General features: G+C 67.0%; 52 protein-coding genes (2 of these 52 running past the window's edge). 28 read left to right on the forward strand and 24 right to left on the reverse strand.

The features are described from left to right. The 7 genes from xylB to QX094_RS23085 form a co-directional block, all read left to right on the forward strand. Positions 1–592 carry the 3' portion of a xylulokinase gene (gene xylB / locus QX094_RS23055; protein ID WP_315826456.1) on the forward strand. It extends 857 nt beyond the left edge of the window, so the window shows 592 of its 1,449 coding nt (coding positions 858–1,449); its start codon lies beyond the left edge, outside the window; it ends in the stop codon at positions 590–592. 4 nt (positions 593–596) lie between these two features. Continuing rightward, on the forward strand, positions 597–1,919 hold the full coding sequence (gene xylA, locus QX094_RS23060; protein WP_316185105.1) for a xylose isomerase: 1,323 nt from the start codon (positions 597–599) through the stop codon (positions 1,917–1,919). 46 nt (positions 1,920–1,965) lie between these two features. Further along, a complete protein-coding gene (locus QX094_RS23065) occupies positions 1,966–2,721 on the forward strand; it encodes an ATP-binding cassette domain-containing protein (RefSeq protein WP_315768001.1) in 756 nt (251 codons plus the stop codon). Further along, the gene (locus QX094_RS23070) at positions 2,721–3,818 is read left to right on the forward strand and encodes an ABC transporter permease (protein WP_316185107.1); all 1,098 of its coding nucleotides are present in this window, start codon (positions 2,721–2,723) and stop codon (positions 3,816–3,818) included. Before QX094_RS23065 ends, QX094_RS23070 begins: the two co-directional genes overlap by 1 nt. A gap of 83 nt (positions 3,819–3,901) precedes the next feature. Next, the gene (locus QX094_RS23075; protein WP_315715648.1) at positions 3,902–4,837 is read left to right on the forward strand and encodes a sugar-binding protein; all 936 of its coding nucleotides are present in this window, start codon (positions 3,902–3,904) and stop codon (positions 4,835–4,837) included. 245 nt (positions 4,838–5,082) lie between these two features. After that, a complete protein-coding gene (locus QX094_RS23080; RefSeq protein WP_316188143.1) occupies positions 5,083–5,955 on the forward strand; it encodes a helix-turn-helix domain-containing GNAT family N-acetyltransferase in 873 nt (290 codons plus the stop codon). A 305-nt stretch (positions 5,956–6,260) separates the two neighbouring features. Beyond that, a complete protein-coding gene (locus QX094_RS23085; RefSeq protein WP_316188144.1) occupies positions 6,261–7,808 on the forward strand; it encodes a L,D-transpeptidase in 1,548 nt (515 codons plus the stop codon). A gap of 56 nt (positions 7,809–7,864) precedes the next feature. Here the strand turns inward: QX094_RS23085 and QX094_RS23090 are convergent, their stop codons facing one another. Then, the gene (locus QX094_RS23090) at positions 7,865–8,533 is read right to left on the reverse strand and encodes a hypothetical protein (protein ID WP_315715652.1); all 669 of its coding nucleotides are present in this window, start codon (positions 8,531–8,533) and stop codon (positions 7,865–7,867) included. Positions 8,534–8,793: 260 nt separating this feature from the next. Here QX094_RS23090 and QX094_RS23095 point away from each other — a divergent pair, with 260 nt between their 5' ends. After that, positions 8,794–9,711: a PaaI family thioesterase gene (locus QX094_RS23095; protein ID WP_316188145.1), complete on the forward strand. Its 918-nt coding sequence runs from the start codon at positions 8,794–8,796 to the stop codon at positions 9,709–9,711. Positions 9,712–9,735: 24 nt separating this feature from the next. Here the strand turns inward: QX094_RS23095 and QX094_RS23100 are convergent, their stop codons facing one another. Continuing rightward, positions 9,736–10,089 (reverse strand): DUF2200 domain-containing protein, encoded by a 354-nt coding sequence (locus QX094_RS23100; RefSeq protein ID WP_315715654.1) that lies wholly within the window; start codon positions 10,087–10,089, stop codon positions 9,736–9,738. A 132-nt stretch (positions 10,090–10,221) separates the two neighbouring features. Further along, positions 10,222–11,748 carry an alpha/beta hydrolase gene (locus QX094_RS23105; RefSeq protein ID WP_316188146.1) on the reverse strand — a complete coding sequence of 509 codons (1,527 nt, stop codon included), beginning with the start codon at positions 11,746–11,748 and terminating at the stop codon, positions 10,222–10,224. Positions 11,749–11,913: 165 nt separating this feature from the next. Between QX094_RS23105 and QX094_RS23110 the strand changes: the two genes are divergently transcribed. The 3 genes from QX094_RS23110 to QX094_RS23120 all read left to right on the forward strand — a co-directional run bounded on the left by QX094_RS23110 (position 11,914) and on the right by QX094_RS23120 (position 14,365). Next, entirely contained in the window at positions 11,914–12,633 is a 720-nt protein-coding gene (locus tag QX094_RS23110; RefSeq protein WP_316188147.1) for a RibD family protein, read from the forward strand. Further along, positions 12,626–13,903 carry an NAD(P)/FAD-dependent oxidoreductase gene (locus tag QX094_RS23115; RefSeq protein ID WP_316188148.1) on the forward strand — a complete coding sequence of 426 codons (1,278 nt, stop codon included), beginning with the start codon at positions 12,626–12,628 and terminating at the stop codon, positions 13,901–13,903. The genes QX094_RS23110 and QX094_RS23115 overlap by 8 nt, the downstream gene beginning before the upstream one ends. Positions 13,904–13,978: 75 nt before the next feature. Further along, a complete protein-coding gene (locus QX094_RS23120) occupies positions 13,979–14,365 on the forward strand; it encodes a VOC family protein (RefSeq protein ID WP_315715658.1) in 387 nt (128 codons plus the stop codon). Positions 14,366–14,389: 24 nt separating this feature from the next. On the opposite strand, the gene QX094_RS23125 is transcribed toward QX094_RS23120, so the two are convergent. Continuing rightward, positions 14,390–15,322: a LysR family transcriptional regulator gene (locus QX094_RS23125; protein ID WP_316188149.1), complete on the reverse strand. Its 933-nt coding sequence runs from the start codon at positions 15,320–15,322 to the stop codon at positions 14,390–14,392. A gap of 123 nt (positions 15,323–15,445) precedes the next feature. Between QX094_RS23125 and QX094_RS23130 the strand changes: the two genes are divergently transcribed. Both QX094_RS23130 and QX094_RS23135 read left to right on the forward strand, forming a co-directional pair. Further along, positions 15,446–15,799: a protocatechuate 4,5-dioxygenase subunit alpha gene (locus QX094_RS23130; protein WP_315751972.1), complete on the forward strand. Its 354-nt coding sequence runs from the start codon at positions 15,446–15,448 to the stop codon at positions 15,797–15,799. 5 nt (positions 15,800–15,804) lie between these two features. Then, positions 15,805–16,641: a class III extradiol dioxygenase family protein gene (locus QX094_RS23135; RefSeq protein ID WP_316188150.1), complete on the forward strand. Its 837-nt coding sequence runs from the start codon at positions 15,805–15,807 to the stop codon at positions 16,639–16,641. A 275-nt stretch (positions 16,642–16,916) separates the two neighbouring features. On the opposite strand, the gene QX094_RS23140 is transcribed toward QX094_RS23135, so the two are convergent. The 7 genes from QX094_RS23140 to QX094_RS23170 form a co-directional block, all read right to left on the reverse strand. After that, the gene (locus QX094_RS23140; RefSeq protein WP_316188151.1) at positions 16,917–17,606 is read right to left on the reverse strand and encodes a PadR family transcriptional regulator; all 690 of its coding nucleotides are present in this window, start codon (positions 17,604–17,606) and stop codon (positions 16,917–16,919) included. Between the two features lie 111 nt (positions 17,607–17,717). Then, positions 17,718–20,789, reverse strand: a complete 3,072-nt coding sequence (locus QX094_RS23145) for an efflux RND transporter permease subunit (RefSeq protein WP_316188152.1) — start codon at positions 20,787–20,789, stop codon at positions 17,718–17,720. Positions 20,790–20,824: 35 nt separating this feature from the next. Next, entirely contained in the window at positions 20,825–21,940 is a 1,116-nt protein-coding gene (locus QX094_RS23150) for an efflux RND transporter periplasmic adaptor subunit (protein ID WP_316188153.1), read from the reverse strand. Further along, positions 21,940–23,502: an efflux transporter outer membrane subunit gene (locus tag QX094_RS23155; RefSeq protein ID WP_316188154.1), complete on the reverse strand. Its 1,563-nt coding sequence runs from the start codon at positions 23,500–23,502 to the stop codon at positions 21,940–21,942. Before QX094_RS23155 ends, QX094_RS23150 begins: the two co-directional genes overlap by 1 nt. A gap of 364 nt (positions 23,503–23,866) precedes the next feature. Then, entirely contained in the window at positions 23,867–24,787 is a 921-nt protein-coding gene (locus tag QX094_RS23160) for a PepSY-associated TM helix domain-containing protein (protein ID WP_316188155.1), read from the reverse strand. A gap of 242 nt (positions 24,788–25,029) precedes the next feature. Further along, positions 25,030–26,343 carry a C4-dicarboxylate transporter DctA gene (gene dctA / locus QX094_RS23165; RefSeq protein WP_316164317.1) on the reverse strand — a complete coding sequence of 438 codons (1,314 nt, stop codon included), beginning with the start codon at positions 26,341–26,343 and terminating at the stop codon, positions 25,030–25,032. 45 nt (positions 26,344–26,388) lie between these two features. Continuing rightward, entirely contained in the window at positions 26,389–27,354 is a 966-nt protein-coding gene (locus tag QX094_RS23170) for an amidohydrolase family protein (RefSeq protein ID WP_316185120.1), read from the reverse strand. Between the two features lie 569 nt (positions 27,355–27,923). Here QX094_RS23170 and QX094_RS23175 point away from each other — a divergent pair. From QX094_RS23175 to cyoD, 6 genes are all read left to right on the forward strand, one after another. Further along, positions 27,924–29,156 carry an acetyl-CoA C-acetyltransferase gene (locus QX094_RS23175; RefSeq protein WP_316185122.1) on the forward strand — a complete coding sequence of 411 codons (1,233 nt, stop codon included), beginning with the start codon at positions 27,924–27,926 and terminating at the stop codon, positions 29,154–29,156. A 255-nt stretch (positions 29,157–29,411) separates the two neighbouring features. Continuing rightward, entirely contained in the window at positions 29,412–31,199 is a 1,788-nt protein-coding gene (locus QX094_RS23180; protein ID WP_315751963.1) for a chloride channel protein, read from the forward strand. An 81-nt stretch (positions 31,200–31,280) separates the two neighbouring features. Then, positions 31,281–32,612, forward strand: coding sequence for a sorbosone dehydrogenase family protein (locus QX094_RS23185; RefSeq protein WP_316185124.1), 1,332 nt, complete (start codon positions 31,281–31,283; stop codon positions 32,610–32,612). A 72-nt stretch (positions 32,613–32,684) separates the two neighbouring features. Further along, the gene (locus QX094_RS23190) at positions 32,685–33,518 is read left to right on the forward strand and encodes a COX aromatic rich motif-containing protein (protein WP_316185377.1); all 834 of its coding nucleotides are present in this window, start codon (positions 32,685–32,687) and stop codon (positions 33,516–33,518) included. A gap of 24 nt (positions 33,519–33,542) precedes the next feature. Next, positions 33,543–34,184: a cytochrome o ubiquinol oxidase subunit III gene (gene cyoC, locus QX094_RS23195; protein WP_315715672.1), complete on the forward strand. Its 642-nt coding sequence runs from the start codon at positions 33,543–33,545 to the stop codon at positions 34,182–34,184. Continuing rightward, positions 34,181–34,564, forward strand: a complete 384-nt coding sequence (gene cyoD, locus QX094_RS23200) for a cytochrome o ubiquinol oxidase subunit IV (protein WP_315715673.1) — start codon at positions 34,181–34,183, stop codon at positions 34,562–34,564. The genes cyoC and cyoD overlap by 4 nt, the downstream gene beginning before the upstream one ends. Before the next feature lie 76 nt (positions 34,565–34,640). Here the strand turns inward: cyoD and QX094_RS23205 are convergent, their stop codons facing one another. Next, positions 34,641–35,408 (reverse strand): thermonuclease family protein, encoded by a 768-nt coding sequence (locus tag QX094_RS23205; protein ID WP_410052210.1) that lies wholly within the window; start codon positions 35,406–35,408, stop codon positions 34,641–34,643. 156 nt (positions 35,409–35,564) lie between these two features. Here QX094_RS23205 and QX094_RS23210 point away from each other — a divergent pair, with 156 nt between their 5' ends. The 3 genes from QX094_RS23210 (at position 35,565) to QX094_RS23220 (ending at position 39,412) form a co-directional block, all read left to right on the forward strand. Continuing rightward, a complete protein-coding gene (locus QX094_RS23210; RefSeq protein WP_316185126.1) occupies positions 35,565–36,611 on the forward strand; it encodes a S1C family serine protease in 1,047 nt (348 codons plus the stop codon). Positions 36,612–36,994: 383 nt separating this feature from the next. After that, complete coding sequence (locus QX094_RS23215) at positions 36,995–37,681, forward strand: isochorismatase family cysteine hydrolase (protein WP_315715675.1); 687 nt, start codon at positions 36,995–36,997, stop codon at positions 37,679–37,681. 75 nt (positions 37,682–37,756) lie between these two features. Continuing rightward, positions 37,757–39,412, forward strand: a complete 1,656-nt coding sequence (locus QX094_RS23220; RefSeq protein WP_315715676.1) for a regulator — start codon at positions 37,757–37,759, stop codon at positions 39,410–39,412. 52 nt (positions 39,413–39,464) lie between these two features. On the opposite strand, the gene QX094_RS23225 is transcribed toward QX094_RS23220, so the two are convergent. The 3 genes from QX094_RS23225 to QX094_RS23235 form a co-directional block, all read right to left on the reverse strand. Then, the gene (locus QX094_RS23225) at positions 39,465–39,956 is read right to left on the reverse strand and encodes a TlpA disulfide reductase family protein (protein ID WP_315715811.1); all 492 of its coding nucleotides are present in this window, start codon (positions 39,954–39,956) and stop codon (positions 39,465–39,467) included. Positions 39,957–40,062: 106 nt separating this feature from the next. After that, positions 40,063–40,527 carry a hypothetical protein gene (locus tag QX094_RS23230; RefSeq protein ID WP_315715677.1) on the reverse strand — a complete coding sequence of 155 codons (465 nt, stop codon included), beginning with the start codon at positions 40,525–40,527 and terminating at the stop codon, positions 40,063–40,065. A gap of 63 nt (positions 40,528–40,590) precedes the next feature. After that, the gene (locus QX094_RS23235) at positions 40,591–41,028 is read right to left on the reverse strand and encodes a DoxX family protein (protein ID WP_315715678.1); all 438 of its coding nucleotides are present in this window, start codon (positions 41,026–41,028) and stop codon (positions 40,591–40,593) included. 101 nt (positions 41,029–41,129) lie between these two features. Here QX094_RS23235 and QX094_RS23240 point away from each other — a divergent pair, with 101 nt between their 5' ends. Beyond that, the gene (locus QX094_RS23240) at positions 41,130–42,089 is read left to right on the forward strand and encodes a LysR family transcriptional regulator (RefSeq protein WP_316174693.1); all 960 of its coding nucleotides are present in this window, start codon (positions 41,130–41,132) and stop codon (positions 42,087–42,089) included. A gap of 132 nt (positions 42,090–42,221) precedes the next feature. Here the strand turns inward: QX094_RS23240 and soxA are convergent, their stop codons facing one another. From soxA to QX094_RS23285, 9 genes are all read right to left on the reverse strand, one after another. Then, on the reverse strand, positions 42,222–42,998 hold the full coding sequence (gene soxA, locus QX094_RS23245; protein ID WP_409977928.1) for a sulfur oxidation c-type cytochrome SoxA: 777 nt from the start codon (positions 42,996–42,998) through the stop codon (positions 42,222–42,224). Continuing rightward, positions 42,998–43,318 carry a thiosulfate oxidation carrier complex protein SoxZ gene (gene soxZ, locus QX094_RS23250; RefSeq protein WP_315715681.1) on the reverse strand — a complete coding sequence of 107 codons (321 nt, stop codon included), beginning with the start codon at positions 43,316–43,318 and terminating at the stop codon, positions 42,998–43,000. The genes soxA and soxZ overlap by 1 nt, the downstream gene beginning before the upstream one ends. Continuing rightward, positions 43,318–43,806, reverse strand: a complete 489-nt coding sequence (locus tag QX094_RS23255; RefSeq protein WP_315715682.1) for a SoxY-related AACIE arm protein — start codon at positions 43,804–43,806, stop codon at positions 43,318–43,320. Before QX094_RS23255 ends, soxZ begins: the two co-directional genes overlap by 1 nt. Positions 43,807–43,812: 6 nt before the next feature. Next, positions 43,813–44,256, reverse strand: a complete 444-nt coding sequence (gene soxX / locus QX094_RS23260) for a sulfur oxidation c-type cytochrome SoxX (RefSeq protein ID WP_315715683.1) — start codon at positions 44,254–44,256, stop codon at positions 43,813–43,815. Next, positions 44,243–45,520, reverse strand: coding sequence for an NAD(P)/FAD-dependent oxidoreductase (locus QX094_RS23265; protein WP_315715812.1), 1,278 nt, complete (start codon positions 45,518–45,520; stop codon positions 44,243–44,245). The genes soxX and QX094_RS23265 overlap by 14 nt, the downstream gene beginning before the upstream one ends. A gap of 56 nt (positions 45,521–45,576) precedes the next feature. After that, positions 45,577–47,760, reverse strand: a complete 2,184-nt coding sequence (locus tag QX094_RS23270) for a xanthine dehydrogenase family protein molybdopterin-binding subunit (protein ID WP_315715684.1) — start codon at positions 47,758–47,760, stop codon at positions 45,577–45,579. Positions 47,761–47,770: 10 nt separating this feature from the next. Beyond that, a complete protein-coding gene (locus tag QX094_RS23275; protein ID WP_315715685.1) occupies positions 47,771–48,220 on the reverse strand; it encodes a (2Fe-2S)-binding protein in 450 nt (149 codons plus the stop codon). A gap of 137 nt (positions 48,221–48,357) precedes the next feature. Continuing rightward, entirely contained in the window at positions 48,358–49,758 is a 1,401-nt protein-coding gene (locus tag QX094_RS23280) for an MFS transporter (protein WP_315715686.1), read from the reverse strand. Positions 49,759–49,888: 130 nt separating this feature from the next. After that, positions 49,889–50,521, reverse strand: coding sequence for a GntR family transcriptional regulator (locus tag QX094_RS23285; RefSeq protein ID WP_315715813.1), 633 nt, complete (start codon positions 50,519–50,521; stop codon positions 49,889–49,891). Positions 50,522–50,641: 120 nt separating this feature from the next. Between QX094_RS23285 and bioB the strand changes: the two genes are divergently transcribed. The 5 genes from bioB to QX094_RS23310 all read left to right on the forward strand — a co-directional run. Further along, positions 50,642–51,694 (forward strand): biotin synthase BioB, encoded by a 1,053-nt coding sequence (gene bioB / locus QX094_RS23290; protein ID WP_409977927.1) that lies wholly within the window; start codon positions 50,642–50,644, stop codon positions 51,692–51,694. 100 nt (positions 51,695–51,794) lie between these two features. Next, positions 51,795–52,940 (forward strand): 8-amino-7-oxononanoate synthase, encoded by a 1,146-nt coding sequence (locus QX094_RS23295; RefSeq protein ID WP_315715815.1) that lies wholly within the window; start codon positions 51,795–51,797, stop codon positions 52,938–52,940. Next, complete coding sequence (gene bioD, locus QX094_RS23300; protein ID WP_315715687.1) at positions 52,937–53,569, forward strand: dethiobiotin synthase; 633 nt, start codon at positions 52,937–52,939, stop codon at positions 53,567–53,569. Before QX094_RS23295 ends, bioD begins: the two co-directional genes overlap by 4 nt. Beyond that, complete coding sequence (locus QX094_RS23305; protein WP_315715688.1) at positions 53,566–54,831, forward strand: adenosylmethionine--8-amino-7-oxononanoate transaminase; 1,266 nt, start codon at positions 53,566–53,568, stop codon at positions 54,829–54,831. The genes bioD and QX094_RS23305 overlap by 4 nt, the downstream gene beginning before the upstream one ends. A gap of 82 nt (positions 54,832–54,913) precedes the next feature. Beyond that, a protein-coding gene (locus QX094_RS23310; protein WP_315715690.1) for an alkyl/aryl-sulfatase crosses the window boundary here: on the forward strand, positions 54,914–56,445 show its 5' portion. The gene runs 412 nt beyond the window's last position; 1,532 of the gene's 1,944 nt are visible here — the first part of the coding sequence; it begins with the start codon at positions 54,914–54,916; its stop codon lies off the right edge, out of view.

The raw sequence follows: 56,445 nt of genomic DNA on the forward strand, positions 1-56,445 counted from the left end.
TCTCTGGCATCAGATGGGCGTGATGCTGTCGGCCGCGGCCTCGCTGGCGTGGCTGGCGCGCCTTCTCGAGACGCCGGAAGCCGCACTGCTGGCGCCGCTCGGTATCAGCGTCGAACGTCCGAGCCCGGTGCAGTTCCTGCCTTATCTCGACGGCGAGCGCACGCCGCACAACGATGCCCATGCCGCCGGCGCCTTGGTCGGCCTGCGCAGCGCCGCCGGCCGCGGTGATCTCGTGCAGGCGGTGCTGGAGGGCGTGGCGTTTGCCTCACGCGACATGTTCGCCGCGCTCGCGCGCAGCGCGCAGCCGATCACAGAGCTCGATCTCGTCGGCGGCGGCTCGCGCTCTTTGTTGTGGGCGCAGATCATGGCCGACGTGCTTGGCGTCACCGTGCACCGGGTCGAGGAGGGCGAGGTCGGCGCCGCCATCGGCGCCGCGCGGCTCGGCCGTCTTGCCGCGACCGGCGCAGCACCGGCCGATGTCTGCCGCAAGCCGCAGCGGCTGCAGAGTTTCGAACCCCGCGCGCCGCAGCGCGCGGCATATGACGCCGCCTACGCGCAATGGCGCAAGCTCTATCCTGCTCTCAAGGAGTAACGTCGTGAACGTCCAGGCCCCCTTCTTCCAGACCGGCGCGACCGTCAGCTATGGCGGGCCCGAGTCACGCAGCCCGCTGTCGTTCCGCTGGTACGACAAGGATCGCGTCATCCGCGGCAAGCGGATGGAGGATCATCTGCGCTTCGCGGTCTGCTACTGGCATTCGTTCTGCTGGCCGGGCAGCGATCCGTTCGGCGGCGAGACCTTCCTGCGGCCGTGGCAGCATGGCGACGACGCGATGGCGATGGCGCGGGCCAAGGCCGACGTGGCGTTCGAGTTGTTCCGGCTGCTCGACGTGCCGTTCTTCACCTTCCACGACGTCGATGCGGCGCCGGAAGGCGCGACGCTGAAGGAGTCGGTTGCCAACCTCAATGCGATCGGCGATCTGTTCGAGCAGAAGATGGCGTCTGCCAAGGTGCGGCTGCTGTGGGGCACCGCCAATCTGTTCTCGCATCGCCGCTACATGGCGGGCGCCGCGACCAATCCGGATCCGGATGTGTTCACCTACGCGGCGGGACAGGTGCGTGCCGCACTCGAGGTGACGCATCGTCTCGGCGGCGCCAACTACGTGCTGTGGGGCGGCCGCGAGGGCTACGAGACCCTGCTCAACACCGACATGAAGCGCGAGCTCGACCAGCTCGGCCGCTTCGTCGCGCTGGTCGTCGAGCACAAGCACAAGATCGGCTTCAAGGGCCCGCTGCTGATCGAGCCGAAGCCGAAGGAGCCGACCAAGCATCAGTATGATTTCGACGTCGCCACCTGCTACGGCTTCCTGCGGCGCTATGACCTTTTGAACGACGTCAAGCTCAATATCGAGCAGAACCACGCCATCCTCGCCGGCCATTCGTTCCAGCACGAGATCGCGCTGGCGCAGGCGCTCGGCGTGTTCGGCTCCCTCGACATCAACCGCGGCGACGATCTGCTCGGCTGGGACACCGACCAGTTCGCGATGAACGTGCCGGAGCTGGCGCTGGTGTTCCACGACATGCTCAAGGGCGGCGGCTTCACCACGGGCGGGCTGAATTTCGACGCCAAGATCCGCCGGCAGTCGATCGATCCGGATGACCTGCTGCACGCCCATGTCGGCTCGATGGATGCCTGCGCGCGGGCGCTGATCGCCGCCGACGAGATGCTGACCGACAGTGCGCTGACCGCGCCGCTGGCGCGGCGCTACGCCGGCTGGGACGGCGACGAGGGGCAGGCGATCCTCGCCGGCCGCCGCTCGCTCGCCGAGCTCGCCGACCGCGCCGTCAACACCGGCCTCGATCCGCAGCCGCGGTCCGGCCGGCAGGAATATCTCGAAAGCGTGGTGAACCGCTATGTCTGACGACAGCAGCCTGCGCACGATGACGAATGACGCTGAGCGCGCCGTGATGAGCACCGCCGCGCAGCCGGTCCTTGAGCTGAAGGGCATCGGCAAGCAGTTCGGCGCGATCCGCGCGCTGCAGGGCGTGGATCTTTCGATCGGCTCCGGCGAGGTCGTCGGCCTGATGGGCGATAACGGCGCCGGCAAGTCCACGCTGGTGCGGATCATCGCCGGCAATTTTCCGCCGAGCCAGGGCACGATCCATTTCGGCGGCCGCGAGGTGCATTTCCATCGCCCGATGGATTCGCGCAGCGTCGGCATCGAGGTCGTGTACCAGGACCTTGCGCTCGCCAACAACCTCACGGCAGCGGCCAACGTGTTTCTCGGCCGCGAGCTGAAGCGCAATTTCGGCCCGCTGGTGCTGCTCGACCACAAGGGCATGGAGGCGCGTGCGCTGGAGCTGTTTCGCGAGCTGCGCTCGGAGACGCGGCCACATGATCTCGTCAAGGACATGTCGGGCGGCCAGCGCCAGGCGGTGGCGATCGCGCGGACGCGGCTGTCCAACGCCAGACTGGTGATGATGGACGAGCCGACCGCGGCGATCTCGGTGCGCCAGGTCGAGCAGGTGCTGAGCCTGATCCATCGCCTGAAGGAACAGGGTATCGCCGTCATCCTGATCTCGCACCGCATGCCTGACATCTTCGCGGTGTGCGATCGCGTCGTGGTGATGCGCCGCGGCGAGAAGAAGGCCGACAAGCCGGTCGGCGAGACCAGCCCCGAGGAAGTGACCGCGCTGATCACTGGCGCCAAGGAGGCGGCGTGATGTCCGTTCCATCCGAGACCAGCTCCGCCGGCACCGACGTCACCTTCACCAATGTCGGCGTCATCAGATGGTGGCACCGCGGCGTGTTCGCCTCGCAGACGGCCTACGTCACGCTGGCGCTCATCGCCCTCATCATCGTGATGAGCTTCGCCAGTCCCTATTTTCTGACCGAAGGCAATCTGCAGAACGTCGCCAAGAACTTCTCCTTCATCGCCATCGCGACGCTCGGCATCACCTTCGTCATCATCACCGGCGGCATCGACCTGTCGGTCGGCTCGATGATGTGTTTCGCGGCGATGATCACCTCGATGGTGATGACGACGCTATCGACGCCGGGGATGCCGCTGTCGTCGCTGTTCGTGCATCTCGCCGCGGACGGCAAGACCGTGGTCGCGAACGTGCCCGGCCTGATCCTGATCGTCTCGGTGCTGGCAGGCCTGGCGGTTTCGCTGGTGGTCGGCCTGATCAACGGCGTCTGCATCGCCGTGCTCGGGCTGTCGCCGTTCGTGACCACGCTCGGCATGCTGTCGATCGTGCGCGGCCTCAGCTACGTGATCTCGAACGGCAAGGGCAGCTTTCCCGGCGGCCCGGACGCCGATTATTTCTATGCGCTGACGCAGGGCGATGTGTACGGCGTGCCGGCGCCCTTCATCTATCTCATCGTGCTGGCGCTGGTGATGGCGCTGGTGCTGCACCACACCGCGTTCGGCCGCCACGTGTTTGCGATCGGCGGCAACGAGAAGGCCGCGGAGCTCACCGGCGTCTCCGTGCCCCGGGTGAAGATCGAGGTCTATGTGATCGGCGCGCTTGCCGCCGGCCTGCAGGGCATCATCATCTCGGGCTGGCTCGGATCGGCGCCCGCCAACATGGCGACGTCCTACGAGCTCAACGTGATCGCCGCCGCCGTGATCGGCGGCGCCAACCTCGCCGGCGGTCTCGGCGGCCCGCTCGGCGCCATCGTCGGCTGCGTGCTGCTCGAGGTGATCAGGAACGGGCTGGTGCTGGCGCAGGTCAACTCCTACTGGCAGCAGACCCTGGTCGGCGTGATCATCATCGCCGCCGTGCTTGTGGATCGTATCCGCGCGCGCCTGCTGTGACGAATACTGGCCGGGGTGACAATCGCGTCTATCCTCACCCGGAACAGACAATGATCAGGGATAGACATGGAGGAGGGAAACCCATGAAGAAGCTGCTCTATGCGGTCGCATCGCTCGCGATTTTGATGGCCCCGGCGCAGGCCGAGACCAAATACCGCTTCGCCATCGTGCCGAAGGCGATGAACAATCCGTTCTTCGACGTCGCGCGCGACGGCTGTCTGAAGCGCGCCAAGGAGCTCGGCAATGTCGAGTGCATCTACAAGGGCCCGGTCGAGCACGAGCCGGCCACGCAGGCGCAGATCATCCAGGACTTCATCACCCAGAAGGTCGACGGCCTCGCCATCTCGGTCGCCGACGTTCCATCGATGACGAAATCGATCGAGGCGGCGACGGCGGCCGGCATTCCCGTCATCACCTTCGACGCCGATGCGCCGGGCTCCAAGCGCATCGCCTATATCGGCACCAACAACAAGGACTTCGGCCTCGCGCTCGGCAAGCAGCTCCGCGAGCTGCGGCCTGAGGGCGGCAAGTACGCCGTCGTCTCCGGCGGTCCCGGCGCCAAGAACCTTGCCGAGCGCGTCGACGGCGTGCGCGAGGCGCTGAAGGGCTCGAAGTGGACGGAAGTGGCGGGCTCGCCGACCTTCTGCAACGACGATCCCGCGCTCGCCGTGCAGCAGATGGCCGATCTGCGCACTGCGACGCCGGATCTCGGCGCCATCGTGCCGATCGGCGGCTGGCCGATGTTCGCGCCCGAGGGCTACAAGGCCTTCGTCAACAAGAACCGCAAGGACATCGACGCTGGCAAGCTGACGCTGGTCGTTGCCGATACGCTGAAGATGCAGCTCGAGCTGCTGCGCGACGGCTATTCCAACGCGCTGACCGGCCAGCGCCCGTTCGAGATGGGCGAGAAGGCGATGGACACGCTGCTCGCGATCAAGAAGGGCGAGAAGGTGCCGGAGGTGATCTACACCGGCCTCGACCTCGTCACCAAGGACAACGTCGCCAAGCTTTTGAACTGAGTTCCTCCCGGGGAAAACCTGGCGGTCCGGCAACCGGCTTCGGCCGGCGGCTGGGCCGCCCTTTTTTTGCTTGGGGATGCTTTTGGTACCCGCGGACCGGACATGACGGCTGTGATCAATCGAAACGCTGCGGCGTACTGGATGCCCTGCTTGCGCAGGCAATGACGACAGACGCTGGAGCGGCCACCTGCACTCGACTACGGGCACAATTGACAGACGGAAATGTCTGACTTAAGTCAGACATTATGCTCGACCCCATCTCCCGCGTCCGCCGCTTCAACCGCGCCGTCACCTCGGAGGTCGGCGCGCTCGACACCTCGTTTCTCGGGCGCGGTCGGCCGCTCGGGGCGGCCCGCGTGCTCAATGCAATCGGCCATGGCCGCAGCGACGTGGCCGAGCTGCGCGACTATCTCGCACTCGATTCCGGGCTGATGAGCCGGCTGCTGCGCAGCCTGGAGGAGGAGGGGCTGGTGATGACCAGGCCGCATCCCGACGACGCGCGCCGCCGCATCGCCAGGCTCACAGCCGCCGGGCGGCGCGAATTCGAGGCCTATGAGACGCTCTCCAACTCCCAGGCCGAATCGATGCTGGCGCGTCACGGGCAGCCCGAGGCGCTCTTGGCGGCGATGGACCTGGTCGCGGCCGCGCTGGGACGCAGCCGCATCGCCATCGATGAGGTTGATCCGCGCGGCGAGCAGTCGCGCTACTGCCTCGGCGAGTACTACGCCGAGCTGTCGCGCCGCTTCGAACGCGGCTTCGACGTGTCGCTGTCGCGCGATCCCGATGCCTTGGACATGATGGCGCCGCGCGGGGCTTTCTTCGTGGCATTGTCCGACGGCCTGCCGCTCGGCTGTGTCGGGCTGAAGGGCAGCGGCGGCGATGTCGCCGAGATCAAGCGGCTCTGGGTCGCGCCCGCCGCCCGCGGCCTCGGCCTTGGCCGCCGCCTGATGGATGCGGCCGAAGAGGCTGCCCGCACGCTCTCGATCAGCATTCTTCGCCTCGACACCAACAGCGCGCTCGCCGAGGCCGTCCAGCTCTATCGCCGCGCCGGCTGGACGGAGATCGACCGCTTCAACGACGATCCCTATCCAGACCTGTTCTTCGAGAAGCAGCTCTAAGATTGATCTCGCGCGGCGCCTGCGCCCCGCCGTTCTCCAGTCCAGCCACGGACCAGATCGCCCTGTTCGGCGTTAAGCGATGAGCAACTGGTAGGGTGGTCGAATGCGGGCCTTCGGGGGAGCTTGCGACGGAAGGGCGCGCTTTGAGTCCGATTCGGTGCCCGATCCTGCCCCAATTGCGGCGAGGGGGGGCGATGACATGAGGACGCGCCTTCGCCTCACTTCACCCCAAGACATGATCGAGCGTATAGATCGTCCTGCGCCGATCGCGCCGGCGGAACAGCAATAACGAATTGGGATAGGGCATGGTGACACGATCCACGGCGGCTCAGAACCTTGCAGCGATGCGGCGTCGGGGAGCGGTCCTGATGACTGTCGCGGCCGCCACCGTGCTGGCTCTGCAAGGTTCCGAGGCCCGCGCGCGACAGGCGCGTTCGGCGCCGGTGATCGAGGCGACGGCGCCGCGTGCGCATGGCGATCCGATCATGGCGATCGTGTCGATCAAGACCCAGAAAGTAACGTTCTACGACGCCGATGGCTGGATCTGGCGCGCACCGGTGTCGACCGGCGTCTCCGGCCGCGAGACGCCGGCCGGCGTGTTCGCCATCATCGAGAAGGACAAGGACCACCACTCGACTCTTTACGACGATGCCTGGATGCCGAACATGCAGCGCATCACCTGGAACGGGGTGGCGCTGCATGGCGGGCCGCTGCCCGGCTACGCCGCCTCGCATGGCTGCGTCCGCATGCCCTATGGCTTTGCCGAGAAGCTGTTCGACCGGACCTGGATCGGCATGCGGGTGATCATCGCGCCGGGTGACCCGACGCCCGTCGAGTTCTCCCATCCCGCCCTGTTCGCGCCGAATGCGCAGGCGCTCGCCGCGGTGCCCTCGCGGGCCGCGACGCTCGGCCGCGAGGCCGAGGACGCCGCCAGGAGCGCCGACGAGGCCAAGACGGCGGCTGCCGCGGCTGAGCGCGAGGCCAAGGCTCTGAAGGCGTCCTTGCGCAAGCTGGAGCAGGCCAAGGCGCGCGCCGAGGCCGAGCTCAAATTCGCCGACAGGAAGCTGGCCGCCGCCAAGACCGATCAGGCCAGGACGCTGGCCGAGGATGCGAAGCAGAAGGCCGCCGCCAAGGCGACCGACGCGGCAGCGCAGCTCGAGGCCGCCAAGTCGGACGCGACCGCGAAGCTCGCTGCGGCGACCTCGACCAAGGATGCCGCCAAGGCGGCGGCGGCCAGGAAGGCCGATGCGAGCAAGGCTGCGACGGACGCCAGGCTCGCGACCGAGCCGGTCTCGGTCTATATCAGCCGTTCGACGCAGATGCTCTATGTCAGGCGCAACACGCACAAGCCGGCCCCCGATGGCGGCGGCGAGGTGTTCGACGCCTCGATCGAGGCGCCGGTGACCATCCGCGATCCCGACCGGCCGATCGGAACGCATGTGTTCACCGCGGTGGCGCAGAACGGCGCGGAGCTGCGCTGGACGGCGGTGACCATCGACGACGGCGACACCGCCAAGGACGCGCTCGACCGCATCACCATTCCCAAGGACGTGCTCGACCGGATCGCGCCGACGGCCGTGCCGCGCTCCTCGATCATCGTCTCGGACGAGCCGCTGTCGAGCGAGACCAATTATCGGACCGAGTTCGTCGCGGTGCTGAGCAACCAGCCGCAGGGCGGCTTCATCACGCGCCGGCCGACGACCAATGTCGACGTCGTCGCCAGCGGGGACGAATATGACGACGGCTTCGGCAGCTTCTTCCAGCGCAGCTGGGATGGCCAGCCCGTCGCGGCGCCGCGCCGTCGCGGTCCGCCTCCGACCTACTACCGGCCGGTGCAGCCGGGCTGGTGGTGACCAGCCGGCCTGATGCCTGACCGCGGTTCGCGGGTCAGGCCGGATGGCGCTTCAAATCAGTTGCGACCTGCGGGGATGACGCCGGGCCACTGCATCAAGAAGGGCTGCGGCTCGTGCTGCGCCTCGGTCGCGCGCGCCACGCGCCTGACACGGTGAGGCCTGCGGGAGATCGAGCTGGTCGCCTCGCGAGCGGTCTCGATGCGCGTCAACTGCTGACGCATCTCGCCGGTGGAGGTCCGGAGCTGCTCGATGGTCATGTCGCTGTTCGCGGCCGCGGTGCGCAGCCCGCTCAGCTCGGTCGCCGCATCTTCCTGGGCGCCGCGGAGGCGGATCGTCTGGCGCTTCAGCAGCGCGAGATCGGATTCGATCTTGTCGGCCGTATCGCGGCGGCGCGCCTCGGTCTCGTCGGCGGCGGTGCGCAAGACGGCCAGGCCCGTTTCGGCGGTGGTGAGGCTGGCGCGCAATTGCAGAAGCTCGCCGGAGGTGTCGCTTTGGCGGTCGCGCAGCTGGGCGGTCTCGGCCTTGAGCTGCGCCAGCTCCGAGGTCAGCGTGGCGACGCGGCTCTCGAGCGAAGGCGCTCCGGTGCCGAAGGAGAAGCTGTTGGCGCCGCCGCTGCTCCACCACATCGCACCGGCGCTGGCGACGAGCGCCAGGCTCAGGACAATTCGTAGAGAGGCCGTGCCGCTGCTCGGCGGGGCGTCCGGCGTCTTGGTGGATCTGCGCATCGACGGGTCTCCGGGATTTGATGGAGACAATTATGATCATATTAAGGTTGCCAATGTTCTAAGCGCGCCGCTCCCGCGGAACATTTCATCCACGTAGTTTTGCGGAATGAGCTCTCGCAGCCTCGAGTTGTGAGCATGACCGGCGGCGCTCAGGAGTGCCGATGCAGGGACGGCGATGATCCGGCCCGGATCGCTGGCATGCAAATCGGATCCGTCGGAAAAGGCTTCGTGCGTCCTCGGGATCGTGATCTAAATCGCGCATGTCCGACATTCCGCCCACCGCCGCACCGCCGGCATTCGACGTGCTCGCCGAGGCCATCGGGCAGCGCCGCTCGGTCTATGGCCATATCAGCGGGCTCAGGATGGATCGCTTCGCGCCCGGCGAAGCCTGGTCGACCCTGCCTTATCGTCCCGTGTTCGTCGGCGACAGCGAGACCGGGGTGATCCATGGCGGCGTCGTCACCGCGATGCTCGACGAGAGCTGCGGCATGGCGGTGCAGCTTGCGCTCGACGGCAGCCGCGCGATCGCCACGCTCGATCTGCGCATCGACTATCAGAAGCCGGCGACCCCCGGTCTCGACATCAAGGCCCATGCGGTCTGCTTCCGCGTCACCCGCTCGATCGCCTTCGTGCGCGCCACCGCCTATCAGGAGGAGGAGACCGCACCGGTCGCCACCGCGACCGCCTGCTTCATGATTGGCGCCAACCGCACCAACATGCTGACCGACCGGGCGGCCTTCGACGGCGCGCCACCGCCGCTCGACGCCCCGGACGATCCGGCGGGGTCGTTTCCCACCAGTCCGTTCGCGCGCTGCCTCGGCATCCGCTTCGCCGAGAACGACACGCTGGTGATGCCGTTCTCGCGCCGGATCATCGGCAATCCCGTGCTGCCTGCGATCCATGGCGGCATGACCGGTGCGTTTCTCGAGACCGCAGCGATCGTCACCGTGATGCGCGAGCTCGGCGCCACGGCGCCGCCGAAGCCGGTCGGCCTCACCATCAACTATCTGAGGTCGGGGCGCGCGCTCGACACCGTCGCATCGGCGTCGATCGTCAAGCAGGGACGCCGCGTCGTCGCCTTCGAGGCCCGCGCCTGGCAGGACGATGCGACGAAGCCGATCGCCACGGCCTTCGGCCATTTCATGCTACGACCGGCGCCAGGGCAGGAGCAGGATTGAGGGAGACCTGGTCGCGAGTCACGATCAGGCCTTGCGCAGGATCTTGTCCATTGCCTTTCCCCGCGCCAGCTCATCGACCAGCTTGTCCAGGTAGCGGATCTCCCGCATCGTCGGTTCCTCGACATCCTCCACGCGGACGCCGCAGATCATGCCCTTGATCAGGGTCCGCGCCGGATTCATCGCTGGCGCCTGTGCGAAGAAGGTCTCGAAGTCCGTCTGACGCTCCAACCGGATCTCAAGCTCGCTTTGGCCATAGCCCGTCAGCCAGCAGATCACCTGATCGACCTCTGCCTTGGTGCGTCCCTTCTTCTCGGCCTTCGCGACGTACAATCGGTACACGCTCGCGAAGCTCGTCGTGTAGATGCGGTGTTTTGCCATGCTGACTCCATCGGATCGGCGGCGAGGCATGTCGGGTCTGCGAGGGGCGACGGCGCGGTACGAGCGCGTGCTTCATGTCCGCGTTTCGGATCGTCGGACAGCACGTTCGTTCGCACATGTCGGAAACGGACGCTAGCCCGGCAGGAACATCGGAAACGACACCCCGAGCGACCACGCCAGGATCAGGCCGAGACCGAGGCCTTCGGCCATCGGCGAGCAGGTCCTGCGGCCGACACAGCCGCCGATCAGTCCGAACACGATGAAGAACAGCACGATCACGGGGATGATGATGAGCAGGAAGAACAGCCGCTTGAGGTCGAGCGCGACTGCCCCGCCCAACGAGGCCAGGAAGGCGGTGCGGATCCACACGGTGCGCCACAGCGCGGCGTGGCCGCCCCTGTTGGCGATGCAATCCGCCAGCATGTAGGGCACCGCGCCCATTGCGATCGCTGCGATGATCGGCAGGCGCGCCGCGATCGGCATGAACGAGGCGACGTAGCGGTCGAGCGCGCCACCGAAGCCGCAGATGCCGTAGGCGGCCAGCGCCAACGCCGCGAGCCAGGCCACGCGGCCGAAGTGAACGCCCTGCGCGCGTAGCAGTATGAGCGACAGCGTGCCGTACACGAAGAGATGTACGGCGAGGTAGTCGGCGATCAGAACGGGCAGGAAGCGGGTCTCGACGAACCTCAGGACGATCGGTGTCGTCACCGCCGGCACCAGCGTGGCGATCGCAAGACTGTGCAGCGGAATTGTCGGCGGCGGCGCATCACCCTTCGGCAGCAGCTCGGCCAAGGGCCACGCCAGCAGCACGATGCCGGCGGCCAGCAGCGCGATCGCACCGCCAGTCGAAGCGACTGGGCCGCTGCTGGCGCGGCCGAACGCCCGATCGAGCCAGTCGCGCGCCTCGCGCAGTGCGGTCGTCGAATACAGCACGCTGACGTGTTCGACTCCGGGCGCGACGACGGCGCGGCGTCCGCCATTTGCGGCGGGATCGCCCACGGTGTCGCCCTCGCGCGCGGCGGGATCGGCGAGCCGGAGGTTGCGCAGCGCATCCCGGCGCAGGGCCGCCTCCCATTCGCCTGTGATGATCAGCAGATTGCGCGGCGCGCTCGCCGTGACGGCCTCGGAAAACATCGAGATCGCCACCGTCGCCCTGACACGCGGATCGGCCCGCGCCTGGCGGACGATGATGTCGGAAGCCATCGAGTGTCCGAGCAGGGCCACCCGGCCGTCATTCCCCGGCAGGGACAGCGCGGCGTCGGCGACGCGACCGATCTCGCTCATCAGCTCCTTCGTCGTGCCGTCGATGCGCGTGACGTTGCCCGACATCGGCGTCGGATTGCGGCCATGCCCCTCGAAGTCGAACGAGACCGCGACATAGCCCGCGCGCGCCAATGTCAGCGCATAGGCCTCCATGAACTGGCGTGAGCCCGCAAAGCCGTGGGCAATGACGACCACGGGCGACGCAGCCGCGTCGTCGCGCCGATAGACGGTGATGGGGGTGGTGCCTGCCTGCAGCGGGGCGATCGTGATGCCCGCGCGCTCGGCTTCGAGGCGCCAGATCCCGGCGACGCAGAGCGCGAGGCCGGAGAGCGCTGCGGCCAGCAGGGCTGCCCCGCGCAAACCGATGGCGTCTCGTCTGCGCGGCGCAGCGTCCATGATCGGCTCCGTTTGCAGCCGAAACTAGCGCAGGAATTGGTGCGGTAACAACGACGGCGCAGGCGAGCCGCACCGGCGCAATCGAACGAAACGCACGCCGCTTCGTTGACAACGCCGCCGGAGCGATATTCGGTGACCCCCGTTCAGCGGCGACAAGGAGGATGCATGAAACCGGAAGTCATCTGCCTGATGGCGTCGAGCGTCGACGGCCGGACCCTGCCGAGCCGCTGGCGTCCGAAGGGATCGGGCGATTTGTTCGAGCAGGTGCATGACCGGCTCGGCGGCGACGCCTGGCTGATCGGCCGCGTCACCGGCCAGGAATTCGCCAAGGGCTCGGCCTATCCGGCCGAGACGACGGAGCAATTCCCGCGCACCCATTGGATCGCGCGCCGCGATGCCAAGGCCTACGGCATCGTGCTCGATCCCCATGGCAAGATCTGCTGGGGTCGCTCCGACATCGGCGGCGATCCGATCGTCGTCGTGCTGACCGAGGCCGTGTCGGATGCGCATCTTTCGGGACTGCGCGGCGAGGGCGTCTCCTACGTCTTCGCCGGCCAAGCGAAGCTCGATCTTTCGCGCGTGCTCGAGATCGTCGCGCAGGAGCTCGGCGTGAAGCGCCTGCTGCTCGAGGGCGGCGGCGGCGCCAACGGCGCGTTCCTTCGCGCGGGCCTGGTCGACGAGTTCAACCTCGTTCTGTGTCCGGCAGTGGATGGCGCCAAGGGGGCGCCGAGCGTGTTCGATTCGACGGAAGCCGAGTCCGGCGAGCGTGCCCCGATCACGGCAATGACGCTCGAAAGCAGCACGGCGCTGGAGGGCGGCGCGCTGTGGCTGCGCTACAAGATCACCAACGGCTCGGCCTTGCCGGCCCAGGCAAGTCATGGCTGAGCGGCGAATGCACATCATCATCGTCGGGGCCGGTGCCGCGGGCCTGATGGCGGCGCGCGAACTGGCCCGCGCAGGCCAGCAGGTGACACTGCTGGAGGCGCGCGACCGCTGCGGCGGGCGCATCCATCCGCTGCCTGCGAGCAGGTTCGGATATCGCGCGGATGCCGGTGCGGAATTCATCCATGGCGAGGCGCCCGTCACCCACGCGCTGATGGCCGAGGCGGGGCTCACCTCGACGCCGGTCGATGGCGCGCGCTGGTACGTGACGGATGGCGCGTTCTCGCGCGAGGATCCCGCTGAACGGCAGATGCGCCAGTTGCACCGCGTGGCGCGGCAGCTCGACGAGGATATGACCGTGACGGCGCTGCTCGATCGGCATTTCGCCGGCGCGGAGTTTGCCGCCCTGCGCAAGTCGGTCTTGGGGATGGTGCAGGGCTATGACGCGGCCGATCCCGGTCGTGCCAGCGTGTTCGCGCTGCGCGACGAATGGATGGGCGGCGACCGCGGCGCTCAGGCGCGCATTGTCGGCGGCTACGCGGCGCTGCTCGATCATCTCCTGGCGGAGTGCCGGGCGCATGGCGTGAAGATGCTGCTCGAGGCGGTGGTCCGCGCGGTGGAGAGCTCCGATGATGGTGTCGTCGTGCGCTTGGCTGACGGCCGTGCGCAGCGCGGCGATCTCGTCATCCTGACCGTGCCGCTGCCGCTGCTGCGAACCATCGCGCTGCCGCCGGCCATGCACCCGCAATTGGCCGCAGCCGAAACCATCGGCTTCGGCAACGTCATCAAGCTGCTGCTTCGCTTCGAGCGTCGCTGGTGGCGAGAGGCCCGGACCGAGGACCTTTCCGACATGCTGTTCGTGCTGTCCGATGCCGACGTGCCGGTGTGGTGGACGCAGCATCCGAACGATGACGCGGTGTTGACCGGCTGGCTCGCCGGGCCGCCGGCCGGCGCCTTCGCCGCGTGCGACGAGGCCGCGCTGATCGAAAACGGGCTTTCGGCGCTCGCGGATATCTTCGCACAGCCGGCGGGCTTGCTGAAGCAGCAGCTCGTCGCGTCGCATGTCACGGATTGGGCGAAGGATCCGTTCGCGCGCGGGGCCTATTCCTATGCGACGCTGACATCCCACGAGGCGCAGGATACGCTTTCGCGCTGCGACGGCGGACGGGTGCTGATCTCCGGCGAAGCGCTGTATCGCGGACGCGACATGGGAACGGTCGAGGCGGCGCTGGCGAGTGGGCAACAAACAGCGCGGCGCATCCTCGCGATGTGATCGGGCCGTGTTCGACACGTTGCGCCGGTGCGCCCACGGCGCTAGCATTCGCCGGTCACCATGGAGAGGATCACCATGCTCGACCACGTCGGCTTCCCTGTCTCCGACTTCGCCCGCGCCAAGGCGTTCTATGCGGCCGCCCTGGCGCCGCTCGGCTATGTCCTGATGATGGAGATCACCGACGCGCAGACCGGCGGCCACGGTGATCACGCCGGCTTCGGCGACGGCCGTCCGGATTTCTGGATCGGCACCGGCGGGACGGCCGCGACCTCGACGCATGTCGCGTTCCACGCCAAGGATCGCGCCACGGTCGATGCGTTCTATCAAGCGGCGATCGCCGCAGGCGGAATGGACAACGGCGCGCCTGGACTGCGGCCGCATTATCACGAGAACTATTACGGCGCGTTCGTGCGCGACGCCGACGGCAACAACATCGAGGCGGTGTGCCACGCGCCGGCGTGAGGGCCGCTCACCCCTCGGGATGAGTCAGGCCATCACCGGCATGTGCTCGGCGGCCGCGGCCAAGCTCGGCGCGACCACGATCTCGAGCTGCTGGCGCAGCCAGCGGTGCATCGGATCTTCGTGGTGTCGCAGGTGCCAGACCATGTACATCGGCATCGCCGGACAGGGGACGGGCACCGGCGCCACCGCCAGGCCGCGCAGCATGTAGGCGCGCAGCAGGCTCGGCAGGGTCGCGATCATGCGGCTACCGCGCAGGAACGGGCCGATGCCGCCGAAGCCCGGCACCTGCGCCGCGAACCGCCTGACGAGGCCGCGCTCGGCGAGGACCTCGTCGATGTCGAGGCGGCGCCGCGGCTCGTACAGTACCGTGACGTGGTCGCTGGCGAGATAGTCCTCCAGGCTCTGCGGCGGCTCGCGCTGGCTCGCATCGTAGAACACGCGATAGCTGTCCTCGAACAGTCGCTTCTGCAGGATGTCGCTGCCCTCGGGTGGGCGCGGCGTGATGATGAGCTGACAGTGCTCTTCGCGCAGCATCTCCGGCGTCGGTGCGCCGGAAGGGATCACGCGCAGGCTGAGGCCCGGCGCCTGCGCGTGGGCGTAACGGAGCAGGGACGGCAGCAGCAGGTCGCGCTGCAGATCATTGGCCGCGATCGTCACCTGCGCGGAGATTTTCGCCGGCTCGAACGCAGCGGTGTGCGAGAAGCTCCGGAGATCGTCGAGCAGCGCGCGGGCGCGCAGCGCCAGGAGCTGCGCATGCGCGGTCGGCACGATGCCGCGGCCGGACTTCACGAACAGCGGATCTCCGGTGATCGCGCGCAGCTTGTCGAGCAGATGGCTGACGGCCGACTGCGTGACTCCGAGCCGCTGCGCCGCGCGGGTGACCGAGCCTTCCTCGATGACGGCGAGCAGGAGCTGCAGCAGGTGGCCGTCGAGGTCCAAATGATCGAATTGGCTCATGGATCGGATCGGTCGCGCGGCCTTTATTGACGGTGTCTGTCGGCGATACTGGCGGGCACGAACGGCGCCGCGTTTGATCCAGATCAAGCGCGGCCGTCCGAAACACGCCCAGGGGAGGCTCAGATGTCCACCACGTCAGCCCGGCAGCCCGTGCCCGGCACCACCATCTTCGACGGCGAGCAGGCCCGCAAAGGCTACGCCCTCAACAAGATGTGCTACTCGTTCAACGATGCCGCCAACCGCAAGGCGTTCGTCGCCGACGAGGACGGCTATTGCGCCAAATACGGCCTCAATGCACAGCAGCGCGCGGCGATCAGGAACCGCAACGTGCTGGAGCTGATCGAGGCCGGCGGCAACGCCTACTACCTCGCCAAGTTCGCCGGCATCTTCGGGCTCGACATGCAGGACATCGGCGCGCAGCAGACCGGGCTGACGAAAGAGCAGTTCAAGGCCAAGCTTCTGGCGGCGAGGGGGTAATCGTCATGGCAAAGATCGTCGGTTGCATCACCACCTCGCACGTTCCGGCCATTGGCGGCGCGATCGCCAAGGGCCTGCAGCAGGATCCGTATTGGAAACCGTTCTTCGACGGCTTCCCGCATGTCCGCGAGTGGCTCGCCAAGGTCAAACCGGATGTGGTCGTGCTCGTCTATAACGACCATGGCCTCAACTTCTTCCTCGACAAGATGCCGACCTTCGCGGTCGGCGCGGCCGACAGCTACAGCAATGCCGACGAGGGCTGGGGCATTCCGCAGACCGCGCCGTTCAAGGGTGACAGCGAATTGTCCTGGCATTTGATCGAGCATCTGGTGAAGGAGGATTTCGACCTCACCACCTGCCAGGAGATGGTGGTCGATCACGCCTTCACACTGCCGATGGCGCTGTGCTGGCCCGATCAGAAATGGCCGGTGCGGGTGGTGCCCGTGGTCGTCAACACGGTGCAGGCGCCGCTGCCGTCGGCCGCGCGCTGCTACAAGCTCGGCCAGGCGCTGGCGCGGGCGGTTCAATCCTGGCCGAAGGACGAGCGCGTCGTCGTGATGGGGACCGGCGGCCTGTCGCATCAGCTCGACGGCGAGCGTGCCGGCTTCATCAACAAGGATTTCGACGAGAAGTTCATGGCCAGCATGGTCGACGATCCCGCCTGGGCGACGAAGTATTCGACCACCGAGCTGGTCGAGCTGTCGGGCACCCAGGGCGTCGAATTGCTGAACTGGATGGTCGCGCGCGGCACCCTGCCGGAGAAGGTCCGCAAGGAGCACGCCAACTATCACATCCCGATCTCGAATACGGCGACCGGGCTGATTGTGCTGGAGCCGGTGTAGGGCCCCTGCGAGAGTCTTTATCGGAAGGCGACGACTGAGAGTCGTCTGCCAACGACGATCACGCGGTATGGGTCCCGGCGAACGCCGGACCCGTACCGCGGATGCTATCGAGGGATGCGGCTGTCAGTGGCCCGCTTCGGACCGACTTCCGTGCGGCTGCCCTTACCCGACCCTCTCGCCGTGAAGAACGGTTGAGAGGGAGCGCAGCGTCTGGGCGGCGCGAGCACGGATATCAATTCCGGTTGCCACGGCTCCGCTCCTGGCTGATGTTGATGTCAGCTCGCGGTGCCCTCGTCGCCCTGGATATCGGCGATGGCGCGGGTGAGGATGTCGCTGACACGCTTCGCTTCCGCGTCGCTCCAGCCCTGCCGGTGCATCTTGAGCGCCATCTTTAGCGTCTGCACGCTCTGCAGCACCGGCTCCGGCGGGCGCATGCCGCCCATGGTGCGGGCCATGATGCGCAGCCGGCTCAGCAGGCCATCGATGGCGGCTTCATCCTCTTTCAGCGCCTGACGGCCGGCGTCGGTGATCGCGAACAGCTTCTTGCCGCCCTCGGCCGATGCCGCTTCGATCTGGCCCATGTCCTCGAGCAGATTGAGGATCGGATAGACCGAGCCCGGGCTCGGCGAGTACGCCCCGCCGACCAACTGTTCGACCGCCTTGATCAGCTCATAGCCATGGCGCGGCTTCTCACCGATCAGCCACAGCAGCAGGCTGCGCAGATCGCCGGGACCGAAGAAGCGGCCGCCGCCGCCACGCCCGAACTCCTCGCGACCGCCGCGGCGGCCACGCTCGAACAGGCCGGCCGCCCGCGGGCCGAACCCGCCGCCGCGCCCGCCCATGCGCATCTCCTCGCAGGCTTCGTCGAAGCCACGCCGTCCATGACGTCCGCGATGTCCCCAGCCGCGCTCTTGGTTGTCGTCGTCTTTGCGGGAGGGGCCAAACGTCCAATGATGATGTCTCATACGATATGATCTCCGTTTCGTACGAACGATATATCGTTTATAGGTTTCGTTTGTCAACCGTGACCGATGCAGGTTTCCGAATCTGCAAATAACGCGTTGATTTCACGCGATTTATGGGATTGCCTCGGTCACGCGACCCGCGACCTCGTGCGCCGTGCCGCGATGCGCAATCAGCGCATAGGCGACGGGGACCACGAACAGCGTGAACAGGGTGCCGATCGCGAGTCCGGTCGCGATCACGAGCCCCATGTTGAAGCGGGACACCGCGCCGGCGCCGCTCGCGGTGATCAGCGGGATCACGCCGAGCACCATCGCCGCCGTGGTCATCAGGATCGGCCGCAGCCGGACGGTCGCCGCTTCGATGATCGCCTCGGTGCGGTCCTTGCCCTGTTCGCGCAGCTCGTTGGCGACCTCGACCATCAGGATGCCGTGCTTGCTGACGAGGCCCATCAGGGTGACCAAGCCGACCTGGGTGTAGATGTTGATGCTGGCGCCGCCGATGCCGAGGCTGATGAAGATCAGCGCGCCCGCCAGCGACATCGGCACCGACACCAGGATGATGATCGGATCGACGAAGCTGTTGAACAAGGCGGCGAGCGCCAGGAAGATGATGATCAGCGCGAACACGAAGGTGGTGACGAAGCCGCCGGATTCCTGCATCAGCTGCCGCGACGCGCCGCCATAGTCGACCGAGTAACCCGATGGCAGCGACTTCGCGATCTCCTTCAAGGTGGCGAGCGCGTCGCCCATCGCGATACCCGGCATCGCCACGCCGGAGATGGTCGCCGCGTTGATCTGCTGGAAGTGATTGAGCGACTCAGGGATCGTCTTGTGCTCGAGCCGGGCCACGGTCGACAGCGGCACCATGGCATTGCCGCCGGCGCGGATCGAATAGTCGAGCAACTGCGAGTCGGTCAGACGATCGTTCTGCCGCACCTGCGGGATCACCTTGTAGGAGCGGCCCTCCAGACTGAAATAGTCGAGGTAGTTGCCGCCCAGCATGGTCGCGAGCGCGCCGCCGAGATCGCTCATCTTGAGGCCGAGATCGGCAGCCTTGTCGCGATCGAACACCACGGTGGTCTGCGGCTTGTCGATCTTCAGGTCGCTGTCGAGGAAGATGAAGCGGCCGCTCGCCAGCGCCTTGGCCATGAAATCGCGCGACACGTCGTTGAGCTCGCCGAACGCGCCGGTGGTGCCGATCACGAACTGGACCGGCAGGCCGTTGCTGCCCGGCAGGGGCGAGGGCTGGAACGCGACGGAACGCGCGCCGGCGATGCCGTTCAGGAGCTGCTGGAATTCCGGCTGCAAGGTGCTGGTCGTCGCCTTGCGCTGATCCCAGGGCTTGAGCACCCAGCCGCCGATCACCTGCGTCGAGGTGTCGATCTGGAACACGGTGCGCGTCTCCGGACGCTGGGCAATCAGGCCGTACAGTTGCTGGCCGTAGAACTGGCGCTGCTCGAGCGTGGCCGAGGGCGCGGAATTCGTCAGCGACAGCACGATGCCCTGGTCCTCGTCCGGCGCGAGCTCGCTGGTGGAGCTGACATAGAGCCAGGGGATCATCGCCAGCAGCAGCAGCGCGAACACCACGACCACCGGCTTGGTCGCGAACACGCTTTCGAGCCCGCGGCGATAGCTCTGTGCGAGCCGTTCGAGCACGTGGTCGATCGCACGCACCAGCCGCGCCTCGAGCGTGGTGGCGTCGCGCTCGGTCCGGCGCAGCAGCCAGGCGCAGTTCATCGGCGAAAGCGTCAGCGCGATCACCGCCGAGACGGTGACGGCGCCGGCGAGCGTGAAGGCGAATTCGGTGAACAGCGCGCCGGTGAGGCCGCCCTGGAAGCCGACGGGCACGTAGACCGCGATCAGCACCACGGTCATCGCGATGATCGGGCTCGCCAGCGCGCGCGCCGACTGGATGGCAGCCTCGACCGGCGGCACACCCTCGTCGATCAGGCGGTGGACGCTCTCGACCACGATGATGGCGTCGTCGACGACCAGGCCGATCGCGAGCACCAGCGCCAGCAAGGTCAGCAGGTTGATGGAGAAGCCCATCAGCAGCATCAGGCCGAAGGTGCCGATCAGCGATAGCGGAATGGCGATCACCGGGATCAGCACCGAGCGCCACGAGCCCAGGAACATGAAAACCACGACGATCACGATCCCGATCGCCTCCACCAGCGTATGGACCACCTCGTCGATCGACGAGTTCACGAAGTCGGTGGAGTCGTAGAGGATCTCGCTGGTGATGCCGTTCGGCAGTTGTCGTTGCAGCTCCGGATAAACCGCCTTCACGCCGTTGACGACGTCGAGCAGGTTCGCCGTTGGCGCCACCTGGATGCCGATGTAGACCGCGGTCTTGCCGTTGAAGCGCGTCGCGCTGTCGTAGTCGTCATTGCCGAGCGTGACATTGGCGACATCGCGCAGGCGGATGATGGCGCCATTGACCTGCTTGACGACGAGATTGCGGTATTGCTCCAGCGAATGCAGGTTGGTCGCGGCGGCGAGATCGACCTGCACGAGGCGGCCCTTGGTGGTGCCGAGCCCGGAGATGTAGTCGTTGCCCGACAGTGCCGTCGACACGTCGGTTGCCGTCAGGCCATAGGCCGCAAGCTTGTCGGGGTCGAGCCAGGCGCGCAGCGCGAATTTCTTGGCGCCGAGCAGTTCGGCGGTCTGCACCCCGGAGACCGCCTGCAGCTTCGGCTGTACCACGCGGGTGAGGTAGTCGGTGATCTGGTTCGGCGCCAGCACGTCGCTGGCGAAGCCGATGTACATCGAGTCGATGGTCTGCCCGACCTTCAAGGTCAGGGTCGGCTGCTGCGTGCCGGTCGGCAGCTGGTTCAGCACCGAGTTCACCTTGGCGTTGATCTCGGTCATCGCCTTGCCGGAATCGTAGTTTAGCCGCAGGTTCACGGTGATGGTGCTGCTGCCGGTGACGCTGGTCGACGTCATGTAGTCGATGCCGTTGGCCTGGGCGATCGCATTCTCCAGCGGCGTGGTGATGAAGCCGGCGATGATGTCGCTATCGGCGCCGGCATAGGCCGTGCTCACCGTGACGATCGCGTTCTGCGTGCGCGGATATTGCAGGATCGCGAGCGTCGACATCGAGCGCAGGCCGAGCACGAGGATGAGGGCGCTGACGACGAGCGCCAGCACCGGCCGGCGGATGAAGATGTCTGTGAAACGCATGGGGGATGGCTCTGACGGTCGGAGGCTTGCGCGAATTACTGATCGACGACGTTCGGCGCCGCCTCGGCGACGGGCACGTGCGAGTTGTCGATCTTGACCGGGCTGCCGTTGCGCAGCTTGATCTGTCCCGCGATCACCACCGTCTCGCCCGGCTTGATGCCGTCGGTGATCGCGATCCGGTCGCCCTTGGCCGGCTTGCTCTTCACGAACGTCTGCCGCGCCTTGCCCTCGCCGTCCTTGAGATCGTCGACCACGTAGACGAGATCGCCATAGGGATTGCTGACGATCGCCGTCAGCGGCAGCGTGACGAGCTGTTCGGGCTTGCCGGTCGCGATCTCGACCTTGGCGAACATGCCCGGCAGCAACCGCGTCGCATCGTTGTGCAGCGTGGCGCGAATCTGGACGTTGCGGCTCGTCGAATCGACCTTGGCGTTGATCGCCGAGATCTGACCGGTGAAGCGTTCGCCGGGATAGGCGTCGACGGCGATTCCGACGTCCTGGCCGATCCGGATGTCGGCGAGCGACTGCTGCGGCAGGTAGAAATCGACGAAGATCGGATCGAGGCTCTGCAGGGTGACAATGGTGGTGCCGGCGCCGAGATACTGCCCGAGATCGACGGCGCGGATGCCGAGCCGGCCGGCGAACGGCGCCTTCAGGGTCTTCTGCTCGACGATCGCCTTCTGCTGCGTCACCAGGGCCTGCGCGTTCTTCAGGTTGGCGCGATCGCTGTCGAGCGTGGCCTGGCTCACCGCGTTGAATTTGATCTGCTCCTCGTCGCGCTTGACGACGATGGCATAGTTCTCGGCAGTCGCCTGCAGCGACTGCAGCTTGGCGACGTCATCGGTTGCGACCAACTGCAGCAATTGCTGGCCGGCTTCGACGGTGTCGCCCGAATTGAACTGGATGCCCTGCACGATGCCCGCGGTCTGCAGCGCCAGATCGGCGCCGTTGACGGCGCGCAGCGAGCCGACCGCGGTGATGTTGGAGCGCCATGCTGCGGTCGCTGCAACGACCGTCGAGATCGTCTGCGGCGGGTTGGCCATGGCGCCGATCGCCTTAGCGATCATGATGCCCTTGAAGGTCTGAAAGCCGTACAGGCCGCCGAACAGCACCGCCATGGCGGCCAGCATGATCGTCATGCGTTTCTTCATTACATTGCTTCCTGAGTCGTGCGATTGGGACCGGCGAAATAGCCGGGATTGGCGCGCGGCAGCGCCGCCGGGGTCTCGTCCTGGCGATTCCACCAGCCGCCGCCGAGCGCCTGGAACAGCGCCGCGGTGTCGGTGAAGCGCGTGGCTTGCGACTTGATGCGGGAGACGCGTGCGTTGAGATAGGATTGCTGCGCGTTGATGACGTTGGCGTAGGGCACCGCGCCGCTCCTGAACTGCTCGACCGCCATGGCGAGACTGTCGGCGGTGGCCTTCTCGGCGGCGGCCTGGGCCTTCAGCGCCTCGGCGTCGTACTGGATGGCGCGCAGCGAATCCGCGACATTCTGGAACGCGGTGATGACCGTGCTCTTGTAGAGCGACAGATCCTGCTCGAAGGTGGCGACGTCCGCCTCCTTGGTGTGATACAGCGTGCCACCGTCGAGCAGCTTCTGGCTGACGCTCGAGGCCGCATCCCACACGATGGTCGTCGGCGAGAACAGCCGGCCCGGTCCGCTTGCGCCGTAGCTGCCCGACAGCGTCACCTGCGGCAGCAGATTGGCGACGCCGACGCCGACCGTCGCTGTGGCCTGGTGCAGCGTGGCCTCGGCCTGCCGGATGTCGGGACGCTGCCGGACGAGCGAGGAGGGCAGTGACATCGGCAGCTTGCGCGGCAGCCGCAGCTCCGCGAGGGTCACATGCTCGCCGCGGTCCTGGCTCGGCAGCCGGCCGAGATAGGCCATCAACTGGTTGCGCTGCTGTGCGAGTTGCTTCTGCAGCGGCGCCAAGGTCGCCTTGGCCTGCGCCAGCGTTGCTTCCTGCGCCAGCACGTCGGATTTGGAGATGGCGCCGACGTCAAATTGGTGTTGGATCCGGCCAAGCTGGTCGGTCTCCGCCTTGATGATCTCCTCCGTCGCGGCAATCTGATCGCGCAGCGAGGCGTCGCTGATCGCGGCGGTGACGACATTGGCGGTCAGCGACAGATACGTCGCTTCCATCTTGAAGGCCTGGTAGTCGGCCTGCGCCTGCAGCGCCTCCACCTGGCGACGCGTGCCGCCCCATAGGTCGAGCGCGTAGCTGACGCTCACCGACGTGCCATAGAGCGTGTACAGCGAGGTCTGACCAGGCCATTGTCCCTGCTGCGTGCTGGAGGCCTGCGTACGCTCGGCCGAGCCGCTTGCGCTCAGCTGCGGAAACAGCGCGCCCTGCTGCGATAGCGCGTTCTCGCGCGCAGCACGCAGCGCCAATTGTGCGGCTTCGATGTCCGGGTGGTTGCGAATCGCCTCCTCGACGAAGGCGTTGATCTGCCGGGAATGAAACAGCGCCCACCAAGTGCCGGGCAGATCGCCTCCGGGCGCGAAGCTCTGCACGTTGCCGCCCGGTGTCGAGGCGCTGGCGGTCGCGGCGAGCCGACGTTCGGCCACATAACCGGTTGCGGCCGGCGCGTCGGGAGACATGAAGTCCGGGCCGACGGCGCAGGACGCGAGCAGCATGCTGCAGCCGAGGAGGCCGAGCCGCAAGGGCAGCGCGCTGCATCTCGGGACCAGCCCCAAACAGACATGAAACATTTGGACATCATCGGACATAAAACTAAACCGTTTCGTTTTCTGTGGCGGACGATGCGTGGCGGTTCCGGCCTAGTCAAGTCACGTTGATGACAAAGCGAGCTTGCTCACAGCTTCACGTCTCGCGCACCGCTGCGCGGCGCCTGTGCTCGTCTGCATCGGGACGCGGGCATGACGGCTCCGAGACGAACGCCGAGAACGCGCCGCTGCCCTTCCCGCGGTGGCAGGCAGCTACGTCGTTTCTCACAATGATCGAAAAGCGCCGTCGAGCCCGCATTGTCCAGGGCAGGCCCGAGCGAAGCAGCGCGTGCAGATCGCGCTGGAAGCCGGCCCGCGGTGCCAGCCGGCGTCTGCAACGAAGCGCGGGTCAGGATGGCATCGAGGATGCGACTATCGGCTTCGCCGGCACGTCGCGCACGCGGCTCGGGCGCCGCAGCCGGCGTTGCGTCCAGATCAGCAGGCCGGTGACCAGCAGCGCGAACAGCGCGACCGAGATCAGAACGTTGGCCGCGCTGCCGATCAGAGACCAGTTGCCTTCATGCAGCAGGCGCGGCCAGTTGCGCGGCAACGCGGAGAGCCCGTCGGCCGTGACGGCATAGGCCCTGAGCTCATCGCCCTCGATGATGCGCGCCATCATCCGTCCGCCGCGATTGCCGATCGAGTTCACCGACGACAGGTCGTGGTCCTTGGCGACGATGCTGACGGCCTCGGGAAGCGAGATGCGCTTGGCTGCGGCCAGCGGCGCGCTGCCTGCGAAGGTCAGGCCGAGCTCGAGGCAGAGTCCGGTGAGCGGGCTGAGCAAAATCAGCGGCAGCGTGAACCAGGCCGTGCCCTTGTGCCAGCCGGACAGCGTGTTGCGCAGCCGCGGCAGTCCCATCAGGATGCCGATGATCATGATGCTGATCATGGCGATGGTCGAGATCAGGGTGAGGCCGGGGATTCCGATCAGATGCTCGTGGGTCCTGCGCGCCCACGAGAAGACGCTGGGCATCGCCGGCTTTTCGACCGCGGCACCGGTTGTCATGTCGACCTCGGCGCCCGGCGCCCCCTGCAAGGTCAGATGCTGCGTGGAGGCGTCGATCGACAGACCGCGTGCCTTGCCGTCGGGATCGTATTGCTTGATCAGCGCGACCACGCGCGCCGGATCGACGCTTTGCGGCTTCACGGCGGCGACCTGCGCCATCGGTTCGAAGGAGAGGATCAGCCCGGTCACGATGATGACAAGCAATGGCAGCGCGAAGACGAGGCTGATCCAACGGTGAAGTTTGAGCAGAAGCTGCTTGTTCATGATCGTCTCCGATTGATCGTCTCGCACGCGGTATCATGCGGGACCGTTGTCCGCAGGCGTCTGCTCCGTGAACGTTTCTGATCGTTCTCGCTGGACGACGCCGGGATATCAACCTGTCGTCCGCCGCGCTTCATTAGCTGAGCGCAGCAGCGAGACGAAGGAGATAACTATTAATTTTAGGTCATGCGCCGTTTGATCGGCATCAATGCGGCAGAGGTCGTTTCAGGACTGCTGGGATGATGTCAATTTGTATCAGATGCCGTCTTGCGGCCATCGAGCACCTCGCGCAGGCATGTCGCGTCCAAGCCGTTCTCCCACTTCGCGATGACGATGGTGGCGACTGCATTGCCTATCAGGTTGGTCGGCGTCAGCCCCTGCGACATCAGGCGATGGATGCCGAGCACCAGCGCGACGCTGGCGACCGGAATCGTACCGGTCGCGGCGAGCGTGGCGGCCAGCACGACGAAGGCGGCGCCCGCGATGCCGGCCGCGCCCTTCGACGTCACCAGCAGGATCAGCAGCAGCCCGATCTGGTGGCTGATGTCGAGATGCGTGTTGGTCGCCTGCGCCAGAAACACCGCGGCGGTCGCGAGGTAGAGGCAGGTGCCGTCGAGATTGAACGAATAGCCGGTGGGGATGACGAGACCGACGATGCTGCGTTCGCAGCCAGCGGCTTCGAGTTTCGCCAGCATGCGCGGCAGCACGGTCTCCGATGACGTGGTGGCGATGCAGACCAGCACCTCGTCCCTGATGTAGCGGATCAGCTTCCACAGGCTGAAGCCGGTGAAGGCGGCAATCGGGCCGAGCACGGCGGCGATGAAGATCAGGCACGTGAGATAGAAGCTGCCGAGCAGCAGGCCGAGCTTCGCCAGCGAGCCCAGGCCGAACTTGCCGACGGTGAAGGCGATGGCGCCGAATGCGCCCAGCGGCGCTGCCCACATCACGATCCGAACGACACCGAAGATCATCCGGCCGGCGACATCGATCACGTCCGTCACCGGCTTGGCGCGGTCGCCGAGCCAGATCAGTGCAAAGCCGCACATGACCGAGATGAACAGCACCTGCAGGATATTGCCCTCGGCAAAGGCGCCAACGAAGGTCTGCGGAATGATGTTGAGCAGGAACGGCACGAAGCCGACCGCAGCGGTCTGCTTGACATAGGGCTCGATCGTCGCGGAGTTGATCGTCGCCGGGTCGACGTTCATGCCGACGCCGGGCTGAAACAGGTTCACCGCGGTCAAGCCGATGATCAGCGCCAGCGTCGTGATCGCCTCGAAATAGATCAGCGCCTTGATCGCGACGCGGCCGACCTTGGCCATGTCGGCCATGTGGGCGATGCCGTTGACCACGGTGCAGAAGATGATCGGCGCGATCAGCATCCGGATCGCCTTGATGAAGGCATCGCCGAGCGGCTGCATCTGGGCGCCCAGATCCGGCTTGACGGCGCCGAGCAGGATGCCCGCTGCCATCGCGATCATGACCTGGACCCAAAGCTCCTTCCACCAGCCGCGGCGGGCGCCTGCCTTGCTGTCGGCGGTGAGGGTCGTGGCGGTCATGATCGGTCCTGTCGCTGAACGGGCGAATTCGCAGCTGGCGGTGACTCAGCTCTTGGGCTCGAACTTGAACAGCCGTTCGGGATTGCTGACAAGCAGCTTTCGCTGCATGGCCGGATCCGGGGCGTAGAGTGGGATCAGATCGACCAGATCGCCGTCATTGGGCATGATCTTGACGTTCGGATGCGGCCAGTCGGTGCCCCAGATGACGCGATCCGGCGCGTTGTCGATCAGCTTGCGGGCGAACGGGACCGCGTCGTGGAACGGGGGGCCGGAGGCCGAAGCGCGCTCGGGACCGGTGATCTTGATCCAGCACTTGTCGTCGCTCGCCTGCAGGTCGAGCAGCGCCTTGAACCCGGCATCGTCGATCCCCTTGGCAGCGCTGATCGTGCCCATGTGGTCGATCACATAGGTGACCGGCAGCGCCTTCAGGATCGGCACGAATTCCTGGATCGTCCCGGCCTCGAGATAAACGTCGACGTGCCAGCCGATCGCCGCGACGCGGTCCACCAGGGTGCGGAAGACGTTCATGTCGCCGACGCCGCCGAGGCGGCGGAGGAAGGCGAACCGGCAGGCGCAGATGCCGGCCTTGCCGAGCGCCGCGAGGTCGGCATCGGACATCGCCGCGTTGATGTTGGCGACGCCCTTGTAGTTGCCGTTGCTCTGCGCGATCGCATCGGTCACGACCCGATTGTCGGTGCCGTGGACGGTGGCGTTGACGATGACGGCGCGCTCGACGCCGATCTTGGCGTGCAGCGCCCGGAACATCTCCAGCGATGCGTCGGGCGGCGTGTAGGGGCGGCTGGGCGAGAATGGATAGGTCGCCGCCGGCCCGAAGATGTGGGTGTGGGTATCGACGCTGCCCGGTGGCGCCCTGAAGCTCGGGGTCTTCGGTGCCGGATCCGGGCCGGCGATGCTGGGGATCTTGGCCTCGTCGGCGGAGAGGGCAGGGCCTCCGAGCACGCTCGCCGCTCCCAGTCCGGCCATGGTGGCCAGCAGGTCTCGTCTCAACATCAGAGCGTACTCCTCGGGATGGCCGCGGTCACAGGCAGGCGCTGCCCGCCAGGCTCCGGCATCGTTCGTGTTTGCTATCGTCACGCCACGATGGAGAGGTCGGGCGACCTCTCAACGTGGCGTCGTGATCATGGGTGCTCCGGATCCGGAGCCGGCGGATCGCTGTGATCCCAGTTGTTCCTGATCGAGGATCTTGCAGCCTCTGCAGCATGACAAGAAGCATTGGGTGAACGGTCAGTTCGCTTGGTTGGACAATGCTCTGCAGTCCAACTGCCAACGTTGCCGAGACCCTCCGTTCGAGCTGCGTTGCAGCGCGCCTGGGCGAGATGGGTTGCTCTTCAACCAGTCTGCGAGAAGGCAGCCCGAGCGCGCCGATCCGCGGAATTGTTCGTGCGACGGAAAGGTGAGTTGTGTCAAAGCCATGGCGTGCGTTCTGGTCATGCGCCGGCAGCTTCAAGCGCCGTTGTGAAGACCGCACGCGCAATGCTATGCGACAGCAAAGAGAGGCGTGCGGCCGCCGAGACGCCGCGCGCTGTCAGCGCAAAACAACATCGGGCAAAGGAAACACCATGGTCGACGCGCTCATCATCGATGCCTGCAGAACGCCGCGCGGTATTGGCAAAGCCGGCAAGGGCGCGCTCGCCGGGCTGCACCCGCAGCATCTCGGCGCCACCGTGCTGCGTGCGCTGGCCGACCGCACCGGCATCAATACCGGCGATGTCGACGACATCATCTGGGGCTGCTCGTCGCAGCGCGGACCGCAGAGCGGCGATCTCGGCCGCATGTCGGCGCTCGATGCCGGCTACGACATCCGTGCCTCCGGCGTCACGCTCGATCGCTTCTGCGGTTCCGGCATCACCAGCGTCAACATCGCAGCAAGCTCGATCATGGCCGGGCAGGAGGACCTCGTCATCGCCGGCGGCTGCGAGATGATGTCGATGGACGGCCGGCGCGGCGAGGGGCCGCTGATGATGGATGCCGGCAACCTGCATCTGCGCGCGCTGCATCCGCAGTCGCACCAGGGCGTCTGCGCCGACGCCATCGCCACCATGGAAGGCATCACCCGCGCCGACGTCGACGCGCTCGGGCTGGAGAGCCAGAAGCGCGCGGCGGCTGCGATCGCTGCCGGCCATTTCAAGAAGAGTCTGGTGCCGGTGCATCGCGAGGACGGCAGCGTCGCGCTCGACCACGAGGAATACCCCCGGCCGCAGACAACGGCCGAGGCGCTGGCCGCGCTGAAGCCGGCGTTTCCGGCGATCGCCGACTACGCGCTGGACGAGAAGGGCACGACGTATCGCAACCTGATCCTGCAGCGCTATCCCGGCCTCGAGATCGAATTCGTGCATCACGCCGGCAACTCCTCGGGCGTGGTCGACGGTGCGGCGGCGATCCTGCTGGCGTCGCCGTCCTATGCCAAGGCCCATGGCCTGAAGCCGCGGGCACGCGTCGTGGCGATGGCCAATATGGGCGACGACCCGACCCTGATGCTGAACGCCCCGGTGCCGGCGACGCGCAAGGTGCTGGCCAAGGCCGGGCTCAAGCTTGATGACATCGACCTGTTCGAGATCAACGAGGCGTTCGCCGTCGTCGCCGAGAAGTATATCCGCGACCTCGAGCTCGACCGCGCCAAGGTCAATGTGAACGGCGGCTCGATCGCGCTGGGACATCCGATCGGCGCCACCGGTTCCATCCTGATCGGGACGCTGCTCGACGAGCTCGAGCGGCGCGATCTCAAGCGCGGCCTGGTCACGATGTGCGCGGCCGGTGGCATGGCACCCGCGATCATCATCGAGCGGATCTGAACGGGACATCTCCTCGATTTGAGTTGCGCGCGCCCGTTGCGGAGTCTCCCGTGGCGGGCGCCGCCGTTTTGCACCTGGGCCGCTTGTGACCTCGGCGGTGCCGCACAGTTGAGGCGCGGGATCGCGCGAGCCGTGGCGGTTCCAGTTTCCGGACCAGTCAACCACGTTTCGACCGAACAGGAATTCGCGCTTGTTCCGCTAGTTGCGACAGGTTATTGCCACGGCGAGGCCTCATCGTAGAAGAAATGGCTCTCCGTGCTGTCGACGCTGTCGCATATCATCGATCGCAAGGCTTCGAACCGGGTGGTCACGCGGCTGCGGGCCCTGCTGCGCAGCAACGAGTTCTACCTGATACCGCTGGCGCTGGTGATCGGCGTTGCGACGGGTGCGATCGTGACGGTGATGAGCCTGATCGCGCAGGTCGCGCATGTGGTCATCTACGGCATTCCGATCGATGTCCGGCTCAGCGCTCATACCTGGGTCAACCCGGCGGTCGCCCTGATCGCGCCCGCCTGCGGCGGCCTTGCGCTCGGCATCATGGAATGGCTGCGGCGGCGCTGGAAGATCGCGGCCGCGGTCGACCCCGTCGAGGCCAATGCGCTGCGCGGCGGACGGCTGTCGATGCGCGACAGCATCGTGGTGAGCGGCCAGACCCTGGTCTCCAACGGCTCCGGCGCGTCGGTCGGGCTCGAGGCCGGCTACACCCAGATCGGCGCCGGCGTCGCCTCGCTGCTTGGGCAGTATCTCACGCTCCGCCGCAACGATATGCGCCTCATCCTCGGCTGCGGTGCGGCCGCCGCCATTGCGGCCGCTTTCGGCGCGCCGATCACGGGGGCGTTCTATGCCTATGAGCTGATCGTCGGCGTCTACTCCGTCGGCAGCGCGGCGCCGATCCTGGCGGCCTCGCTGGCGGGTGCGCTGACCTCGCAATATCTCGCCGGCGCGCCGTATTCGCTGGAGGTCGCCAAGGTCGGTGCGGTCGGCTTCGAGCAATACATCGCGCTGTTCGTGCTGGCGCTCCTCGTCGCAGGCATCGGCATCGTGGTGATGCGTGCCTCGCCGGCGGTCGAGCGGCTGTTCGTCCGCATTCCGGTGTGGCTGCGCCCGGTGATCGGCGGGGTCTGTGTCGGCGCCATGGCGATCGTGACGCCGCAGGTGCTGGCGGCAGGCCACGGCGCAATGCTGCTCGACCTGCATCGCGAGATGGCGGTCGGCATGATCGCCACCATCATCGTGCTCAAGCTCGCCGCCTGCCTGATCTCGCTGGCCTCGGGCTTCCGCGGCGGTCTGTTCTTCGCCTCGCTGTTCGTCGGCAGCCTGCTCGGCAAGCTGTTTGCGGGACTGCTCGCGCTGGCCGGCCTCGGGCTCGCGATCGACCCGCTGGTGGCGATGCTCACCGGCATGGCGACGCTCGGTGTCGCCATCGTCGGCGGGCCGCTGACGATGTCGTTCCTGGTGCTGGAGATGACCCGCAGCGTCGACGTCACGGCCGTCGTGCTGGGCGCCTGCATCGTGACGTCGGTGTGCGTCCGCGTCCTGTTCGGCCACTCGTTCTCGACCTGGCGGCTGCATCTGCGCGGCGAGACCATCCGCAGCGCCAATGACGTCGGCTGGCTGCGCAACCTCACGGTCGAGCGTCTGATGCGCTCCGACGTCGCCAAGGTGCCGACCACGACCAGCATCGCGGCCTGCCGGCGCGAGTTCGCGCTGGGCACGCGCCAGGCCGTGGTGGTGGTGAACAACAGCGACGATTATTGCGGGCTGGTCTCCTTGCCCGATCTGTTCTCGGGCGAATTGGACTCCATCGCCGATGAGATCCAGGTGGTCGAGCTTGCCAAGTATTTCGACGTCGCGCTGTTGCCCGAAATGAACGTCAAGACGGCGATGAAGATCTTCGACGATTCCGGCGCGGAAGAGCTGGCGGTGCTGGAATCGGAGAACAGCCGCAAGGTGATCGGCTTCCTGACCGAGTCCTTCGCACGCCGCCGCTATGTCGAGGAGATCGACCAGGCGACGCGCGGCGTGCTCGGGGCGCTGTCGTGATCGCGTCCCGCCGCCGCGACACGTGATCGCCGGTCCTCGACCGGGGTAGACTGCCGGCCGTTCGAGACGCGCGAGGACTGCATGACGAGACTGATCAGCACGGTTGTCGTGGCGACCTTGAGCGCGCTGGCGGCGGCTGCCACCGCAGCCGAACCTGTTGTGCTGAAAGGCAAGGACGCGTTCGGCAGTTGGCAGGGTGATGCACCTGGCACAATCAGGCTGATCCGTCCCGAAGACCTGCCCAAACCGGGTGCGACGGCGTCCGCAGCCAACGTCTCCCGCGTGATGCACCGACCGGCCTCCGCCGTGCCGAGGGTCATCGACGGTTTCAAGATCGCGCTGTTCGCCGAGGGGCTGAGCGGGCCGCGCATCCTCCGCACCGCGCCGAATGGCGACATCTTCGTTGCCGAGACCCGGGCAGGGCGCGTCCGCGTGCTGCGTCCGAGCGAGGACGGCAGCAAGGTCGCGTCGAGCGAGATCTTCGCCGACCGTCTCGGCCATCCCTTCGGCATCGCCTTCTACCCGAGCAGCGATCCGCAATGGATCTATGTCGCGAGCACCGAGCGCGTCATGCGCTTTCCCTATCGAGCCGGCGACATGAAGGCGCAGGGGCCGCTGCAGGTCGTCGTGCCCGATCTGCCGGCCGGCTACGGCCATTCGACGCGCGATATCGTCTTCACCAGGGACGACAAGCGCATGCTGGTGTCGGTCGGCTCCACCGGCAATGTCGGCGAAGCGCTGGGAGAGCCAGCCGGCGGAGTCAGTGCCTGGATCAAGGCGCACCCGCTCGGCGCGGCCTGGGGCGGGGAGGCCGACCGTGCCAGCGTGCTGGCGTTCGATCCCGACGGCAAGAACCGCAGCCTGTTCGCCACCGGCATCCGCAACTGCGTCGGCCTCGCCATCCAGTCCGCGACCGGAACGCCGTGGTGCTCGACCAACGAACGCGACGGGCTCGGCGACGATCTGGTGCCGGATTATGTCACGCGGGTGAAGGAGGGCGGCTTCTATGGCTGGCCCTGGTACTACATCGGCGACAACCCCGACCCGCGCCATGCCGGCGAGCGCCCCGACCTGAAGGGCAGGATCACCGTGCCCGACGTGCTGCTGCAGCCGCATTCGGCCTCGCTCGGTCTGACATTCTACGACGGCAATCTGTTTCCGCCGGAGTATCGCGGCGATGCCTTCGCGGCCGAGCACGGCTCGTGGAACCGGTCCAAGCGCACCGGCTACAAGGTGATCCGGGTCAGGCTCAAGGACGGCGTGCCCACCGGCGAATACGAGGATTTCGTCACCGGATTCGTCGTCAACGATCGCGAGGTCTGGGGCCGGCCGGTCGGCGTCACCGTGGCGCGCGACGGCAGCCTGCTCATCTCCGAAGACGGCAACAGCACGATCTGGCGCGTGAGCCGCTGAGCGGATCTTTGCGGCGCAGGAACCTCTCGATCCGGTGTGGGTTGGGAGCGCGGATGAATGCCGGATGAGCGTATGAACATCTTCGATCCGCAAGGGCCGATCGCCGCCGCCGAGCAGACGATCCTGATCGATTCCGTCATCATCATGCTGGCGATCATCGTGCCGACATCGATCGCGGTGCTCGCTTTCGCGTTCTGGTTCCGCAGCTCCAACACCAGGGCGCGCTACCGGCCGGACTTCGCCTATTCGGGCGCGGTCGAGCTCGTGGTGTGGTCGATCCCCGCGCTCACCGTCATCCTGCTCGGCGGCGTCGCCTGGATCGGCTCGCACCAGCTCGACCCGGGCAAGCCCGTCGACGGCACTGGGCTTCCGATCCGCGTCCAGGCGGTGTCGCTCGACTGGAAGTGGCTGTTCATCTATCCCGACCAGCGCATCGCCACCGTCAACAGCCTGACCGTCCCGATCGGCGCGCCACTGCGCTTCGAGCTGACATCCGGCAGCGTCATGACGGCCTTCTTCATCCCGCAGCTCGGCGGCATGATCTACACCATGAACGGCATGGTCACGCGGCTGAACCTGCGCGGAGATCATGTCGGGACCTACAAGGGCTTGGCCTCGCATTTCAGCGGCGACGGTTTTCCCGACATGATGTTCGACACCAACGTCGTCTCGCAGCCCGACTTCGCCAACTGGGTGACGAATGCTGCCAGGAGCGGCCAGGTGCTCGACGAGGCGGGCTACAAGGAGCTCGCGGCGCAGTCCGTCGAGACCCGCCCGAAGACCTACCGGCTCGCGGATCCCGAGTTGTTCGGCAACATCGCCAGCCAGAAGATCCCTCCGGCGCCGGGACCGCAGCTCAGCGAGAACCAGTCGCGGCCGGAAGGCGGAACGGCGCATGCCCACTGAAGTCGTCGCAAAGGGAGTGGGCCGATGTCGGTGACCACCGTCGCTCAGGCGCCTGCCTATGCCGATCCGCATCAACTGCGTGCCGCCGAGCATCCCGGGCCGGCGCCGAAACGGATCGTGACCGGATTCGGCTTCTGGATATTCCTGCTCTCCGACATCGTGATGTTCTCGTGCTTCTTCGCGAGCTTCGCGGTGCTGTCGGGTGCGACCGCCGGCGGTCCGGGCGGCGCCGAACTGTTCGACGTCCGCAACGTCGCGGTCGAGACCGCTTTGCTGCTGCTGTCGAGCTTCACCTGCGGCATGGCGAGCATTGCCGCCGAGCGCCACAACCAGCTCTGGTTCCAGGTCGCGATGGCCGTCACCGGCCTGCTCGGCGCCGGCTTCCTGCTGCTCGAGGTCCGAGAGTTCGTCGACCTCGTCGGCCGCGGCGACGGGCCGAGCCGCAGCGCCTTCCTGTCGGCGTTCTTCACTCTGGTCGGCTGCCATGGCCTGCACGTCGCGGCTGGCATCCTGTGGCTGCTGACCATGATGGCGCAGGTGGTCGCCAAGGGCTTCCGCGCCGACATCGAGCGTCGCATCCTGTGCTTCGCGCTGTTCTGGCACGCGCTCGACATCATCTGGGTCGCGGTGTTCTCCGTGGTCTATCTGCTCGGAAGTGCGACATGACCGATCAAGCGCCCGCGGAATTCGATCTCGCGCCCGGCGAGCAGCAGCATGGCAGCCTGCGTTCACGCGTCCTGTTCTATGTCGCCGGTCTCGGTCTCGCGATCCTGCTGACGGCGACGTCGTTCTTCATCGCCGGCACCGACCTCGTCTGGCAGCCGTCGATCCCGGTCGCGATCATCGTCCTGGCGATCGCCCAGATGGGGGTGCACCTGGTGTTCTTCCTGCACATCACCACCGGGCCCGACAACACCAACAACGTGTTGGCGCTGGCCTTCGGGCTGCTGATCGTGTTTCTCGTCGTCGGCGGCTCGCTGTGGATCATGGCGAACCTCAACCACAACATGATGCCGATGGATCAGCTGCTGCAGATGCAGCACTGAGCATCGTTGCGGCAATCCAGGGGCCGCGCGACAGCTCTCGATTGCTTCGTCGTGCCGGCTCGTCGACCGTCCGATCTCACTTCTTCGGCGCGCGGCAGTTGAATGCACGCCGGAAGCCGGCGGCGCGTGCATCGTCCTCCGAGCAGAACCAGCGGTCGGGCTCAGTGGTCGCGGGATAGCTCGGGCAGCCCTGCAGATGGTAGATGCCGATGTTGCCGGTGACGCGGGCGCGCACCGCGAACTTCCCCTTGATGCTGCAGCCCGGCGGCGCGCTCGGCGCGTCCGGGAACAGCACCGCACGGATCTCGCGGTCGCGGTCGGCGCGGCAGGCCGCGCCGAGCAGGGCGCCGTCCTTCTTGTCGGCGCGGAACTCGGCTGGGGCGACGAGACATCCCTTCCATAGCCCGCGCACCGCCTCCTTGGCCGCGGCGACATCGTCCTTGGCGCGATACTTGATCGCCGGATCCGCGCTCATGGCGTAGCCCGCGCGCGCGACCTGTTGGTTCAGGCTGACCTTGTCGCCGTCGATGGTGCAGAGGCCGATCCTGCGCGTCTTGAGCGGCTTGTCGGGGCCGAGATCGTCGCAGCGCACCGAGCGGCTGCCGATCAGCTTGCCAAGCTGCTCGCGGGCCTCGACGCCGCAGCTCCAGGAATCGGCGTGATCGTCGATGCAGAGCTGGTCGACCTCCGGCGCATCGATGCCGTCGAGCCGGAACACCGTGTCGCCGAGCTGGATCGTGTCGCCGCTGCGCACCGTGGCGCTCGCCGCCAGCGATGCGCCGGTCATGTCGGCTCCCAGCACCATGGCCCCACACAACGACAACAGCCGGTCTCTCAGCCGCATGCTTCCTCCCGCAATCAGATTCATCAAATACCCGACCGTAGTCCTATCACAGCGCGCGTGAGTCTCGCCAAGGACGGCGCGGAACGGCGCCGCCGGATCGCCACCTTGCGCGGGGGGCGGCTGCTACCCATCTGACCGGGCGAAGGAAATCTTGCCATGTTGGACTTTACCTCCGATCTCGCCGGCGATGCGCTGTCGCCGGCGCGCGCGTCTGATGCTGCGCCGGCCGACGACCGCGCGCTGCTGGACGCCTATTCCAATGCCGTCATCGACGTCACCGAGCGGGTCGGCCCTGCGGTCGTGCGCGTCGAAACCGGCCCCAGGGCTGGGTCGACCGCCGGCTCCCGCGCCGAGCGCGGCGGGCTCGGCTCGGGCATCGTGATCTCGCCCGACGGTCTCGTGCTGACCAACAGCCATGTCGTCGGCTCCTCCAAGAGCATCCGGCTGCGCGACGTCGAGGGCGTCGTCACCGACGCTCAGGTGCTCGGCGTCGATCCCGACACCGATCTCGCCTTGCTGCGCGCCAATCACGCGCGCGACCTGCGCTACGCCGCGCTCGGCAACTCCAAGAGCCTGCGCCGCGGCCAGCTCGTGGTCGCGATCGGCAATCCGCTCGGCTTCGAATCCACGGTGACGGCTGGCGTGGTCTCGGCGCTCGGCCGCTCGATCCGCTCGGTCTCGGGCCGCATGATCGAGGACGTCATCCAGACCGATGCGGCGCTCAACCCGGGCAATTCCGGCGGGGCGCTGGTGTCGTCGGCCGCCGAGGTGATCGGCATCAACACTGCCATCATCCAGGGCGCGCAGGGCATCTGCTTTGCGGTCGCCAGCAACACCGCGCAGTTCGTGCTGTCGGAGATCATCCGCCACGGCTACGTCCGCCGCGCCTATGTCGGCGTGTCCGGGCAGACCGCGCCGGTGCCGCGGCGACATGCGTTGCTCGCCGGCGTCGAGAACAAGATGGGCGCGCTGTTGATGCAGATCGAGCCGGACGGGCCCGCGGCCCGCGCCGGCCTGCTGCCCGGCGACGTCGTGATCAAGCTCGACGGCGTCGACATCAACGGCGTCGACGACCTGATCCGCGTGCTCGACCGCGACCGCATCGGCCGTACCGTCGCGATGGACGTGCTGCGGCTGGGACGGCTGCGCGGCATCGACATCCACCCGGTCGAGCGCAGGCCGGCGGCGCGGCAGGCGTCGTGATCGTCGTGGGACGCTGAGCTCACGCCACAACCACCGCCGTCGTCCCGGCGAACGCCCATGGGGTCAAGCCCGGGACGACACCGTGCGGTTTGGCGCGATCGGTGGGCAAGCTCGCGCAGTTGAGACTCTCCTCAATTCACTGGCTTCCCTTGGCGCACGGGGATGCAGCAGGGTGATCGTTGCATGCAATGGCCGCTCATGAAATGAGCTGCGATCGCTGCAAACAAACCTGCTCAGCGACCGGGCATTGCCCGCGCGCTTCTCAACCCCTTGAATTAGTTCGTCCTTCGCCAGGGCCGTCGCGCTCCGCTGGATTGTACACAATGGCATAGCGCTTGCTTCGTCTGTTGCGAGGCATTCTCGTGGAGAGGCAAGCGGCTGGTATGGCGAACTCATCTGCATCGGCAACCGCTACGATCACGGCCGAGCCGGAGCCGATCACGCTCGATCTCTTCAAGACCGCGCTGGTCATCATCGACATGCAGCGCGACTTCATGGAGCCGGGCGGGTTCGGCGAGACGCTGGGCAACGACGTCTCGCAGCTTGCACGCGCCGTCGCGCCGATCGCCAACGTGCTGGCGGCGGCGCGCAAGAGCGGCATGCTGGTGATCCATACGCGCGAGGGGCACGCGCCTGATCTCTCCGACGCGCCGCCGGCCAAGGTCGAGCGCGGCGCGCCGTCGCTTCGCATCGGCGATCCCGGTCCGATGGGGCGCATCCTCATCCGCGGCGAGGCCGGCCACGACATCATTCCCGCGCTCTATCCTGTCGACGGCGAGGTCGTGATCGACAAGCCGGGGAAGGGCGCCTTCTACGCCACCGAACTCGGTGACGTGCTGAAGCATCACGGCGTCGAAAACCTGCTGGTGTGCGGCGTCACCACCGAGGTCTGCGTCAACACCACCGTGCGCGAGGCCAATGACCGGGGCTATCGCTGCGTCGTCATCTCCGACGGCTGCGCGTCCTACTTCCCGGAATTCCACGAGATGGGCCTGAAGATGATCAAGGCCCAGGGCGGCATCTTCGGCTGGGTCGCTGACTCCGCCGCGGTTCTGAAGGCCATGAACTGAGAGATGAACCGAGAGACGAGTCGAGACGAATGAGTTCGGTCATGTAGTCGCTGCAAGCAACAGGGGAGCAAGGCGATGAGCGGAAGCGGGACGGCAAGCTCGGTAAGAGCGGATTTCAAGCCGGTGCTCTGGACACCCGGAGACTGGAACGCGTTCTTCGGTTTCGGCACCAACATCCTCGTCAACATGCTCGTCCTCACCGGACTGTTGCGCTTCGTGCTGAAGATGCCGGACAGCCTGGTGTTCGGCCGCATCCTGCCGGCGCTCGGCCTCATGATGTGCCTGTCGACCCTGTACTACGCCTTCCTTGCCTATCGCCTGGCGCAGAAGACCGGACGCAGCGACGTCTGCGCGCTGCCCTCGGGCGTCAGTGTCCCGCACATGTTCATCGTGACCTTCGTGATCATGCTGCCGATCACGCTCAAGACCGGCGATCCGCTGAAGGGCTGGTCGGCCGGCCTCGTCTGGGTGTTCTTCCAGAGCTTCATCCTGATGATCGGCGGCTTCGTCGCGCCCTATATCCGCAAGATCACGCCGCGCGCGGCGCTGCTCGGCACGCTGGCCGGCGTCTCGGTCACCTTCATCTCGATGCGGCCGGCGCTCGAGATGTACATGACGCCGCAGATCGGCCTGGTGTGCTTCGCGATCATTCTGGTGAGCTGGTTCGGCGGGGTGAAATATCCGAAGGGGCTGCCGGCCGGCCTCGTGGCGATCGCGGTCGGCATGATCATCGCCTGGGGCTCGAACCTGTTGGGCCTCGGTCTCGGCGGGCTCAGCGTCAAGGGCGTCGGGGACGCCTTTGCGAGCTTCGGCTTCTCGGTGCCGCTGCCGGCGTTCGGCACGGTGTTCTCCGGCTTCGAATATCTCGGCGTGATCCTGGTAACCGCGATCCCGTTCGGCATCTACGACCTCGTCGAGGCGATGGACAATGTCGAGAGCGCGGAAGCCGCGGGCGACGAATATCCGACCACGCGGGTGCTGACAGCCGACGGCGTCGTCAGCCTGATCGGCTGCATGATGGGCAACCCCTTCATCAACGCCGTCTATATCGGCCATCCCGGCTGGAAGGCGATGGGCGGCCGCATCGGCTACTCCGCGGCGACCGGGCTAATGGTGATCGTGCTGTCCTGGCTCGGCATCATCTCGGTGCTGCTGGCGCTGGTGCCGGTGGTCGCGATCTCGCCGATCCTGCTGTACATCGGCATGCTGATCGGCGCGCAGGCGTTCCAGACCACGCCGGTCAAGCACGCGCCGGCGATCGTGCTCGCCTTCACGCCGCATCTCGCCGCCTGGGCCAAGCTGCAGATCGACACCATGCTGGCCTCGACGGTGGCCGCGGCGCAGAGCGTCGGCGGCCTCGCAGCCGACAAGGTCGATGCGGTCAAGACCGCTGCGATCGCGGCGCTGCCGCAGCAAGGCGTGCTGTATCACGGGCTCGAAGTGATGGGCGGGGGCTCGATCCTCGCCGGCCTCGTGCTCGGCGCGATCGGCGTGTTCGTGATCGAGCGCGACTTCACCAAGGCGGCGGCCTTCGCGCTTGCCGGTGCCGTCATGACCTATTTCGGCTTCATGCATGGCGAGGCCGTCGGCATCGGTGGCGGCTTCGGCGTCACGCCGGCGGTGGCGCTGGCCTATTTCGTGGTCGCAGGCGGATTGTTTGCACTGGGGCGGCTCGGCATGTCCGAGAGCTACCTGGCGCATGCCGACATGCATGCGGCGCCGGCAGAATAGGTATCTTTTCAACGAGAACGACAACCGGCGGCATGGCCGCCGGTGATGATTTTCACGCGCCCGGCTGATCGAGATAATAGCGCAGCAGCGCCTGGCCCGGCTCGGACAGCCATTCGGCCGCCCCGGTGACATAGCCTTCGATCAATCCCGTCGTGCCGATCAGATAGGTGATCGGCATCGCCGGCGTCGCGAAGATCGAGGCATCGGCATTGGCCGGATTGGTCGCTTGCGCATGCGGATCGGCGTAGGAGGCGCGGGGCATCGCGATCGCCTCGGCATAGCGGCGGATGCTTTTGATGTCGCGCCGGTCGGTGCAGATGGTCCAGACGTCGAGCGCCGGAATCCGCATCCGCTCCAGCCCGGCCAAAGTCGGCAGGTCGACCTTGCACGCCGCGCACCAGCTCGCCCAGAGATTGACCAGCGTGACATGGCCGGGCTTGGGCGCGAGCGTCACGTCCTTGCCGCCCATGTCCTGCAGCTTCAACGGCGGCAGCGCCCGGCGCGGCCGCTCGACGATGAACTGGGTGCGGCCGCTGCGGAACACCGGCGGGCTCGGGTCCTGTGCGCCGGCGCAAGCAGGCCTGCTTGTCAGCAGCAGCAGGCTGGCCGCCGCCAGCAGCAGATCGCGCCGTGCGGGCGCGCTCAAAACCTCAGCCATGGACGTAGGCCCAGCCTTTGCGCTGCAGCTCGACGACGCGGCCGATGCCGAACGGCACCAGCCTGGCGCCGTCGATCAGCTGGATCGTGAGGTTCTCCTTGCTCTCCGCGATCGACTTCGACGAGGCGCACATGCTGAAGCCGATATGCGGATACATCTGCCGCAGCGCCGCGAGCGGCTCCTTGAGCGGTGATTTGTCGGCGCGAAATACGTCGATGCCGGTGCCGTTGGCGACGACCTCGATCGCGGGGGTCTGTCCGAGACTGCCGAAATGCCGCGTCAGATTGCCGGAATAGCTGATGGCGTGACCCATCACATGGGGGTCGTTGCGGTCGATCAGCACGACAATGCCGGCGCGATGCTGGGCGACGGCCGGGACGGCGGGGGCTGGGGCGCCGAGGGCTGTCGCGCCAGCGAGAAAGCCGCGGCGCGACACGTCAGGGATCGGTTCGCTCATCATGGCTTCCTTCAAAGCACGCGATGCGCCGGCGCTGGATGGCCAGCGCCGGCGATGCTCGGATCAGCCGCGCGGCGCGATCGGCGCCTTGCCGTTGCGGCCCCACAGCACGAACAGCGACAGCGCCAGCAGCAGGATGTTCAGGGGCGTGACCGCCGCTTCGCCGCGGGAGATGTGGAAGGCGAACGCGAACACCTGCAGCGTGGCACAGCCGATTGCGGCCAGCACGGTCAGGCGCGGCATGATGCGGGTCAGCGACGGCAACAGGATGCCGAGCCCGCCAGCCAGATCGATCAGGCCGATGGTGCGGACGAAGGCCACCGAATATTCGCCGGTCCACGGCATCATCTGGGCGAGTTCCTTGATCGGGGTGAAGACCTTGGTGACGCCGGCGAAGCAGAACAGGGCGAAGAGCAGGGTCTGGGCGACCCACAGGCCGATGCGCAGCGCCAGCGGGGGCTGGAGTGGGCTGAGATCGGTGGTCGATGCGGTGCTGGACATGGTCGGAGCTCCAAATGAAAACGTGCCCGACATTGATAATTTCTTCTGGTTTGATCATTATGCTTTTCGTTAAGTCATCATTTTCTATTGGTTGATGATAAGTGGATACGTTGGTCAGTATTCGGGTGTTCTGCCAGGTCGCGGAGCTCAAGAGCTTCGCGGCCGCCGCCGATCGCCTGGGGCTTTCGCCGGCGATGGCCTCCAAGCATGTCATGCAGCTGGAGCAGCGGCTCTCGACCCGGCTGCTCAACCGCACCAGCCGGCGTGTCGGCCTGACCGAGGCCGGCCAAGTCTATTTCGACCAGGTGCGGCCGATGCTGGAGTCTCTCGACGAGGTCGAGGCCGTCGTCAGCAAGGCGACCGTGATCCCGCGCGGCACCCTAAAGGTCAGCGCGCCGGTATGGTTCGCCAATCCGCTGTTTGCCGGCACGCTCGCAGCGTACCGCGCGCGCTATCCGGACGTGGTGATCGATCTCGATCTCAGCGGACGCCTGGTCAATCTCGTCGACGAGGGGTTTGATCTGGCGCTGCGCGTCTCGGCCACGCCCGGCGATGGGCTGATCGCGCGGCCGCTGTCGCCGGTGCTGATGCAGCTCGTCGCCGCGCCGAGCTATCTCGCCGCCGCCGGGCGGCCGAAGGCGGTGGCCGATCTCAATGGCCATGCAATGCTGAAATACGCGTTGTACCCGCTGCGGGCCATGATCCTGCCGACCGGAGAGGGCGAGGTGACGGTCAACTTCAACGAGGTGCTGATCAGCGGCAACGAGACGCTCCTGCATCACGCCGCTGTCGCCGGCATGGGCATGGCGGTGCTGCCGCGCTGGCTGATGGCCGACGACCTCGCCAGCGGCCGGCTCGAGACGGTGCTGCCGGAGATGCTGACGATCAAAGCGCCGCTGATGGCGGTCTATCCCAGCCGAAAATATCTCTCCGCCAAGGTCCGTACCTTCATCGACTTCATCGCCGCCGATCCCCTGATGAAGCAGGCCTCGGACGGACCTCTCGCCGCGATCGATCCGACGGCGGCAGGGGTGAGAAAGGGACGGAAGGCAGGATCTTGAGCATATTGGGTCGCCGGGGGTCTCCATGCCGTCATGGCCGGCCACGACGCGTAACCCATGGCACGGCTCGTTCGTAAGCGGCGTTCTGCAAGCTCGAACGACTTGCCTGATAGCTCGCGAGACCTTGCCCGCTCACGGCCGCACCGCCGGCGCCTCCACCGGCATCCCTTGCGCCCGGGACATCAGATACAGCTCCAGCGCGATCATGTCGGGGGCGTCGAAATCGTAGGCCTGGGCGCGCACCCCGGTCATGCAGCCGCGCAGGCGGCGCTGCAGCGAGCCCATGCCTTGCCATTCCAGCCGGTAGATCGGATAGCCCGTCGGCTGTCCCTGCGTGATCGCGGAGCCGGCGAGATGCTTGCTCCAATTGTCATCGTGACAATTGGTGCAGGCGAGATTGAGCTGGCCCTGCCGCTGAAAAAACAGCTCGCGACCGCGCGCGATGAAGGGCTTGAGCCGCGGATCGTCGCCAGCGGTGATCGGCATCCCGCGCGATTGCTTCGCGATCAGCGCCGTCAGTGCCAGCAGCTCGCGGCTCTCTGCTGCGAACGGCGCTGCCTCCTGATGCTGTTTGCGGCAGAGATTGACGCGCTGGCCGAGATCGACCGGCGCACCGCTGGTGGCATTGAAGGCGGGATAGCGCGCGGCGACGCCCTTCATGCTGACATCGACCGGGCCATGACAATCGCCGCACGCCTTGTTGGCCGTGCCTGCCTTCGTCGTCCACAGCGCCTCACCGTCGAGCACCGACAGCATCGCCGGATTGGCGGTGTCGTCGTCCTGCATCGCCCTGGTGTCCGACGACATGAAGTCATAGCCGGAGCGGCGCTCGGACTCTGCGATCTCGCCGGCAAGCACGGGCAAGGTCACGACGATTGCCGTGACGACAGTGAGAAACGCAGACCGCATCATTCGATCGTGATCGCGGCGGCGGTGGTGGCGACGAACCCGTTGTCGCCGATCCATTCGAACTCGAAGCGGCCGCTCTCGGTAGCCGTGGTGAAGAACGACAGGAACGGATTGGCGGCGATGGCCGGATAGAGGTCGGCGCGAAAGATCTCGGTGCCGTTGAAGCGGCAGGTGAAGCTGGTGATGATGTCGCGCGGGATGGCTTCGCCTGCGGCCGTATGGCGATAGCCCGGCTCCATGACGTGGCTCATCAGTGTCTTGATCTCGATGACGGCGCCGCGCTTGGCCTTGGCGGGAACGTTGACGAGGGCGGCAGGCATCACGGCATCTCCTCGGTGCAGGCGGCCAAGGTCACGATGACGTCGACGCTCGCCGACCAGAACGAGCCGTCGGAGAGCTTTGCGATCGCCACGACCTTCTGGGTGTCGGCGAGCCGGATGCGCGTCGTGACCTGGGCGCGGCCGGCGCTGGCTGTCAGGTGAAAGCTGGCGACGTTGGGCTGCGGGTTCTTCTCGTTGAAGACGTGGATGCTCTTGACGAAATCGTCAGGCGTCATCGGGTGATCGACGCTGACGGTCATCGGCACGGTGTTGCCGTTCTCGACCAGCGGCGGGATGTCGAGTCGGATCTTGCCGGCGTTCACCTTTGCCTCGCCGACGAGGTTGCGGATCGCGGACGCCAGCATCGCCGGGGTCGCCTGCGCAGGCCGGACCGTGATCAGCGGCAGTGCGCCCGCGGCGGTCAGCGTTCCCGCCAGTTGCAGCAGGTGGCGGCGGGACATGTGGGACGGTTCGAACATGCCGGTCATATGGGCTCACTCGCGCAAGGTCGCGAGATAGGCGACGATGTCTTCGATCTGCTCTGCCGACAGGATCGGCTTGCCGCGCCAGGCGGAACCGACGCGCGTCAGCCCGTCAATGCGATAATAGGACGGCATGATCGTTTCCGGATTGAGCCTGGAGGCATCGACCAGCCGCAAGCGGAGCTGCGGGATCGTCGAACGGCTGCCGGCCCCGGCAAGGCTGGGTGCGAGATCGCCCTGGAAGTGCGCTTCCGGAAACGGGCCGGAGTGACAGAGGATGCAGGTCGAGCTGCGCGCGACGACGAGTGCGCGGCCGCGGGTGGCGTCGCCGGGCCGTCCGGTGAGGGACGAGGCGATGCCGTCGCCGGTGATCGTAGCGGGCGCGAGTGTCTGCGCCGCGACAGCGGCGGGCAGGGCGGCCACGAGCGCGGCGATGACAAGGCTAGCCGAAGGCATCGTGGGTCAGCGCCTTGAACCAGGCCGTCGCCGCGGCGGCCTCACGCGCGCGCGTCTCGCGCGATGCGTCGACCGGGCTGGCCCGTCCGCCCTCGATCTCGGCGAAGATGTCTCCCTTGGGCTGGTAGATGCCGGCGAGCGAGAACGCGTCGTCCGGCGCGACGATGCTGTAACAGATGCCGGTCAGCGTCGGCGGCTCCGACCGCCGTCCCGTCAGATCGCGCACGATCACGGCCGCGCACGCCTTGCCCTGCGCCTGGGCGGCGCCGGCCGATTTCGGGATGCCGCCGCCGAGACAGGCGTCGCCGATGACATGGACGTCGGGGACGAGCTTCGAGGCGAAGGTCGCGGCATCGATCGGGCACCAGCCGGTGCGGTCGGCCGCGCCGGCGAGGGCGGCAATGCGGCCGGCCTTCTGCGGCGGGATGATGTTGGTCACATCGGGATTGTAATTGCCGAACTCGGTGACGACGGTACGCGTGGCGATCTCGACGCCGGTGACGCGGCCGCCCTGCGACAGCGGAATGCGCTCGATCATGCCGGGGTAGAGCTGCTGCCACGCCTGCTCGAACAGCTTCTGCTGCGAGAAGCTGTCCTTGGCATCGAGGATCAGCACCTTCGACTTCGGCTTGTGCGCCTTGAGATAATGCGCGATCAGGCTGGCGCGTTCGTAAGGCGCGGGCGGACAGCGCGACGGATTGGCCGGGACGGCGATCGCGACGGTGCCGCCATCCGGCATCGCCTCGATCTGCGTCCGCAGCAGCAGCGTCTGCTCGCCGGCCTTGTAGGCGTGCGGCATGACCGCGGAGGCGGCCTCGTCGTAGCCTTGCAGGGCCGTGAAATCGAGGTCGATGCCGGGCGCCAGCACGAGGCGGTCATAGGCCAGCGCGCTGCCGTCGGCGAACGTGACCTTGTGGGCGGGCGCATCGACCGCCGTGGCCGCCCGCAGCACAATGCTCACGCCTTCGGCTGCGATCTTGTCATAGCCGAACTGCTGGGCACTGATATCGCGCAGGCTAGCGATGACCTCGTTGCTGAGCGGACACGCCGTGAAGGTCGTGTTGGCCTCGACCAGGGTGACGTCGAGCTTGCCATCGGCTTGGCGCAGCGCGCGGGCGCAACTGGCGCCGCCGAAGCCGCCGCCGATCACGACGACGCGCGCCATCGCTTGTGCGCGCAGCACGGCAGGGGCGGCGATCATGGCAACTGACGCCGCGATCAGGCCGCCGACCTCTCTGCGCGTGCGCTGCCGGGACATCGTCATCATCATTGCAATAGCACGGCGGCGGCCATTGGTCCCAACGGCCGCCGCCACGCGGGTCATGCGAAGGTGATGTTCTGGTCGCGCAGTGGCAACGAGCGGATGCGCTTCCCGGTGGCGGCAAAATACGCATTCAGCACGGCGGGTGCGGCGACGCCGATGGTCGGCTCGCCGACGCCGCCCCAGAAGCCGCCGCTCGGGATCATGATCGCTTCCACCTTCGGCATCTCGGCGATGCGCATCGAGTTGTAGCTGTCGAAGTTGGTCTCGACGATCCGTCCGTCCTTCACGGTGCAGCCGCCGTAGAACAGCGCCGAGAGGCCGTAGACGAACGAGCCGGCGATCTGCCGCTCCACCTGCGCCGGGTTGACGACGTAGCCGGGATCGGTCGAGGCGACGATGCGGTGGATCTTGATCTTTCTGCCGTCGATCACCGAGATCTCGGCAGCACCCGCGACGTAGCTGCCATAGCCGTGCAGTTGAGCGAGGCCACGGGACACGCCGTCCGGCGCCGGCGTGCCCCAGCCGATCTTCTCCGCGACAGCGTTGAGCACCGCGAGATGCTTGGGATGATCGGCCATCAGCTTGCGGCGGAAGTCCAGCGGATCCTGGCCGGCCGCATCGGCGAGCTCGTCCATGAAGCATTCGAGATAGATCGCGTTCTGGTTCACGTTGACGCCGCGCCAGAAGCCCGGATTGATGTGCGGGTTGCGCATCGCGTGTTCGATCAGCAAATTCGGCACGGAGTAGCCGATCGTGGCTTCGCCCGATGGTGCGAGCCCCTGGAAGGTCGCGGGGTCCTTGCCGTTGACCAGCGCGTCGGGCCGCAGGCTGAACAGGATCGACTGGCCGGAGATGCGCATGTGCAGTGCCGTCAGATTGTTGTCGGCGTCGAAGCCGCCGGTCAGCTTGCACTGCGTGATCGGGTGATAGCGGCCATGGGTCATGTCCTCCTCGCGCGACCACAACAGCTTGATCGGCGTGCCCGGCATCTCCTTGGCGATCTTCACCGCCTGGCGGACATAGTCGGTCTGGCCGCGCCGGCCGAAGCCGCCGCCGAGGATCAGCTTGTGCACCTCGCATTTGTCGGCGGGCAGCCCTGAGGCTTCCAGAACCGCGGCGAACGCCGCCTCGCCGTTCTGCGTGCCGCACCACACCTCGCATCGCTCGGGCGTGTAGAGCGCCGTGGCGTTCATCGGCTCCATCGTGGCGTGGTTCTGATAGGGATAGTTGTAGACGGCCTCGACCTTCCTGACGGCGCTCGCCAGCGCCGCCTTGGCGTCGCCGTTCTCGTTGCCGACAAAGGCGGGGCCGGACTCCAATCCTTCCGCGAGCCATTTGGCGATCGAGGCCGAGGAGACCTTGGCGTTCTCGCCTTCGTCCCACACGATCGGCAGCGCATCGAGCGCCGTCTTCGCGTGCCACCAGGTGTCGGCGACCACGGCCACGGCGGTGCCATCGATCGCGACCACCTTCTTGACGCCCTTCATGCCGGCGATCTTGGCCTCGTCATAGCTCTTCAGCTTGCCGCCGGTGACCGGACAGTCCTTGATCGCGGCGTTGAGCATGTTCGGCAGCTTCATGTCGGCGCCGTAGATCATCGCGCCGGTGACCTTGTCGGCGGTGTCGAGCCGTCTCACGCCCTTGCCGATCAGGGTCCAGTCCTTCGGATCCTTCAGCTTGACGTCGGCAGGCGGCGTCAGCTTCGCGGCGGCTTCCGCCACCTTGCCGTAGGTCGTCGTGCGGCCCGACGCCTTGTGGGTGATGACGCTGTTGGCGGCGGTGCATTCGGCCGCCGGAACCTTCCATTCGTCGGCGGCCGCCTGGATCAGCATCATGCGCGCGGCGGCACCGCCCTTGCGGACGTAGTCCTGCGACGAGCGGATGCCGCGGCTGCCGCCGGTGGAGAAATCGCCCCACACGCGCTTGCGGGCGACGTTCTGGCCGGGCGTCGGATATTCGGTCGTGACCTTGCTCCAGTCGCAGGCAAGCTCCTCCGCGACGAGCTGGGCGAGCCCGGTCAGCGAGCCCTGGCCCATTTCCGAGCGGGCGATGCGGATCACCACGGTGTCGTCGGGCCGGACGACGACCCATGCATTGACCTCGGGTGAGCCATCGGCTGCGCGCACCACCTGCGGGCCGCCGAAGGGGATATCGAGGCCGAGGGCGAGGCCGCCGCCGAGTGCGGCGGTGCCGATGACGAAGGACCGGCGGTCGAGGCGCGGCGTCACATGCTGGTTCATGCCGTCCTCCTCAGGCGTTGGCCGCGGCGTGGATCGCCTCGCGCACCTGCGCGAAGGTTCCACAGCGGCAGATGTTGGTGATGGCGTCGTTGATGTCCTGATCGCTCGGCTTCGGATTGTCCTTGAGCAGTGCCGCGACGGCCATGATCATGCCGCTCTGGCAGTAGCCGCATTGCGGAACGTCGTTCTCCACCCAGGCCTGCTGCACCTTGTGCAGCCCGTTGTCGCTCGCGAGCCCCTCGATGGTGGTGATCTGCTTGCCCTGGGCCTCGGAGACGGTGACGCCACAGGAGCGCACGGCCGCGCCGTCGAGATGCACGGTGCAGGCGCCGCATTGTGCAATGCCGCAGCCATATTTGGTGCCGGTCAGTCCGGCATTCTCGCGGATCGCCCACAGCAGCGGCGTGTCGGGCTCGACGTCCAGAGTATAGGATTGTCCGTTGATCGTGAGGTTTGCCATCGCAGATCCCTTTCGTTCAACTCGCCAGTTGAACAGAGGGCGGCAATGTGGCGCGAACGTTTGCATCCTTCAAATCAAGAATATGCGTTTGCCGCGCGGGAAGATTTGTGATGAGCCGGGGTTGTAGTTGCTTCGGCTCATGGGCCGCGCGGCGGAGCTACGGCAAGCCGCAGAAAGCTCATCACGCTGCCCAGCGCGGCGAAACCTGCGCCGAGGGCCAAGGCAAGGGTGGCTCCGTCGTGCCCCGCAAGGCTGAAGCACAAGGCGGCCAGCGCCGCGCCGGTGGTCTGACCGGTCAACCGGGCCGTGGCGACGATGCCGCTGGCGCCGCCGCTGCGATGGGGCGGGGCGCTTGACATGATGGCCTTCATGTTCGGCGCCTGGAAGAAGCCGAACCCGATGCCGCAGATCAGCATGCGCCAGACGATGTTGGCGATGCTCGGGTTCTCGGGCAGCATGGCGAGCAGCGCCATGCCGGATCCGAGCATCACCAGGCCGATGCCGCCGAGCAGGCCGGCGGGAAAACGGTCCGACAGCCGCCCGGCGATCGGGGCCATGATCGTGACCGCGAGCGGCCAGGGTGTCATGAAGAACCCGGTCTCGACCTGCGAACGCTGGAGAATGTCCTCGAAATAGAACGGCAGCGACACGAAGCCGAGGCCCTGCACCGAGAAGGAGCAAACCGCGGTCGCCGCCGACAGCGCGAAAACCCCGCGGCGGAACAGATCGATCGGCAGCATCGGCGCCGGGTGATCGGCCTGGCGGCGGGTCAGGATGACGCCGAGCACGAGCGCGCCGACAAGCTCTGCCACCACCATGGCCGGCGTCGCGCCATGCGCGGCGCTGCCGATGCCGGTGATGAACAGGCCGAGGCAGAGCGCAGCGAGCCCGGCGCCGAGAAAGTCGAAGCCATGCTCGGCGCGCGGCGTGCGCGGCAGCATCTTCATGCCGATCGCGATGGCGATCAGGCCGAAGGGGAGGTTGATCGCAAACAGCCAAGGCCAGGAGCCGAGCGAGAGAATGGCGGACGCAATGGTCGGGCCGAAGGTGAAGGAGATGCCGACCACGAGCGCATTGTGGCCGAGGCCGCGGCCGAGCATTTTTCCAGGATAGACGTAGCGCACCAGCGCGGTGTTGACGCTCATGATGCCGCTGGCGCCGAGGCCCTGCAACGCGCGGGCAACGACCAGGGTCGGCAGCGACCACGCCAGCGCGCAGCCGACCGAGGCCAGCGTGAACAGCAGGAGGCCGCCGAGATAGATGCGCTGATGGCCGACGATCTCGCCGAGCGCGCCGAGCGGCAGCAAGGTCGCCACCAGCGCGATCTGGTAGATGTTGACCACCCAGACCACCTCGGCCGGGGAGACGTGGAGATCGGCCGAGATCGACGGCAGCGCGATGTTGGCGATGGCGACGTCGAGCGAGGCCATCGACAGCGCGGTGAAGATCGCCGCGATCGCCCAGGGACGCTGGCCCGGCGGTAGGCCGTCGGCGGTGCCGTCGCCGGCGAGCCTCGAAGCGTGGTGGCGGTTGGACATGGAGACCTTTGGAGACCTTCGGTTCGCGGGGCGCGTCCGGATCAGCATGTACACGGGAGCAGGCGAGCGCCCCAGCCGTCGCGGGCGCATGGCGGTATGCGCCCGGTCGCAAGGAACGGGTTGAAGCCGGCTACACGCCCGGCCTTGCCAGCCGCTCGATCGTCTGGTTGTGCCGCGTCAGGAGCTCGCAGGCGTGGCCGATCTGGCGGGCGCGCAGGGCCTGCAGGATCAGCCGGTGATCCTGGTTGGTGCGCGGACGCCAGCCGGCATTGCGGGCCATCGCCAGCACGAGGCGCGAATTCGCGAGGCGTAGTCCGTCGAGGCTCGCCAGCAGCCGCGGCATCGCGCAGGGCGCGACCAGCGCGCGATGAAAGGCGCGGTTTGCGGTCTCGAACTCCTGGATGGTCTCGGCATTATCGGCCTCGATCAGCGCCAGCTCGATCGCGGCGAGATGCGCCGGCGTATATCGCGGCGCGGCATTGCGCAGCGCGATCACCTCGAGCGCTGTGCGCATCTCGACGATCTCCCTGGTCGACTTCGCATCCAGCGGCGCCACCCGCACGCCGCGTCGCGGCGCCGCGACCACCAGATAGAGCGCCTCGAGCTGCCGAAATGCCTCGCGCACCGGCACGTGGCTGGAGTTGAACTCGCGCGCGACGTGGTCCTGCCGCAACGGCGCGTCGGGCGGCAGCGCACCGCTGACGATGCGATCGGTGATCGCTTCGGCGATCCGCTGAGCGGTGGTGAGATTCTCGTCCGGCATAGTCATAGATTATCTATCGAAAAAACCGATGCAGCGGAAGCTCTCGTCCGATACGGTGCTCGAATACAGAGAAATCATAGATAATGTCTATGATAATCTATAATTTGGCGTGGAGCGAGCATGGCGGATCAAAGCGGCGCGGGCCCTGATCGAATGGCGGTTGGCAATGCCATCCGTCATGACTGGACCAGAGACGAGGCCGAGGCGCTCTATCGCCTGTCATTTCCGGACCTGATGTTCCTGGCGCAGTCGGCGCATCGCCGGCAGTTCGATCCCACCCGCGTCGAGACGGCGAGCCTGCTCAGCATCAAGACCGGCGGCTGCCCGGAGGATTGCGGCTACTGCTCGCAGAGCGCGCATTACGACACCGGGCTCAAGGCGACCAAGCTGATGGACCGCGACGAGGTGGTCGCCACCGCGCGGCGCGCGAAGGCCGCCGGGGCCGAGCGCTTCTGCATGGCCGCCGCCTGGCGCAGTCCGAAGGACCGCGACCTCGATCAGGTCTGCGACATGGTCAGCGCAGTGAAGGATCTGGGCATGGAGACCTGCGTCACGCTGGGCATGCTGACCCCGCCGCAGGCACAGCGGCTGAGGGAGGCCGGGCTCGACTTCTACAACCACAATGTCGACACCTCGCCCGAATTCTACGACCGCATCATCACCACGCGCACGCTGCAGGACCGCATCGACACGCTCGCGCATGTGCGGCAGGCCGGCATCAAGGTGTGCTGCGGCGGCATCATCGGCATGGGCGAGGAGGTCGATGATCGGCTCGGCATGCTGGTGCTGCTGGCCAATCTCGCTGAGCATCCCGACAGCGTGCCGATCAACATGTGGAACGAGGTCAAGGGCGTGCCGGTCAACGCTACGGCCGCGCGGCCCGATCCGATTGCGCTCGTGCGATTGATCGCGGTGTCCAGGATCATGATGCCGGCCAGCGTGGTGCGGCTGTCCGCGGGCCGGCAATATATGAGCGACGAGCTGCAGACCCTGTGCCTGCTCGCTGGCGCCAATTCCATCTTCATCGGCGACGTGCTGCTGACCACGGCCAATCCGCAACGCGACCGCGACGCCGATCTGCTCGCGCGGCTCGGCATGACATCGTCGCTGTCGGCGCGCCCGGGCGCGCCGATCGCCGCCGGCGAGGGCGCGGAGGCTTCGTCCCCGGCCTGATTCAACCCTCAGCGCGATCTCGGCGCGACGGCGCCCACGGAACTGCCTTGTCGTGCCGGTCCACGTCCGCGGCTGACCGAAAGAGAGCGGAGCCATGCCCATGCCGCCCGACAGATTGGCGATCTATTCCGACGGTCTGCAGAGACTCGCGGCCGATGACCGGTTGCGGCGCCTCAGTCCACGGGCCGGTCTCGATTTCTCCTCCAACGACTATCTCGGTCTCGCACAGGCTCCGCGGATGAAGCGCGCGGTCGCCGCGGCCATGGAGGCCGGCACGCCGGTCGGCGCCGGCGGCTCGCGCCTGCTGCGTGGCAATTGCGAGGAGCACGAACGGCTCGAGGCGGACGCGGCGCGCTTCTTCGGTGCCGAGAGCGCGCTGTTCTTCGGCTCCGGCTACATGGCGAACTTCGCCGTGCTCACCACGCTGCCGCAGCGCGACGACCTGCTGGTGCTCGATGCGCTGGTTCATGCCAGCACCCATGAAGGCGCGCGCGCCGGCCGTGCCGAGACGTGCCAGTTCATCCACAACAACGCCCAGTCGGCCGAGGACGCGATCCTGATCTGGCGCAGGGGCGGCGGGGTGGGCCGGCCCTGGATCGTCGTCGAAAGCCTCTACAGCATGGATGGCGATCTCGCGCCGCTGGCGGATTTGATCGCGATCGCCGAGCGCCACGATGCCTTTCTGCTGATCGACGAGGCCCATGCGACCGGGGTCCACGGCGCGCAGGGCCGCGGTCTGGCCGCAGCCTACGAGGGACGCGAGAGCGTCGTGACCGTTCACACCTGCGGCAAGGCATTGGGCGCAGCCGGTGCGCTGGTCACCGCAAGCCGCGTGCTGCGCGACACGCTGATCAATCGCTGCCGACCCTTCGTCTTCAGCACGGCGCCGTCGCCGCTGATGGCGGTGGCGGTGATGGAGGCGCTTGCGATCCTGCGGGAAGAGCCGGAGCGGCAGCGGAGGCTGGAGCAGCTCGTTGCCTTCGCCCATGGCGCGATCGCCGCGCGCTTCGGTGAAAGCTGGTCGCCGTCGCAGATCATTCCCTGCGTCGTCGGCGACAATGCGCGCGCGATGAACCTGGCTGCCGCGCTGCAGGCGCGGGGCTTCGACGTCCGCGGCATCCGCCCGCCGACGGTGCCGCCGGGCACGGCGCGGCTCAGGCTGTCGCTGACCTTGAACATCGACGAGCCGGCCATCGCGGCGCTGCTCGACGCGCTCGCCGATGAGATCGGAAGGCCGCGGCCATGACGCTGCGCATCGTGGTCACCGGGACCGACACCGGGATCGGCAAGACGGTGTTCGCCGCCGGCCTCACGGCGCTGCTCGGGGCCTGCTATTGGAAGCCGGTCCAGGCCGGCCTTGCCGAGGAGACGGACTCCTGCTGCGTCCAGCGGCTCGCCGAGCTCGCCGACGACCGCGTGCTGCCCGAAGCCTATCGGCTGGCCGAGCCGGCCTCGCCGGATCGCGCGGCGCGCCTCGCAGGCATCAGCATCGATCCGCTCCGCCTCCGTCCTCCGCAGGTCGTCGGCCGCCCTGTCGTGATCGAGGGAGCCGGCGGCGTCATGGTGCCGCTCGATTCCGGAACGCTCTATCTCGATGTCTTCGCGCGATGGCAGCTCCCGGTCGTGCTCTGCGCGCGCACCAGTCTCGGCACGATCAATCACTCGCTGCTGTCGCTGGCGGCGCTGCGCAGTCGCGGCATCGACGTGTTCGGCATCGCCTTCATCGGCGACGGCCACGACGACAACGAAGATACGATCTGCCGGCTCGGCGAGGTGAGGCGCCTTGGCCGGTTGCCCTGGGTCACGCCGCTGACGGCGCGATCGCTGCAGCACGTGTTCGCCACCCAATTCCAGCGCACGGATTTCGAACCATGATGCGCAAGGCAACCTCGCCGATCTGGCATCCCTTCACGCAGCATGCGCTCCAGCCCGAGATGACGGCGGTCGCGCGCGGCGAGGGCGCCTATCTCTTCACCGCCGACGGCAGGCGGATCATCGACGCGATCGCGTCGTGGTGGGTGGTCACGCACGGCCATTGCCATCCGCATATCGTGCGCGCGATCCAGGACCAGGCCGAGCGGCTGGATCAGGTCATCTTCGCCGGACATAGCCACGAGCCGGCCGAGCAGGTGGCCGCCGGGCTGCTCGCGCTGGTGCCGCCGAGCCTCACGCACGTGTTCTTCTCTGACAGCGGCGCCACCAGCGTGGAGGTCGCGCTGAAGATGGCGCTCGGCTACTTCAAGAACATCGGCGAGCCGCGCTCGCGCATCGCGGTGATGCAGCATTCCTATCACGGCGACACCATCGGCGCGATGTCGGTCGGCGCGCGCGGCGTGTTCAATGCGGCCTATGAGCCGCTGCTGTTCGACGTCGCCGTCGTCCCGTTTCCAGTGCAGGGCCGGGAACAGGCGACTCTGGATGCGCTCGCTACAATTTGCGAGAAGGACCGGCCGGCCGCCTTCATCGTCGAGCCCCTGGTGCTCGGCGCTGGCGGCATGCTGATGTATCCGGCCGAGGTGCTGCGCGAGATGCACCGGATCTGCAAGGCGTTCGGCGTGCTGTTCATCGCCGACGAGGTGATGACCGGCTGGGGCCGCACCGGCACGTTGTTCGCCTGCGAGCAGGCGGACATCGCCCCCGATATCGCCTGCTACGCCAAAGGACTGACTGGAGGCGCGATGCCGCTTGCGGTCACGCTGTGCAGTCCCGCTATCTACGAGGCGCACTATTCGACCGACCGCGCCTGCACGTTCTTTCACTCCAGTTCCTACACCGCCAATCCCATCGCCTGCGCGGCAGCGAGCGCCAATCTCGAGCTGTGGCGGCAGCCGCAGACGCGGGCCCGGGTCGCCGCCGTCGCGGCCGCGCAGGAGCGCTGCCTCGACCGCCTGCGTTACGACGAGCGATTTTCCGACCTGCGGCGCTGCGGTACCATCACCGCGCTCGATCTCCATGCCGACGAGCCGGGCTACCTCGCCGAGGTCGGCCCGAAGCTGCAGGCCTTCTTCCGCGACAGCGACGTCCTGCTGCGTCCGCTTGGCCACACCATCTACGTCATGCCGCCTTACTGCGTCACCGCCGGGGATGTCGAGACGGTCTATGCCGCCATCGACGAGGCCGTCGATCACGTGCTCTGAGGGGCTGTTCTGCGGCCCGCGATTTGCGCTCCGCGATCCCGCGCACTAGCATCGTGCCAACGTCGTTGCGGAGGAAACAGTCATGAGCGCGCCGGTCAGCGGAGATGGCACCAAGGATCCGAAGGAGGCCAGCGCGGCCGTGAGCGCAGCGCAGCAGGCCGTGCTGGAGGCGCTGCCGTTCGGCGACACCGCCGATTTCGATGATGCCGCCCGCGGCTTTCTCGGCACGATCGATCAGGCCAAGGTGACGACGGCGCAGGGGCGCACCGTCTGGAGCCTCGCGCCTTACCACTTCCTTGACGCGGAGCAGGCGCCGCCGACCGTCAATCCCAGCCTGTGGCGGCAGGCGAAGCTCAACATGCATCACGGCCTGTTCGAGGTCGTGCCCGGCGTCTACCAGGTGCGTGGGCTCGACATCGCCAACATGACGCTGATCGAGGGGGACACCGGCGTGATCGTGGTCGACACGCTGACCTCGATCGAGGGCGCGCAGGCCGCATTGGAGCTGTACTACCAGCACCGCGGCGTCAGGCCGGTCACGGCGGTGATGTTCACGCATACCCACACCGATCATTGGGGCGGCGCGCGCGGCGTGGTCGACGACGACGCGATGGCCAGCGGCCGCGTGCCGCTGATCGCGCCGAACCTGTTCATCGAGCATGCGGTCTCCGAGAACATCATCGCCGGCCCTGCGATGCTGCGCCGGGCGCAATATCAGTTCGGGCCGCTGCTCGCGAAGGGGCCGAAGGGCCATGTCGATTGTGGGCTCGGCAAGACCATGGCGGCGGGAGCCGTTGCGCTGCTGCGGCCGACCGACCTGATCATGGCGACCGGGGACACCCGGGTCATCGACGGTCTCACCTTCGAATTCCAGATGGCGCCGAACAGCGAGGCGCCGGCGGAGATGCATTTCTTCGTGCCGCGCTATCGCCTGTTGAACCTCGCCGAGAACTGCACGCACAACTTCCACAACCTGCTGCCGTTTCGCGGCGCCGACGTGCGCGACGCGCTGGCGTGGTCGAAATATCTCAGCGAGGCGCTGCAACTGTGGGGCGGCAAGGCGGAGGTGATGTGCGGCCAGCATCATTGGCCGATATGGGGCGCGAGCCGTGTCGACGGCATGATCCGCGAACAGCGCGATCTCTACAAATTTGCCCACGACCAGACCGTGCGGCTGATGAATCATGGCCTGACCGCAAGTGAGATCGCCGAGCAGATCAGGCTGCCCCGGAGCCTCGAAGGGGCATGGCATGCGCGCGGCTATTACGGCCACATCCGCCACAACGTGAAGGCGATCTACCAGAAATATCTCGGCTGGTATGATGCCAATCCCGTCAATCTCGATCCGCTGCCGCCGGTCGAGGCCGGCCGGAAATACGTCGCCTATATGGGCGGGACAGAGGCGCTGCTGGCGCGGGCGCGCGCGGACTTTGCCAACGGCGAATACCGCTTCGTCGCGCAGGTCGTGGGTCATCTCGTCTTCGCCGAGCCAGACAATGCCGAGGCGCGCGCGCTGCTGGCCGACACGCTGGAGCAGCTCGGCTATGCCGCCGAGAGCGCGACCTGGCGCAATGCCTATCTGTTCGGCGCGCAAGAGCTGCGCCAGGGTATGCC

Source organism: Bradyrhizobium sp. SZCCHNS1050, assembly GCF_032484785.1.
GTDB lineage: Bacteria > Pseudomonadota > Alphaproteobacteria > Rhizobiales > Xanthobacteraceae > Bradyrhizobium.

What these genes read in the sequence shown, in the direction of transcription:
- QX094_RS23065 (WP_315768001.1), top strand. Translation starts at nt 1,966, where the DNA reads ATGAGCACCGCCGCGCAGCCGGTCCTTGAGCTGAAGGGCATCGGCAAG.
- QX094_RS23070 (WP_316185107.1), top strand. Translation starts at nt 2,721, where the DNA reads ATGTCCGTTCCATCCGAGACCAGCTCCGCCGGCACCGACGTCACCTTC.
- QX094_RS23075 (WP_315715648.1), top strand. Translation starts at nt 3,902, where the DNA reads ATGAAGAAGCTGCTCTATGCGGTCGCATCGCTCGCGATTTTGATGGCC.
- QX094_RS23080 (WP_316188143.1), top strand. Translation starts at nt 5,083, where the DNA reads ATGCTCGACCCCATCTCCCGCGTCCGCCGCTTCAACCGCGCCGTCACC.
- QX094_RS23085 (WP_316188144.1), top strand. Translation starts at nt 6,261, where the DNA reads ATGGTGACACGATCCACGGCGGCTCAGAACCTTGCAGCGATGCGGCGT.
- QX094_RS23090 (WP_315715652.1), bottom strand. Translation starts at nt 8,533, where the DNA reads ATGCGCAGATCCACCAAGACGCCGGACGCCCCGCCGAGCAGCGGCACG.
- QX094_RS23095 (WP_316188145.1), top strand. Translation starts at nt 8,794, where the DNA reads ATGTCCGACATTCCGCCCACCGCCGCACCGCCGGCATTCGACGTGCTC.
- QX094_RS23100 (WP_315715654.1), bottom strand. Translation starts at nt 10,089, where the DNA reads ATGGCAAAACACCGCATCTACACGACGAGCTTCGCGAGCGTGTACCGA.
- QX094_RS23105 (WP_316188146.1), bottom strand. Translation starts at nt 11,748, where the DNA reads ATGGACGCTGCGCCGCGCAGACGAGACGCCATCGGTTTGCGCGGGGCA.
- QX094_RS23110 (WP_316188147.1), top strand. Translation starts at nt 11,914, where the DNA reads ATGAAACCGGAAGTCATCTGCCTGATGGCGTCGAGCGTCGACGGCCGG.
- QX094_RS23115 (WP_316188148.1), top strand. Translation starts at nt 12,626, where the DNA reads ATGGCTGAGCGGCGAATGCACATCATCATCGTCGGGGCCGGTGCCGCG.
- QX094_RS23120 (WP_315715658.1), top strand. Translation starts at nt 13,979, where the DNA reads ATGCTCGACCACGTCGGCTTCCCTGTCTCCGACTTCGCCCGCGCCAAG.
- QX094_RS23125 (WP_316188149.1), bottom strand. Translation starts at nt 15,322, where the DNA reads ATGAGCCAATTCGATCATTTGGACCTCGACGGCCACCTGCTGCAGCTC.
- QX094_RS23130 (WP_315751972.1), top strand. Translation starts at nt 15,446, where the DNA reads ATGTCCACCACGTCAGCCCGGCAGCCCGTGCCCGGCACCACCATCTTC.
- QX094_RS23135 (WP_316188150.1), top strand. Translation starts at nt 15,805, where the DNA reads ATGGCAAAGATCGTCGGTTGCATCACCACCTCGCACGTTCCGGCCATT.
- QX094_RS23140 (WP_316188151.1), bottom strand. Translation starts at nt 17,606, where the DNA reads ATGAGACATCATCATTGGACGTTTGGCCCCTCCCGCAAAGACGACGAC.
- QX094_RS23145 (WP_316188152.1), bottom strand. Translation starts at nt 20,789, where the DNA reads ATGCGTTTCACAGACATCTTCATCCGCCGGCCGGTGCTGGCGCTCGTC.
- QX094_RS23150 (WP_316188153.1), bottom strand. Translation starts at nt 21,940, where the DNA reads ATGAAGAAACGCATGACGATCATGCTGGCCGCCATGGCGGTGCTGTTC.
- QX094_RS23155 (WP_316188154.1), bottom strand. Translation starts at nt 23,502, where the DNA reads ATGTTTCATGTCTGTTTGGGGCTGGTCCCGAGATGCAGCGCGCTGCCC.
- QX094_RS23160 (WP_316188155.1), bottom strand. Translation starts at nt 24,787, where the DNA reads ATGAACAAGCAGCTTCTGCTCAAACTTCACCGTTGGATCAGCCTCGTC.
- dctA (WP_316164317.1), bottom strand. Translation starts at nt 26,343, where the DNA reads ATGACCGCCACGACCCTCACCGCCGACAGCAAGGCAGGCGCCCGCCGC.
- QX094_RS23170 (WP_316185120.1), bottom strand. Translation starts at nt 27,354, where the DNA reads ATGTTGAGACGAGACCTGCTGGCCACCATGGCCGGACTGGGAGCGGCG.
- QX094_RS23175 (WP_316185122.1), top strand. Translation starts at nt 27,924, where the DNA reads ATGGTCGACGCGCTCATCATCGATGCCTGCAGAACGCCGCGCGGTATT.
- QX094_RS23185 (WP_316185124.1), top strand. Translation starts at nt 31,281, where the DNA reads ATGACGAGACTGATCAGCACGGTTGTCGTGGCGACCTTGAGCGCGCTG.
- QX094_RS23190 (WP_316185377.1), top strand. Translation starts at nt 32,685, where the DNA reads ATGAACATCTTCGATCCGCAAGGGCCGATCGCCGCCGCCGAGCAGACG.
- cyoC (WP_315715672.1), top strand. Translation starts at nt 33,543, where the DNA reads ATGTCGGTGACCACCGTCGCTCAGGCGCCTGCCTATGCCGATCCGCAT.
- cyoD (WP_315715673.1), top strand. Translation starts at nt 34,181, where the DNA reads ATGACCGATCAAGCGCCCGCGGAATTCGATCTCGCGCCCGGCGAGCAG.
- QX094_RS23205 (WP_410052210.1), bottom strand. Translation starts at nt 35,408, where the DNA reads ATGCGGCTGAGAGACCGGCTGTTGTCGTTGTGTGGGGCCATGGTGCTG.
- QX094_RS23210 (WP_316185126.1), top strand. Translation starts at nt 35,565, where the DNA reads ATGTTGGACTTTACCTCCGATCTCGCCGGCGATGCGCTGTCGCCGGCG.
- QX094_RS23215 (WP_315715675.1), top strand. Translation starts at nt 36,995, where the DNA reads ATGGCGAACTCATCTGCATCGGCAACCGCTACGATCACGGCCGAGCCG.
- QX094_RS23220 (WP_315715676.1), top strand. Translation starts at nt 37,757, where the DNA reads ATGAGCGGAAGCGGGACGGCAAGCTCGGTAAGAGCGGATTTCAAGCCG.
- QX094_RS23230 (WP_315715677.1), bottom strand. Translation starts at nt 40,527, where the DNA reads ATGAGCGAACCGATCCCTGACGTGTCGCGCCGCGGCTTTCTCGCTGGC.
- QX094_RS23235 (WP_315715678.1), bottom strand. Translation starts at nt 41,028, where the DNA reads ATGTCCAGCACCGCATCGACCACCGATCTCAGCCCACTCCAGCCCCCG.
- soxA (WP_409977928.1), bottom strand. Translation starts at nt 42,998, where the DNA reads ATGCGGTCTGCGTTTCTCACTGTCGTCACGGCAATCGTCGTGACCTTG.
- soxZ (WP_315715681.1), bottom strand. Translation starts at nt 43,318, where the DNA reads ATGCCTGCCGCCCTCGTCAACGTTCCCGCCAAGGCCAAGCGCGGCGCC.
- QX094_RS23255 (WP_315715682.1), bottom strand. Translation starts at nt 43,806, where the DNA reads ATGACCGGCATGTTCGAACCGTCCCACATGTCCCGCCGCCACCTGCTG.
- soxX (WP_315715683.1), bottom strand. Translation starts at nt 44,256, where the DNA reads ATGCCTTCGGCTAGCCTTGTCATCGCCGCGCTCGTGGCCGCCCTGCCC.
- QX094_RS23265 (WP_315715812.1), bottom strand. Translation starts at nt 45,520, where the DNA reads ATGACGATGTCCCGGCAGCGCACGCGCAGAGAGGTCGGCGGCCTGATC.
- QX094_RS23270 (WP_315715684.1), bottom strand. Translation starts at nt 47,760, where the DNA reads ATGAACCAGCATGTGACGCCGCGCCTCGACCGCCGGTCCTTCGTCATC.
- QX094_RS23275 (WP_315715685.1), bottom strand. Translation starts at nt 48,220, where the DNA reads ATGGCAAACCTCACGATCAACGGACAATCCTATACTCTGGACGTCGAG.
- QX094_RS23280 (WP_315715686.1), bottom strand. Translation starts at nt 49,758, where the DNA reads ATGTCCAACCGCCACCACGCTTCGAGGCTCGCCGGCGACGGCACCGCC.
- QX094_RS23285 (WP_315715813.1), bottom strand. Translation starts at nt 50,521, where the DNA reads ATGCCGGACGAGAATCTCACCACCGCTCAGCGGATCGCCGAAGCGATC.
- bioB (WP_409977927.1), top strand. Translation starts at nt 50,642, where the DNA reads ATGGCGGATCAAAGCGGCGCGGGCCCTGATCGAATGGCGGTTGGCAAT.
- QX094_RS23295 (WP_315715815.1), top strand. Translation starts at nt 51,795, where the DNA reads ATGCCGCCCGACAGATTGGCGATCTATTCCGACGGTCTGCAGAGACTC.
- bioD (WP_315715687.1), top strand. Translation starts at nt 52,937, where the DNA reads ATGACGCTGCGCATCGTGGTCACCGGGACCGACACCGGGATCGGCAAG.
- QX094_RS23305 (WP_315715688.1), top strand. Translation starts at nt 53,566, where the DNA reads ATGATGCGCAAGGCAACCTCGCCGATCTGGCATCCCTTCACGCAGCAT.